Source organism: Streptomyces sp. NPDC048277 (genome assembly GCF_040652235.1).
Taxonomy (GTDB): domain Bacteria; phylum Actinomycetota; class Actinomycetes; order Streptomycetales; family Streptomycetaceae; genus Streptomyces.
The window spans coordinates 1-44,919 of sequence record NZ_JBEZLQ010000047.1 but is presented as its reverse complement, the minus strand read 5'-3'; the positions used below and the strand labels follow the sequence as shown (position 1 = coordinate 44,919).

Below are 44,919 nucleotides of genomic sequence, written 5' to 3'. Positions count from 1 at the left end.
GGGCGGAGAGCCTGTCGGCTCTATAGTTGGCCTGGCGGCCAACTATAGGCCTGACGGCCCGTTAAGTACTGTCGTCGTGCCTGACGGCACGACTGTGTGTTCAGGTGTCAGGGTTGGCCCTGGCGGGCCAACTTGGTTGGTTGATGTGTGAGTTGGCGGGCCTGGCGGCCCGCTCAGCAAGGGGAATGCTGTCCTGCCTGACGGCAGGACAGGTGAAGGTGACGGGCCCCTCCCCTGGCGGGGAGGCGCAGTGTGGGAGGTGAGGGTGCCGACGCCTGGCGGCGCCGTGATGTCATAACGGGGGTGGTTGCACAGATATTTGGGTTGTCTGCGCTCCCCTGTCGGGGAGCTTGAGTGGGTGGTGTCCGGCTGTCGCCGGACTGAGTGGGTATCAGTTTCCTTCTGCGCAGGCGCTGGTGCGTACCGCTCTGTGAGGGCGGTGGTGAACACCCAGGGCCCCATTCGGGGCCTTGGCCGTGTCGTGGGCGGTTGGGGCTGGTGGATTCCCGTCAGGCGTCGGTGTCGGCTGTCGATGGGGTGATGGTGCAAGGCGGCCTCCAGTGCGGAGGGCGCGCCTGCCCCTGCCGGGGCAGGGTTGGCTCAGGTTCGGGGGCCTGGGGAGCGGCCAAGGACGATGGCCAGCACTCGAAGGGCCGCTTGCCGTCGGCTTTCGGTACGGGCGTACGCGGCCGTCAGGGTGAGTCCGATGATCGGGAGGAAGCGGGTGGCCAGCAGTGCGGTGACGAGCGGGCTGTTGAGCAGGGTGAGCAGGTGGTGGGACATCGGTGGGGCCTCCTTGGGTGCCGGGGTGTCGGGCTTCGGTGGCCTCATTGAGCTGCGTCCGGCGGGTTTCCGGCGATGTCCTGGACGGTGTATGGCGGGCGTCTAGGCTGGTCAGGGCTTATCTGGTGGGTTTTCCGGCGCAGGAGTAGGCGGACAGGGTGGGAAGGGATGCGGGTGGAGCAGGGCACGGCGGTGCGGGCTTTCGCGGCCATGCTGAAAGGCCTGTATGAGAGGGCGGGTGCGCCCACGTTGGCGGCGCTGGTGCGCCAGAGCACGCGACATCGGCCGCGTGTGGATCTCAGTACGTCGTCGCTGAGTGACTGGCTGGCGGGCCAGTCCGTTCCCTCTCAGCTGCAGGTGGTGCAGTTCCTGGTCGTCTATCTCGCCCGGCAGGCCCGCCAGGCGGGCCATGCGGGGGCTCCTGCCGGGTGGATGAGGCTGTGGGAGGGGGCGGTTGAGGAGAGACGGCAGCGGCGCGGTGGCCGTCCTTCCCGTCCTGTGCCGGGCGGGGCCAGGCTGCAGGTTCCTGTCCGCGGCCGGTTCGTGGCCGAGTTGCGGGACGAGGAGGCGTTCGATGAGTGGGAGGTGCACCGGCCCGTCGATGTGACGGCGGCGGTACCGGGGGTGCTGCCGCTGTACGTGCGGCGTGCCCACGATGAGGTTCTGCGTTCGGCGGTGGCGCAGGCGGCCAGTGGCGCGAGCCGGACGGTCGTGCTGGTCGGTGAGTCGTCCTCGGGCAAGACGAGGGCGTGCTGGGAGGCGGTGGCGGAGCTGCCGGCCGGTTGGCGGCTGTGGCATCCGCTCGATCCGTCGCCGGTCCAGGCGCTGGCGAATGCGTTGCGGGAGGGCATCGCTCCGCGCACCGCGATCTGGCTCAACGAGCTGCAGTGGTATGTCGGCGAGCAGGCAGGCGCGTTGGCCGAGCAGGTGGCGGCCGGTCTGCGGGCGTTGCTGCAGGACGGTGCAAGCGCGCCGGTGCTCGTGCTGGGGACCGTCTGGCCGGAGTTCTGGAGCGTTTTGACCGCGCCGGATGTGCCGGGCAGGAGTTCGGGGCATGCGCAGGCTCGGGCGTTGCTTGAGGGTAAGGGTGTGTATCTGCCGACCGCGTTCGAGGCGCGGGAGCTGGAGGACGCGCGGATGGTGGGCGGCCACGATCCGCGGCTGGCGGACGCGCTGGCCCATACCGATGATGGGCGGATCGCCCAGTACATGGCGGGGGCTCCGGCTCTGCTCGATCGTTACCGGGCGGCGCCGCCTGCGGCCCGGGCGGTGATCGGCGCGGCCATGGACGCCAGCAGGCTGGGCGGGGCGGCGCTGGTGGGGCAGGATTTTCTTCAGGCGGCCGCCGAGGGCTATCTGGGTGACGACGACTACGACGCTCTGGGTGAGGGGTGGCTTGAGGATGCTCTCGCCTACACGCAGCAGCCGAGCAAGGGAGTACGTGGGCTGCTGAGCCGGGTGCGGGCCCGCACGGGATCGGACGGCGGGGGTGGGTGGCGGCTGTCCGATTACATGGACCACATCGGCCGCAGCGAGCGGCGGTTTGCTGCTCCCCCGGCCTCGTTCTGGCATGCGGCGCGCGAGCACCTGCCCGAGTCTCACCTCGTGCGGGCGGTGAGTCAGGCGGCGGAGGCACGCTGGCGTGATGCCGAGGCTGTCGGCCTGTATCAGCGGGCGCTGGATCTGGGGGATCTCAAGGCGGGGCAGGGGCTGGTCTGGCTGTGGCAGGAACGCCAGCGGCCCGAGGAGGCCCGTCGGGTACAGGAGCAGGCTGCGCTGGCCGGGGACGGCGAGGCCCTGGAGGAACTGCTGGAGCCGATGCTGGAGCAGGAGCAGTACCAGCAGGCCGAGCATCTGGTACGGGAGGCCGCCGGCCGTGGCAGTCCCACCGCCCAGCTTCACCTGGCTCGTTCGCTGATGCTGGACGGCGAGGCTGAGGAGGCGGAACGCTGGTATGCCGAGGTCGCCCGGTGCAGTGATCCGGACATCCTGCGCGCCTATGCCGACGACCTGCGTGAGCGTGGAGACCTGGACGGTGCGCGGACGGCCTTGCGGGCGGCGGGCGACCGCCGTGCGATGGGCGAGCTGGTTGCTCTTGCCGAGGGGACAACCGAGGTGGAGGAGGCTGCTCGGGAAGCCTTCGCCGCGGGCGAGGCCGTCCCGTTGAAGACCCTTGCCGAGCAGGCCGAGGCCGACGGGCGGCCCGCTGACGCGGCCCGGCTGTACCGGGATGCGATCGCTGTCTTCGAGCGCCGGCGTCGCCAGCGGGAGGAGGGCGTGGACCTCATCAACTTCGAGGCAGGCCCCCGCTCCCCGCTCGACTTCATAGATCCGGCTGTGCTGCCCATGCCGCCCGGGGAGACCTGGGCGCTGCGCCAGCTGGTGGCCCTGCTGGATGCCACACAGGGTGCAGCGGCGGGCGACGGCGCGCTCGGGGAGCTCGCCGAGGACGGGAACTCCTGGGCGCTGGAGCGGCTGCTGCGGCGGCTGCGTGAACGCCGGCAGGATCGGGCTGCGGAGGCGCTGCTGGACAGCGAGGTGGCACGGGGCACCCCATGGGCGCTGTGGGTGCAGGCCCACCGTGCCGTGCACGACGAGGATGTCCCCGACGACGTCCGCCGTACGCTGCTAGAGCGTGCCGCAGCTGCCCGTGTGGGACAGGCTGTGAGAGTGCTGATGGGGACGGCCGAGGAGGCCGGGCGGCGGGAGGAGGCCGACCAGTGGGCGCTGCATGCCGCAGCTCGCGGCTACACCACGCCGTTGTGGGAGCTGATCCGAAGCCGTGAGAAAACCGGCCGGCTCGAGGAGGCCGAGCAGCTTGCCTGGAAGGTGCCGCCCGGCCGGCGGTCGTGGACCCTGCGCCGCCTGGCCCAGGACCGCAGTGGGGAGCAGGCCATGCCTTTGCTGCGGCGCGCCTACGCCGAGGCCATGGCGTGGGCGCCGGGCATGCTCGCCGAACGCCTGGAAAAAGCAGGCGAGTTCACAGAGGCCGAGCACTTCGCGCGGCAGGCTGCCGACGCGGGTGACCGGCAGGCACTGGAAGACCTGGCCGCACAGCGCAGGAACGACGACCCCGACCGGCAGTGGCAGGCACTGCTGGCGAACGGGCTGACAGTCGAGGGCACTCCCGCGGCCGCCTGGTGAGGGGTCCGGCTCCTGGCCGGTGATGTACGTACAGAGAAGGCGAAGGAGCAGTGTGGTCAGGATCTCGTGGACCTGGAAAGTAGGACCACCAGAGGGTCAGCGGCAAGGCGCTGACGCGCTTGGAAGAGGTGGACTCGGACTGTACTGGGGCTGATGCCCAGCTGCTGCGCGATGTGGGCCGTCGGCTCGCCGAGTGTCCACAGCCAGGTGACCTGCCGCATGCGCAGGGGGAGCCTGTTGAGTGCTTCAGCCAGCCCCCTGTTGCGCAGGCCCTCGATGGCCGTGTCTTCGGAGCTTTGCTCGACCTCGTTGCCGTCCAAGAGTTCGCCGGTTGTCACCTCCAGCCGGAAGCGTGCCGAGGTGAAGTGGTCGGCTACGAGATTGCGGGCGATGGTGACCACCCAGGCCCCGAAGTCCCGCCCCCGCCAGGTGAACGTATCCAGGCGCTGGAACGCGCGGGCGAATACTTCGCTGGTCAAGTCCTCAGCGGTCGCCTTGCCCTCGACTCGGTAGTAGACGTACCGGTACACCGTGTCGCTGTAGGCGGTGTAGAGCTCAGCGAAAGCCCCACCATCCCCGGCCTGGGCACGCTCCACACACTGCACGATGTTCTGGATCCCGAACGTCGGCTCCCCGCCCGGAGGGAGGGGAGCCGGGGAAGCTGGGGTCGGCATCAGCTCTCAGCCGTCGAGACACCGGGACGGCTCAGGGCAATCCACAGGGCGGCTCCGGCTTGGACGAGGGCTGCGGCGCTGGCCGCGGCTGCAGGGGCTGGCGCGGCGATACCCGCTGTGACCGCCAACAGGACGATGACCACCAGGACGATCACGTGACTGTAGCGTGGACGTGGCACGCCGCAGGGTGACCGGCGGTGCCCTTCGGGTAGACGCAGAGAATGATGCATGAGGTGAACTCCCGTATCTGAGAGGGCCTTTCACCGTGCTCCGGCCAAGGACTGCGGCGGAAAGCCCCGCGACGATGACATCTCGAAGTGTGGGACTGGTCACACGCTTCGTCCAAGGCCTGGGGAGCGTGGATAAGTTCACATGTTCTGGACTAAACGCCCCTGGTGGCAGCATCGTTGAACAGTTCGCTGGTGCCTGCCACGTGGCGTGGTGTCGGCGTTTAGGCAGGGGCGGGACATTCCGCGTCTGAGAGAGGCCCGTCGTCCTGCTCCGGCCGAGCGACTGAGACGGCGGGCCTTCGCCCGCTCCACGTCAACGGCCTTGAGGACGATCCCTCAGGGCTTGGGACCGTGATGCGGGTGCTGATCTCGTCGAGATCAGGGTGGTTGAGAGCGGCTGTGCAGCGCAGGGCCAGCTGACGCCTGGCAGTACGCATCGCCAGTCGACCGAGATCGGTCGCACTGAGGTCGGCGGTCTTCAAGCCGATGCTTGCCTGCCATCACCCTGCCGTGCCTCGCCAGCGAGGAACGTCCTTGATGCCACAGGGGGTTCGTAGAGTGGGTGTGTGGTGAGAGTGCCGTGGGAGAAGCTGGCCGAGAGTCCAACGTTGTCAGAGTCCGTGGTGACTTTGCTGGTGCTGCGCTTACGGAAACAGGCTCAGGCCGTCGACGGCAAGGGCGGGGACGGTGGCCGGGACCTGTTCGAGTACACGGATGACGGCGAACTCGTCCTGTATGAGGCGAAGTCGTTCACCGGCCGGATGGATGCGGGGCGTCGCCGGCAGGTGGAGCGGTCGCTGGTATCGGCGGCGCGCCACCAGCCGGACCACTGGGATCTGCTCGTGCCCATCGACCCGACCCCCGCCGAGCAGCAGTGGTTCGACGGCCTGCGGGTCAGGTTCCCGTTCGTACGCAGGTGGCGGGGACGCAGCTGGCTGGACGAGAAGTTCGCGGCCCATCCCGATCTGGTGCGCTACGCGCTGCAGGATGCCCCTGAGTATCTCCTGGAGCGCATCGCCGAAGCCGGGGCCGGGCAGGGCGGGCTGGCCGACGGGATCAACAACTATCTCCGGTGGGCCGGCTCGCAGCAGACCCAGGCGCCGGGCTACGGCGGGCTGCTGCGTCTGGGGCTGGTGCCGGATGTGAGCAGTGCCTTCGTCGCGCGGGATTCCCAGGAGGCGCTGGCACGCGCCTTGCAGTGCGCGGACGGCGATGGTGCCGGGCACGGGGTGGCCGTCCCAGTGAAAGGGCGGGTGATCACCGGTACCGGAGGGGCGGGCAAGACGTCTTTGGCCGCCTGGTACTGCCACGCTGCTGTCGGCGATGCGGCGCGCGGTGTCGACGTGCTGTTGTGGGTGACAGCGCACAGTGCGTCGGACGTGGCCGCCGTCTACGCGCAGGCGGCCGGAATGCTGGCGCTGGCACCCGGTAGCGACGACACCGCTTTTTTGTGCCGCCAGTTCCTCAACTGGCTGCGGACGACGGAACGCAGGTGGCTGATCGTTCTCGATGACGTGTACTCCCCCGGTGCGATGGAGGGGCTCTGGCCGCCCCAGCACACTGCCGGTGACGGCAGGGTCATCGTGACCACGCGAAGCCGCGAGAGGGATCTCGCCGTCATGAGCGGCCACGCCTTCCTGCCGGTGGGTGTCTTCACCCCTGCCGAGTCGCTCGCCTGCCTGCGCAGCACGCTGCAGCGGCCCGCGGACGCCGGCAGCGATACCGTGGCGGACCTGACCGGGCTCGCCGAGGATCTGGGGCACCTTCCTCTGGCTCTGTCCCGGGCCGCCGCGTATCTGGACTACAACGCCTCCTGCAGCGTGGCTCGTTACCGGCGTCTGCTGGCCGATCGTCGGCTGACTCTCGAGCGGCTCACCCCCGCCGTACGGGGTGGCGCTGCCGGCGGTTCGGTGGCTGCGCTGTGGGACATCTCCATCGAGCAGGCCGATGAGCACACCGGCAAGCTGGCCAGGCCGATGCTGGAGTTGGCGGCCGTTCTCGACGGAACCGCGGGTATTCCGGAGCAGTTGTTCGTCAGCGGGGCCGTCTGTGCCTGGCTGGCCGAGCGCGGTGAGGTTGGCCGGCATGTCGATGAGCTGGAGGCCGAGCTCACGCTGGCGACGCTGGACCGCCTGCATCTGATCGACCGTGCCGTGCAGGACGGCGGCCGTGCCGCCTGGTGGGTGCGGGTCCACCAGCTGATTCAGCGCGCTGTCCGCGAGCATCGCGTGCCCGGTGGTGAGGGTGAGGCCTGGCAGCAGCGCGCCCCGGTTGTCCTGCCCACAGCGGCGCACGCTCTGCTCGAGATCTGGCCCGGGCCCGAAGACGACCAGGACCTTGCTCAGCGGCTGCGGGCCAGTGCAAGCTCGCTGGCCGACCTCGACCAGGCAACAGACAGTCATCCGCTGTGGCTCGACGAGAGCGCCCGTCCGGTTCTTTTCCGGCTGGGCAACAGCGCTGGGGAGTCCGGTGGCACCGCCTGGGCCCGCGATCATTTCAAGGCGCTGGTCCCGCTCGCCTCCCGGTTCCTGGGGCCTGATCACCCTTCCGCGCTGGTCGCGCGGCGCATGCTGGGCCGCTGGCAGAGCAAGTCCGCAGACCTCGCGGAGGCGGTGACGACCCTGGAGAGCGTGGAGGCCGACTACCGACGGCTGTACGGGGCCGGCGCGCTTGAGACGTTGTCGGTCCGTCACGATCTGGCGGTGGTCCGCGGGGATGCCGGAGACGCGTCAGGCGCGGTCGCCGCTCTTGCCGACGTGCTCGCCGGGCGGCGGCTCGCCGGAGCGGACCGCGGGACGATTCTCACGACGTTGCACAACCTTGCCTACTGGAACGGCGCGACAGGCAATGCGGCGGAGGCTGCTGCGGCCTACCGCGACCTGATCCCTGCCATGGAGGAGGAGTTCGGCAGCGATCACCACGGAACCCTGATGGCCCGTCACAACCTTGCCCGGTGGACCGGAGAGACAGGAGACGCCGCTCAGGCCGTCATGCTGCTCGGGGTGCTTGTGCGGGACCAGACACGGGTGCTCGGGTCCCGGCATCCGCACGTGATGACCTCCCGGCAGAGCCTTGCCCGCTGGCAGGCCGCAACGGGCGACACGGACCAAGCCATGGCCGGCTATCGGGCGCTGATCCGGGACATGCGTGAAGTCTTCGACACCGATGACCCCGAGCTGCTTGCCGCCCGCCACAATCTCGCCCGTCTGCAGGCCGGGACGGACCCCGCCGCAGCCGCCGCGGATCTCGAGGCTGTCACTGCGGACCGGGCCCGCATCCTGGGCTCCCGCCACCCCGACACTCTCATTTCCCGCCACAGCCTCGCTCTGTGCCTGGGCAGGGCAGGAAGACCCCATGAGGCCGTGCGCGTACTGGAGCTCCTGGTTCAGGACCGGCTGCACGTGTTCGGCAAAGATCATCCGGGCGTTCTCGATGCACGTCACAACCTTGCCGTGATGCGCGGGGAAGCGGGAGATCCGCACGCGGCGATCGCAGGCCTTCACGGGCTCCGTCCCGATCTGGAACGGATTCTGGGCCCCGGCCACCCCGGTACCGTGAAGGCCATCGAGGATCTCGGCGACTGGTACGCAACCGCCGGAGATACGCGGGCGGCGATCGAGACCTATCGGGGGCTGATCGGTCACGTCGAGCGGCACCTCGGTGCCGGGCACGTTGCTGTCCTGCCCGCTCTCGACAAGTTCGCGATGTGGCAGGGGCGTGCGGGCAGCCCAGGGGAAGCCGTGCGTGTCCTGACCCGGATGCTTTCCATCGCGCAGCAGGTACTGGACAGCGACAACCCCACCATCCCCGTCATCGAAGGCAACCTCGCCTTCTGGCGTGCTCAGGTGGGCGGCCCGCGGGGCGGGGAGGCTGCGGCACACACCTGACGGGCGGCAGGAGCCGCCGGATATGCGGCACGGAAAGGCGGGCACGTCCAGGAGACGACCTTCGGCAAACAGACCGCGTCGCCCTCAGCCGGTCCGTAGGCTGTGATGCGGAATTTTCGATGCTTTTCCCGCAATGGCTGAGGACCTGTGGACACTGGAACACTGCTGCTGGTCGGCGCCGCGGGCGGGGCGGTTCGCGGGGTTTTACACGCCTACGACTGCATGACCGAATGACTCAACGGCAGGCGCAGCCACCGGCTCGCCCTCGATCCGCCTCGCGAGGGGCCTCCCGCGTTCAGTACCTACGACGTGGGGGGCGAGAGTATCGCAGCCGTGGTGCACACCCTCCTGGGGGCCGGCGTGGCAACGCTTTTGGGAACCTCCGGCCAGATCAGCGGCGGCTTCGCAGTGTTCGCCGCGGGAGCCTCGGCACCACTGGCCCTCGTTCAGCTCAAGAACTCCCGCCTGGCCGAGGCGATCCTCGGCGACTCCGCCGCCCCGTCGTCTTCCGCCCGCGCTCCGCAGCCCTCACATCCGTCCGAGCCGCCGACTGGCTTGCGCCGGCCGGCCACCGACCAGGACGGTGCCGTATGACCCGGCCCGGCCTGCTGCGCCGGGCCGCCTCGGCCACTCTCGGAGCAGACCTGCGCCCCACTCGCACCACTACGGTGATTGCCGTCGAACTCTCCTTGGCGCGCCGGGCCGCAGCCGCCCTCATCGGCATCCGCTCCTACCGCGCCACCAGCCATGACGCGGCCCTCACATCCCAGAGGCCGAACCCTCCTCCCCCGCCTGCGCGGATATGGGAGGTTTCCCGGCACGATGCCCTTGCCCACCGCGCGGCCACCGACACCTCGACGCCGCCAGAGGCACGCGCTGCCTACCGCGGCTTCCTGACCCCGTCCCCCCGAAGCAGTACGTCCCCGGCCTCAGCCGCCGATGCCGACCCGCTGTCCTTCGTGGTCATCGCGGCAGATGACAGGGACGCACGCCAGCCGCGGAAACGCCGCCCTTCGCTCGTCTTGGCCGCCGTCTTCGCCGTCCTGGCCGCTGCACTGGGCGCCCTCGTCCATCACCGGCCCTCCCCCAGCCACCTTCCCGGGTAGTGACCGGAGACGTTCCGGAGCTGTATGTCGGCACCTGAACAGCGATCACCAACGCTGACGGCAACAACACCCGCACACTTGCCATTGGACAAGGCCGCATCGGCGGCACCGCGCTGCCCCTCACCGCCGACAGGTTGGCCGGGTCGGTCAGAGTGCCTTGCTGCCAGGTGCGCAGCCCATTTCAGTGCCTCGGCTGTATGCGTGGACTGCAGGCCGGTGTGAGGCCGGGGTTGGACAAGGAGTGTCGCGTGTCCGCGGGCGGTGCGTTCTGCGGCCCAGGTGTGGTCGAGGGCGGTGAAGTCGTCGTCGATCCAGATGGCGGGTGCGTCGCCGAGCCAGGCGTCGACGTAGTCGCGTTTCCATAGGTAGCCGTTGGGGTGGCTGGTGGTGATCTTCGGGCGTGGGAGGTTGAGGTAGGGGAAGGGCGGAAGGCCCAGGAGTGGACCGATCACGGTGGCGGCGTCCTGGCGCCAGCTGGTGCACCAGACGGGGGTAAGCAGACTGGTGCGGATGATGTCCATGAGCAGTCGGCCGTGAGCGGGGTCGAGCCAGACCGTGACGGGATCGTCCGCGTCACGGCCGGTAGGAACGACATCGTGACGGATGTGCGTGGCTGGGGTGGCACCGTGGTCGTCGGGGAAGGGAATGAGGACGCCGTCGATGTCAAGGAGCAGGTAGGGCTGGCGCATCTGTTCCTCCTGAGGGAGCCGGGCGGCATCAGGGCTTGGCTGCGGTAATCAGCAAGGTGGTGGGCCAAAGGTCCGGGCAGCCGGCACGGAATTCCTCAGCGAAGGTGAGCCACAGGCCCGCGCGGTGCAGGTGTCTGTCCCAGCGGACCGTGTCGAAGTCCCAGCGGGCGATGGGCAGTCGGGTGCTATCGGGGAGGGTGACGTAGTCCCGGCGGGGCTGGTCGTCGGTGGATGGTTGCCGACCTGCGCGCTGCGGGTGGGGGACGGAGAAGGCCAGTGTGCCGCCGGGTTTGAGGCGCTCGGCGATGGCCGGGAGCAGGAGTGTCGGGGCTACCAGGCCGATCGCGCCGAAGACGGAGTAGATCGCGTCGAACTGCTCGTCGGCGGCTTGCAGGTAGTGGAGGGCGTGGCCGGCGGCGAAGGTCAGATTGCTCAGCCGCCCATAGTGGGAGCGGGCCCGGCGGACCTGTAGGCCAACCAGGTCGACGCCGGTGACCTGGGCTCCGTACCGGGTAGCGAGGTGGGCGGCGTTGTGGCCGGGGCCGCAGCCGAGTTCCAACAGTCTCTTGCGGCGCTGGTCCGGTCCGAGGATCTCGGCGCCGGGTCCGCTGCCTGGCCGCGTGGTCCATTCCATCCGTGCAGGTACGGACAGCGGCTTGGCGGGGCTGGCCGTGGTGCGCTGGAGGGCGTGGACATACCAAGGGGAAGCCTGGACGAGCACGTCAGACCTCCAGGAGGTGGAGGACGTCGGTGAGGTGACGGCGTACGGCCTTGAGGTAGGCGGGGTCGGTGGCCGGGTCGTCGATCCAGCGGATGGACTGCTCCATGAACCACTCGACGGCCCACATACGGTGCCAACCCAAGGCCCACTTCTCGGCGGGAAGCCCGCCACGTTCGGCGAGGGCGTCGGGGGTGCCGCCGGCCGTGACGTACTGCTCCAGGAAGACCCGCAGCCGTGCGGGGTCGGGGGTGTCGAGGGTGCCGTGCCAGCTGGCGAGGTCGAGCAGGCCGGGGCCGGTGAAGGCGCGGGCGAAGTCCAGCAGCCGCCAGCCGGATCGGCCGATGTGGAGGCTGGTGGGGTGGAACTCGGAGTGCACCCAGCCGAACGGCGCCACCGTCGTACCAGCCGACCTCGTCTCGGCGGCCTGGGCGATGCGGTCGAGCGCGTCCTCGACGTCGTCCGCGTCCTGCCACCGCCCGGCCTTGCGGAGCCGGGCGAGGTGCTCCAAGGCTCGATTCGGCAGCGTACGGAGCCAGTTCTGGCCGAGGACGGGCAGGCCTGGAGCCGTGCGGGTGCCGTGCAGGACGACGGCCGCGGCGACGCCGTCGAGATCGTCGGCGTCGCGGACGGCGGTGCCGAGATCGTCCATGAGCATGCCGAGCCAGCCGTCCCGGACGGCGGAGGCGTGAACCTGCGGGACAGGAACGCCACGCGTGTGGGCCAGTCGCAGTGCCTCGTCCTCACCGTCGAACGGCCTCTTGGCGTACTTGAAAATGGCGGTGGTGGTGTCGGGGAAGGTCAGGCGCTCGACGCCGGACATGGACCAGACGCGTACCTCCTCACGCTCTGCAGTGGGCCGCCCGACGATGGTCAGGAGGTTGTCCAGGATGTCGGCGTTGAGAGTTGTGTCCATCTGGTGCTCCCATACGGTCGGTGGCGTCCGGGGCGGGCGAGAAGTGCGGCCCGCCCCGGAGCCGGGACGGAGGTGCTACGCGGCCTGCGCCGCGCGGTGGGCGTAGATCTGCTCGATCCAGCCGGTCTTGAAGGCCGCGAGGTCGTCGCGGAAGGTGGTCATGGACGCACCGTAGGGCGCGACGACGCCGCCGGACTGGTCCGGCACGGACTGGCAGCCGTGCACGAGCCGACCGCCGAGGGCGGCATGAGCCTTGATGGACTCGATGCGGCGGTGCTCGTTGAACCAGCCACCGTGGTACACCTCGTCGAGCATGCCGCCCGTCTCGTCGTCCAGGTCGAAGACGACGGAAGTAGCAGCGGGGAAGAACCAGCACGGGCCGACGTTGGAGATGCGCCCGTCCAGCTCCACCTTGTTCAGCGCCATCAGCGTGGCCGCCTCGCGAAGCATCCGCAGGTGCTCGGCGGTGATCTGCGGCAGGCCGAGGCCGGCGAGGTGCTCGTCGCGGAACAGGTATGTGTACACCTCGTAGGCGGTGGCGAGCACCCGGGTGGCGTCCGAGGTGGACTCGGCGTGGGCCTTGATGAAGTCCAGTGCGAGCTGCTCGACCGCGCTCTCGGTCGTCTCCTCCACGTTCAGGAGCCGGGACTTGACCAGCTCCCAGTCGGCGACGAGCCAGGTGTTCGACTCGAAGCGGAAGAAGTACTCGGCCGGATCGATGGTGATGCTCCGGCCGTCGACCCGGATGCCGGGCAGCCGGCTCCAGCGTTCGTCGAACGCCTCGGGCAGTACGGTCGTGATGGCCGCGGTGTCGATGGTGGTCACCGTGTCTCCGTCTCTGATCGGCCGGGTTCGGGCACACGGGTGCCCGAACCCGGTGTAGGCGTAAGGAACTTCGGGGAGCCGCCCGGCCGAAGGGGGCTCCTGGTCACGGCGTCGGACCGGGGCCGGGCGGCTGATGTTCAGTGAACCTGTCGTCACGGACTGTGGGTACGGTGAGAGGCAGTCGAAGCGGTATACGCGGTTTACAGCCCCGCACGGGAGGCGGTCGTGGCAGCGCAGAGAGAACCCAACTCCCGGCTGCGCGACGCCATCGACGCGACCGGGTCCACGTACGAGGCGCTGGCGAAGGACATCCGGCGCGTCGCGGCCGAGAACGGCGAGATCCTCCAGACCAACAAGTCGGCCGTCTCCCACTGGGTCAACGGCACCAGGCAGCCCACCGGCCGGACCGGCCTGTACCTCGCCGAAGCCCTGTCCCGCCGGACAGGTCGCACCATCACCCAGACCGAGATCGGCCTCCGAGCACCCGCCATCGAGGAGTCGGCGGCCGAGCGGGATCCTGTCCTGGCCGCAACCGATCTGGGCCGCGCCGACGTCGAGCGCCGCCGTTTCATCGCGGTTGCTGCGTTCACCACGGCCGGCGTCGCCATGCCGCTGGCCCACGACCACGAGGCCACCGCCCGCATGCTCCGCGCCCGCACCGGCACATCCGTGGTCGGCACGGAGGATGTGGACGTCGTACGCCAGATCACTGCTGCCTTCAGCGCGGCAGACGAACGCCTCGGCGGCGGCCATGGCCTGACCACCGTCACCGCCTACCTCGCCGACACCGCCGCCCCCATGCTCCGTGGCCGCTTCCCGAACGAAGCCTTACGCCGTCAAGCGTTCGGGGCCGTGGCCGAACTCGCCTACTTGGCAGGCTGGAAGCACCACGACCTCGGCCAGGAAGGCGCCGCTCAGCGCTACTACCAGGTCGGCTACCAGCTCGCCTGCGAAGCCGACCCGCACGGCCACGCCGCCTGGATGATGCGCGCCCTCGCCCACCAGGCGCTCAGTCTCAAGCAACCCCGCTACTGTGTCGACCTCGTTGAAGGGTCCTTACGGCGGGGCCTTGGTTACGTCGACGGGCAGACTGAGGCGCTGCTGCACATCACCCATGCCCGTGCCTACGCTGCCGCTGGTGAGAAGCTGGCGGCCGCCCGTGCTTTACTCGCCGCCGAAGACGCCCTGCTGCGCGATGACGGCCCTCAGCCCAGCTACTCCCGCGTCAGCGGCCCTGCCGCAGGTACCGTCGCCAGCCACACCGCTCGCACGCTGACCGACTTGGCCGACCATATCGGCACCGAGCAGCAGCATCGTGATGCCCTGGTGCGCTGGGACCCCGAGAAGTACAAGCGGGTCCACGCGCTCACCTACGCCGATCTGGGTGACAGCCTCGCCGCCCAGGCCCGCGCCGACGAGGCCGTGGCCGCGTGGTCTCAGGCTGTGACGCTGATGGAAGGCATGACCTCCGACCGCACCCGCAAAGCGATCATTTCGCTCCGCTCCACTCTCTCGATCTACCAGCGTCGCAAAGTGCCCGGAGCCGCCGAACTCGCCCGCCGCGCACGCCATGCACTGGCCTAAGCTGCCCACCAACCGGCCGACGAAGGGACACCAGCCGTGGCTCAGCGGACAACCGACGACCAGCCCGAAGCCCTCCCGCCCGCCCTCGAATCCATGACCCTGCTGGTCGCCGCCGTCATCGTCCACGACCAGGCCGCGGGTCGCGTGGTCCTCCTCCAGCGCAGTCAGAACGCCAAGTTTGCCCAGGGCATGTGGGACCTCCCCGTCGGCAAGAGCGAACCCGGCGAACCCATCACCGAAACCGCGGTACGCGAGCTGTATGAGGAGACCGGCCTGACCGTCAAGCCGGAGTCCCTGAAGGTGGCTCACGTCATCCACGGCGCCTGGGGCGTGGAAGCACCCAACGGCTTCCTCACCGTCGTCTTCGCCGCCCGCGAATGGACCGGCGAACCCGAAAACCGCGAACCCCGCAAGCACGCCGAGGTCCGATGGGTCGACACCGACGCCATCCCCGAGGAGTTCGTGGACACCACCTCCAGTGCTCTTCGGCGGTACCTCGCGAACGGACCGCAGGTGTCCCTGGCCGGTTGGCAGTAGCGACCCCGTCTCCCCGGTTCGGTGGCTGGAGCGGCTGGCTTTGTAGGCGGCCCGAGCAGGTCACCGGGCGCACCCGCTTTGGGCATGGGCCGCGGGAAGGCTGCCGGCGGCCGGCAGCACCAGAATCTGACGGCCCGATGTCCCCATGCAACGACACGCGGCGGGTGCAGACTCTGTTCGGGTAAGACACCTCCTTACCCACCGCATCACCGGCCAGACCGTCGGGCCGCTTGTTCTGTGACAGGGCTTGCTCTGGCGGGTTCGGCACCATGGCTCCAGCTGCGCCCCGGCGTGCTCGCCGGGGCACAGACAGTGGTCTCAGGAGAGCGGTGAGGGTTTGCGGGGCGGCGGAAGCGCGGCCAGCAGTTCCCACAAGGGCCGTGAGCCTGCGGCCCAGGTTGCGAGCAGATGGCGGTCGACGAGGTGCAGCCGCTGCTGCCGGGCAAAGGTGCGGCCGGGCTGGGTGATCCTGCCGTTGGTGACCATGACAACGACATCCGCCTTGTGGACGGGGCGTCCCGTTCCGTTGAGGACCTGCAGTTCCGGGGTGCCCACCGCTGCGCCTCGCTCCCCCTGCCGCCGGTGTTTGCACTGGATCACCCAGCGTCGGCCCTGCGGGTCGGTCGCCTTCACGTCCGCCCCCAGGTCCCCCTGTCCTCCGACCTGGACGGCGTCCTTGCAGCCGTCCCGGTGCATGAGGTCCCGGACGGCGTGTTCGAACTGCCGGTGGGAGAGCGCATCCAGCTGGGTCAGTCCGTAACGCAGGGCCCGAGCACGTGCTTGCTCCCACTGCATGCGCTGCCGTGCGCGCTGCCACCACCCGATACCGCCCAGGACGGCGCCGACAGCCAGAAGGATCAGCACCCACCAGTGCGCGACCAGCCAGTTGACCACCGTCACCACAATGCCGAACACCGCGATGGCGACCACGGCCAGGACGGCGATCTGGTTGTCCGAGCTGCGCCTGCGGCGAGGACGCCGGGTGGTCCGCCGCATGGCGGGCGGACGCCGGGTCATCGCCCGGCTCCCAGAGCGGACAGATCGACCGGGTACGACACCGTCGGGTGCGGGGAAGCCGTCCGGGCGGTGCCGTCGGTGGCATGGTGGAAACGGATCGGGTAGGTCACCGACGGCCGGGGGGAGTTGCTGTCCGCCCCGTGCGCGGTCGAGGTGGTGCCGAAGCCGAGCACAGCCAGGCCGAAGGCGGCGAAGATGGTCATCTCCCGGCGCGCTCCAGGCGCCCACCGGGAGTGTCCGCGTACCGGCGTTCCGTCGGAGCGCACGTACGGGCGGACTAACGGCATGTGGTCCTCCAGTTGGTGTGGGTTCCCCGCGTCGCCGTCATGCTGCCGTCCGGCACTGACAGTCGATCACCCAAACTTGTCCAACAGCCCTTGTTCCGCGACGAGTTCGGGCCATCCTGCATACTGGGCCGGGTTGCTCGGTTCTGCCTGCGGTAGTCCCGGCACTTGGGTGATGCGACAGGAACCGGGGGCGCTGGGGGCGGTTTCACCAGGGCTATCCGGTCGGCGCATGCGCCGGCGTGCCGGTGGTGTGACGTCACGGTCACGCGGGCTGAGGCGGCGGAATCGGCCGTTTCCGGGTTTTGGCGATTGTCGTCCCGGCAGCACGGGAGCCGGCGTCCTTCGGGCACCTTGGTGTCCATGGACTCGGTGGCGCTGTACTGGTCGGGGAGGCGCAGCCGGTCCCGTAGCCGTGCAAGGCGGCATAGGCCTGGGTACGGCTGCGGTTGCTGCACTTTCCTGTGGGTGGGTGGGACCGTCCTTTTTTCGGTATGTGTCGTGCAGGTGGGGCGGTGCTGCATTCCGTCCGTGACTGTGGGAGGGCAGGGTGTGGCGGTCGTTTCGCCTCTGGGTGGTCCTGCTTGGCGTGTCGGGGGGCGGGGCGGTCGCGGCGCTGGTGGCCTCGGTCTGGCTGTCGGCGACTTGGACGGCTGCTGTGGCTGCTGTGGCCGCTGCGGTTGCCGGTGTCTTCGCCGATGAAGCGAGGACCTCTCTCTTGGCGCATCGTCAGCAACGTCACGCCATCGCGGCTCGTGCGGGCCAACTGACGGTTCGGGCGCAGCGGGTGCGGGATTCGGTGGATCCGATCAGTCTGGGGGTCCATCCTGCGGCGTCGCGTCGTAATGCCGGACGGAGGGCTGAACGAGTACCGGCCTTCGTCGAACGCGACCGGTTCAACGACGTCGTACGGCGGATCGGGGAGGGTGGCTTCGTCCTGATCGTGGGTGACTCGACGGCCGGGAAGTCCCGGCTCGCCTACGAGGCCATGCGTGTGGCTGTTCCCGACTTCGTCCTGGTGCAGGCTCGGGCGTCAGAGGATCTGCATGCGTTGTCCTGTGCTGTCGGCGCGGCCCGGCATTGTGTGGTGTGGCTCGACGAGTTCGATCAGTTCCTGCGGGCTGGGGGCATCACGCTGGAGATGGTCGAAGCGATGCTCGCCGGCCCGGAACGGCAGGTGGTGCTTTTGGCGTCGATGCGCAGCAAGGAGTACGACCGGTACAGCGCACGGCAGCGTGACGTCACCGACGCGGCGACCTGGCGGGCCGGCCGGGAGGTTCTGCTGCGTGCCGGCGAGCCGATCGAGTTGGATCGTTTGTGGTCGCAGCGGGAAGTCGGGCAGGCTCAGGCAGCTGATCACGACCCGCGTTTGAAAGCGGCGGCTCAGGCGTCTGACCGGTTCGGTGTGGCCGAGGTGCTGGCGGCCGGTCCGGAACTGCTCAGCGACTGGATACACGCGTGGCAGGCGGGTGATCATCCACGTGGTGCCGCCCTGGTCGCTGCCGCCGTCGACTGCCGGCGCATGGGCTTTCACCAACCTGTGGGCGCATCGCTGCTGCTTGCCTTGCACGAGAGGTATTTGTCGGCTCGTGGCGGTGCCCTCCTACGTCCGGAACCCTTCGAGGACGCCCTGTCGTGGGCCACCACGCCGGTGCAGGGAGCCAGCAGTCTTCTGCTGCCTGGCCATGGAGGGTATCTGGCTTTCGACTACTTGATCGACCTCCCCGGGCTCTCGGCGATACCCGAGACGAGTTGGGAGGTGCTCCTTGCCGCTGTCGCACCGCAGGACGCCTTCGACGTCGGCTGGGCCGCTGTGGACTTGATGCGTCCGTCCGTTGCTCTGGAAGCATTCGATACCGCCCGCCGCCATGGGGTGCCTGACGCCGACTACGCGCACGCCATCGCCCTGGGCAACGCAGGACAGCCGCTGTCGGCCGTGCGCCTCCTGCGTGAGCTGCACGAGTACCGTGACGCGCAACTCGGCTCGGATCACCCCGATACACTCGCCACGCGTCATGACATAGCCCGGTATCTCGCCGAGGCGGGCCGGCTCTCGGAAGCCGTTACTCTCCTTGACAGCCTTGCCCTGGACCGGCAGCGGGTTCTGGGATCCCGCCACATGGCTACTTTGGTGACCCTCAGCAGCAAAGCCAGGTTCCTACGAGATAGCGGAAACGCTCCGCAGGCACTACGCCTGTTTCGGCAGTTGCTCCCCGACATGACGGGCGTTCTGGGCGCGGACCACGTGGACGTACTTCTGGCACGTCAGGAACTGGGCCGCACCCTCGGCCACACCGGCAGGGTCTCCGATGCTCTCGCCTGCATAGCTGAAGTACTCGAAGACCAAGAACGCGTCCTCGGCGCGGCGCATCCGCACACGCTCAGCACTCGCTTCGAGCTGGCGCTTCTCGTTGCCCGGTCCGGCGACCTCCGCGAGGCCATCGGGCAGTTGCAGGCCGTTCTGGACGACCAGGAACGCATCCTCGGCTTGCATTCGCGCACCCTCAGCACTCGTCATCAGCTCGGCAAGCTCCTGGCTCTTACCGGTGAGACAGAACAGGCGCGGGAAGTCCTGGCAGAGGTGCTCCGTGACCAGGAGCGGTATCACGGCCCTTCCCATCCCCGTACTCTGGCCACCCGCTACGACCAGTTCCTGGTCTCACGCCCCACGCAGGACCCGCAGGAGGCCGCCTCTGTGCTGGCAGCGCTGCAGGAGGACTGCCGCCGGGTGCTGGGCAGCGCCCATCCCCTGACCCAGGCTGTCGTCGCCTGTGAGACAACCTGACCCGCGCCCGTGGACCACCGCGAACTGCTCATCTACCGAGAAGCCGAGCATGTTGCCGGATTCTGATTGCCGACCTGTTCCAGGCGCACCGTCCTCTCCTCTCGCGAACAGAGCCGGCACTCCAATTCGCCTTGCCTCCCTGCCGTTCACAGCCCGAGCTCGACAAGTGCGGCCTGCCGTTGCGGGCTGAGACCGGAGCGGCGGCGGCGCAGGTTGCTCAGCCATTGGCCCAGGCGTACAGACTCGCCATGGACTTCCTCGACATGCCGCTGGGGGACGTCGAGATGCCCCTCCCGCTCGCGGTAGGCGCGCGCGGCCGCAAGCCCGCGCTGGAAGGCCTGCTCACGCGCCGACAGACGGGCCCCTTTCGGCGTGGGGCCGGAGGCTTCGGGCAGTTCGAGCTCCAGTTCCGCCAGTAGGCGCCGCTGCTCGGGGTGAAGTCCTTCGGCGTGTGTCTGCTGAGCCTGGAGCCACTCCTGCGAGTGTTCCGGTTTGCGGCGGGCCTCGTGGTAGGCGCGCTGCCAGGTGATCGGCCAGGTCGGGTTCCACCACCGGTCCAGGATGGTGAGGGCTGCAGTGCGCTGAGGCGTGAGGCGCTCGGCGCGGGTGCGCTGGGTGGCCAGCCAGCGGCCGAGCGGAAAGTCATCATGGCTCTCGTCGACGGGGGCGGCTAGGTGGCCGTGGCGGTCGGCGTACGCGGTGGCGTGGGCGAGGCCGCGCTCGAAGGCCTGTTGGCGGGGGTCCCAGATGATGCCGAGGCGCTCCAGGGCACTGGTGCGGGCCGCGTCGAGAGTGGCGGTGGTGTGGAGGTGGCGCTGCCAGGTGAGCCAGCGGCCCAGGGGGTAGCCGGTGGTGTCTTCGTAGGTCTGGGGGACGTCGAGGTGGTGGTGGGTGCGGTGGTAGCGGCGGGCTGCGGTCAGGCCGCGGCGCCATTCGGCGCTCTTGGGGGCCAGGACCCTCAGTGAGAGGGCGAGGGCGACTTCCTCCGTCTGGGTGGGGCGGTCGAAGTGCAGCCAGGCCTCGGGGTCTTCGCCGGGCATGGTGGGGCGGTGGGTGCGGGGGTCGGCGAGGCGTGCGTCAAGGCGGTCGTCGTGGGCGCGCAGGGCCTGGATGGTGCGCCACAGCGGGGTGTAGGCGTCGGCGCCAAGGAGATCGTCAGGGTCTTCGCCGGGGGTGAGGTAGACGGGGACGACGAGGGTGGCCTTCTTGCCGGCGCCGGGCTGCTGGCGCAGGGCGCGGCCGACGGCCTGGACGGTGTCGACGGGGCTGTTCTTGGGGTCGGCGAAGACGACGGCGTCGATGGCGGGTACGTCGATGCCTTCTCCCAGGACGCGGGCGTTGGACAGGACGGCCGGGGTGTCGGGAGTGGTGTGGGAGGCGAATTCGAGCAGGAGGCGGCGGCGGACCTGGGGGGCGTGGCTGCCGCTGACCCAGTCCGCCCACAGTTCTTGCGGGCGCAGGTCGGCGGGGAGGGTGGCGGCGGTGTCGGCCAGGGTGGTGGCGAAGGCGCGGGCGTCGGCGACGCGGTGGTGAAAGGTCAGGATGCGGCGCAGCTGGTGGTCGTGGATGGCGCGCAGGGTGGCGACCTGGCGGCCGGCCAGGCGCAATCCGTCGGCTCCGGCGCCGGGTCCGGTGGCGAGCCAGTCGCGCAGGTCGGTGTCGGTGATGACGGGGACGAGGATCTGGTAGTCGGCGAGCAGGCCGAGGTCGATGGCGTCGGAGAGGGTGAGCCGGTAGGCGACGGGGCCGAAGAGGGTTTCGTCGTCCATGGAGGCGACCGACTCCGTGTCGTCGTCCTGGTCGGCGTCCGCGTCCCAGATGCGGGGGGTGGCGGTCAGGTAGAGGCGGCGGGCGGCGGGGACCTGGTCGTCGTGGTGGACGGCGGCCCAGGATTTTCCGAGGCGTCCGGCGGTGCGGTGGGCCTCGTCGACGACCACGAGATCCCAGGAGGGCAAGCCGTGGTCGCGGTGGGCGGCGATCACGGCGGGCAGGGAGGCGTAGGTGGCGTACATGGTGACGGGCCCCGGGCTGGCTGCGGTGGTGAGGGCGGAGACTTCTCCTGGGTCGGTGGTGAGGGGGACGTCGGCGCCGAGCGGCTCGTGGTCGAGCGCCTGGCGGGCCGAGCACACTGCTACCGCGGCGCCTTTGCGTCCCGCCAGACGCCAGGAGCGGATGGTCTGCGACAGCAGGTCCAGCGTCGGCAGCAGCACCAGAACGCGCCCTCGCGGGGCGATGCGGGCCGTGGTGCGGGCAGCGATGAGGGTCTTGCCGGTGCCGCAGGCGGCGACCACGCTCGCGCGGGGGTGGCTGCCGAGGACGCGGGTGGTCGCCGAGACGGCTTCCCTTTGGTGGGGGCGCAGTTCGAGAGCTGTGGTGGCCATGAGGGGGTGCCGCTCCGGGGCATGAGCTGGTGAGGCGGTCATGGGTGTTGCAGGGTGTTCTGCTCGACGGTGTGGGCAGTGGTGTTGCGCGGGTTTGTGCAGTTCAGCTTGCCGATGCCACGCGTAGGGCGCGGCTGAGCAGGATGGGGTTGCCCAGGTGGCGGCGTAGTTCTCTCTCCAGTCCGGCGACCGGCACCAGGTTCTGCGGGGCCCGGGTGTCTTTGTACTCGATGCTGGCGTATCGCGGCAGGAGGGCCTGGGAGAGGTTGGCCAGCTCGATCGCCGCGGCCGCAGGCATGTCGGCGGCGCACTCCAGCCGCACGATCCCGGCCCATGGGGCGCCGGGGGTGCACGGGAGCCGCAGGTACCAGGCGTGGCGGTCCCAGGAGGTGCCCATCAAGAACACCGGGCTGCGTTCGCTGGGGGCCAGGGTGGCGATCATGGCGTGCAGGTTGGGTGGCAGGTAGGCGGTGCGGTGGGACTTGATGAATCCCAGGGCGCGCGGCAGGTGGGTGCGGCCGCGCAGTGGGCCGTCCACGACGAGGAGGTCCGAGTCTTCAGGGATGCCGTGGCTGCTCAGGGCGGTGCGGGCGTGGGTGGCGACGAGGACCTCGAGGTCGGTGAGTTGGCGTTGCAGTGCCGTGGAGAGGAGCACGGCGAGGTTCTGGTCCTCGTCGTCGGGGGTGATGGTGGCCCTGTAGGTGCCGGCGGTGGTGGGCACGTCGGCGGCGTTGGTGGCGGTGGTGAACAGGCCGCGCCGGTAGTCGATGGTCAGCAGGTGTGCGCCGCGGTCGGGGCAGCAGCAGACGGTGCCTGCCGCGTAGGAGGCGCACAGGGCCATCCGGGCGTCCCGGACAGTGCTGCCGGGGCTGGTGGGCTGTTCGGTGGAGGGGGGCTGTTCGATCCAGATGCGAGCCTCGACGCGGCGGACACCGTCGACAAACAGCACCGCGCCTGGGGCGGATACCTGAGAGGGCGAGATGGGTTTCCAGTCGGCCGGGGCGAGTTCGGTGTGGAGGGTGACCTTGGCGGTGGAGTCCGCGATGTTGTTCTCGGCGTTCTCAACGCTGGAGCCGTAGGTGGGGTCCCAACCGTCGACGTGGAACCGCATGCGGGAGGCTTGTGCTGCGATGGTCATGTGCCCTGCCGGGTGACGGTGGAGGTGCGGGTGTCGCGCTGGACGCGGAACTGGACCGGGATCTGTTCGGCGAGTGCGGTGACGTGGGTGATCACTCCGACCATCCGCTCTCCCTGGGCAAGGGTCTCTAGGGTGTCGGCGACGGTCTGGAGCGAATCGGCGTCGAGGGTGCCGAACCCCTCGTCGAGGAAGATGGATTCCAGTTTCGTGGCGCCGCCCAGGCCGGCCAGTTGGTCGGAGAGGGCCAGTGCGAGGGCCAGGCTGGCCTGGAAAGTTTCGCCACCGGACAGGGTGCGCACCGAGCGTGCGGAGTCGGCGTCGAAGTGGTCGATGACGTAGAACTCGCCCTTTTGGTGGCTGAGGTCGAAGCGGTCACCTGACAGTTGGCGCAATGACTGGGAGGCGCCGGCGACCAGGGTGTCGAGGGCTGAGTTGGCGAGCCACTGGGGGAATCTGTTGGACCGCATCAGCCGGGCCAGTTCGGCGGCCACCTGTTGCCGGGTGCGGGCGGTCTCGATCTCTTCTTGTATCAAGGCGGCGTCGGCACGGCTGCGTTGGATCGTTTCGACGTGGCCGCGGGCGCGTTCGGCGGCGACCACGACCATCCGCGAGGCCTGTGCAGCACGTCCTGGGGTGTCGCCGAGGTCGTGGGGATCCAGGTCGTTGTCGCGAAGGAGTGTGTCCAGGCGTTCCAGGAGTTGGTCGGCTTCGGCGTGGGCGCTCTGGGCGTCGGCTTCGGCGCGCGCAGTGGCGGCCTGCCGGTCGCTGCCTGACCGGCTGGCCCAGCCGGTCAGGGTGGCCCAGGCGGCGGCGAGGTCGTCGGTGTCGAGGCTCGGTGGATTCAGCGCCGCCACCGTATCCCGGCTGGTGGTCAACGCGGATCGGGCTCTCGCGGTGCGGTCTTGCCACTGTTCCTGCTCAGCCGCCATTGACTTGGCTTTCTCTCGTGTGTGGCCGACGTCAGCGGTGGCTGTCTTCACGGCTGCCTCGAGGCGGGCGCATTCCTCGAACAGGGTCGGCAGTTCGTCTTCCGGCGGTGCCTGGTCCAGGAGCGTATCGAGTTCGCTAAGGCGGCCGGTCAGGTTCGTCTTTTCAAGGTCGGCGGTTGCGGCGTTCCGGACGGCTGCGGTGTGGGCGGTCTGGGCGTCGGTCTGCGCACGGTCGGCTTCCTCCCGTGCACTGGTGGCGTCCGAGTGGGCCTTTTCGGCTTCGGTGGTTTCAGCTGTGGCGGCTTCCAGGTCGCGTTCTGCGGTGGCGCTCTGGGCGCGGGCCCATGCCTCCAGGCCGGCCCAGTTGGCGCTCAGGTCGTCGGTGTCGGCTGCCGGCGGATCGAGGGCGGCCACCGTGCCCAGTGTCGCGTGCAGGGCGTTGCGGGCCCGATCGAGTTCTTGCTGCAGCACAGCCACGGCCGAGGTGGCGGAATCGTGCGCGATTTGTGCCGTCTGCAGCACGTCGCGAGCCTGTTGCTCATCAGCGGTCAACTGGTCGCGGAATGCGGTGAGTTCATCGAGTCGGGCGCGGTCGGCGGTGCAGTCGCGGTCGGAGCCGGCGGGGCGGCCGGGCAGCAGCGTGGCCAGCCTCGTGTCGAGCAGGGAGCGCTGCGTGGTGAGTTGGTCGACGGTCCGCTGTTGCTCGGCGGCCTTCGTTTTGACGTCCTCGTGTTGGGCCAGCAGGTCACGGTGCCCTTTCGCGGCCGCGGCCCGCGCCTTTTCGGCTGCGTCAAGCGCGGGGTCGGACAGCGGCGGCGGGAGGGTGGTGACGTTCTGCTCACAGACCGGGCAGTCATGGCCCACCTGAAGCCGGGGGCGCAGCTGAGCGGCACCGGCGAGGGCTTGGGCCTGCTCGAGCGCGGCCGTGGCCGTGTTCAGGCGTGCCTGTGCGTCGGCCACCGCCTCCGCGGTCCGGCTGGTCGTCTCGGCACAGGCACCCAGTTCGCCGGCGGCGTCGGTGAGCGCAGCGATGACGTCGAGGAGTTGGTCGAGGGTCTGGTGCGCGTCCGTGAGCCGGCTGCCGTCGCCGGCGGCGGCCAGCGCACGGGCAGCCTGCTCGTGCGCGTCTCGGGCCGCGGTCAGCTGCCCGGCGGCGGCTTGGACTTCGTCGGCATGAGCGGCCGCGCGGCTGGTCAGGTCGGTGGCGCCGTCTGGGGTCCGGACGGCAGCGAGCAGTTGTAGGCGTTGCTGCAGTTTTTCGTGCGTCTGCCGGGCGTGGTCGCAGCGCTCACGGGTCTCCTCGGCGCTGCGGCGTGCCTCGTCGACGGCGTCCTTCGACGCCTTCAGCTGTTCTTCGCGCTGCTTCACCTCTTCCTGGGCGCGCTCCGCAGCGGCGATGACGCCATCATGGCGCCCCACCAGGTCTGCCTTCTCGGTGTACCGGTCGTGGGCGAAGGTCAGGTCGGTGCGCTGGGGGCCGGCCTGGGCTTCTTTGGTGGCGTCGGAGAGCGTCTGGGCGGCCGCGTCGGCGGCGTCACGGGCCTGCCGGGCCGCTGCCTGTGCCTGGGTGGCCTGACGTTGCAGCTCTTCTATGCCGTCGGGGGTACGGATGGAGGTCAGCAGAACGGTCTCGTCGCGCAGCGTGTCGGCTCGGGCGTTGGCCTCGTGTGCGCGGGTGTGTGCTGCGGTGATCTGGGGCACGAGTTGGTCGACGGTGGCGGCCAGGTGTTCGAGGGCCTCGACACGCGCCTGCGCGGTGGCCTCGGCTTCGGGGGTGGCGTCGGCGTGCCGGTTCAGCTGGTCGTTGAGGATCTCGACTTCGTTGGCTGCTTGTTCGGCCTGAGCGCCGGCGCGTTTGCCGATGCCTTCGTACTGGGCGGCGCCGAGGAGTTTGAGGAGGATCTGCTGCCGTGCGCTGGCGTTGGCGGACAGGAAGCGGGCGAAGTCGCCCTGGGGCAGGACGACGCACTGGCAGAAGTCGTCGAAGGAGAGGCCGAGCAACTGCTCGATGGCGGGGTTGAGTTCCTTGATCTCCCCGGCCAGTACCTCCGGCTGCGGCCCGTCTGCCTCGACCTCGGTGGCGGTGGGGTCGGCGAACTGCACCAGGCTGACGGACTTCTGCTGGATCTGCTGGCCGGTGCGGCGGACCTCGCGGGCGACCTGGTAGCGCTGCGAGCCGATGTCGAAGGTGAGCGAGACCGTGCATCGGTTGCTCGTGGGGGCGAGCGCGTAGGCGATGGCGTTGCTGCGTCCCCACCGGTAGGCCGAGCCGTACAGGGCGAACGTCAGCGCGTCGAGGATGGTGGACTTGCCTGAACCGGTGGGGCCGACGAGGGCGAAGTAGTCGGTGTCGGTGAAGTCGACCACGGTGGGTGCGCGGAAGCCGGCGAAGCCGTTGAGCTCCAGGCGAACGGGACGCATCTGTGAGATTCCTTTGAGCGGGCGGAGGCAGGCCTGTGGTGTCAGGAACGGGCGGTCGAGCGGGTCAGGTCGTCGTGTAGCTGGTTGAACAGATCCGTGACCCGGCCGTCTTTGACACCGACGCTGTCGCAGTAGTCGGCAAACAGCTGCGCAGGTGTCCTGACCGGCTGGTGGACGCCGATCCCTGCCGTGGCACCGGTGCTCGCATGATCGGGGTGGATGAGGATCTGCAGGGCGTTGGGGAGGGCTTCATAGAGGTCGTCGCGCATGCCGGCGTAGGCGGGCTGGGTGACCACGAGCCGGAGGTAGTCCTCGCCGTAGCCGGCGGGGTCGGCGGTCAGCTGGGCAACGGTTCCCTCGACGGTGCGCAGTCTGCGGCCGGACGTGACGGGGATGTCGGTGATCTGGGCGGGGGTGCCGGGGGTGGCCTCGACGAGGCAGACGACGTTGGTGTTGTTCTGCTCGCCGAAGTCGATGGCGGAGGGAGAGCCGCTGTAGTGCACCGGGCAGGCGGCGGGGATGTGCTGTCGGCGGTGCAGGTGTCCCAGGGCCACGTAGTGGGCGTCGACGGGGAAGATGGCGGCCGGCACGTGGTATTCCATGATGGATTGGGCGGGGCGCTCGCCGCCGCCGAAGGTGCCGCCGGTGCAGGTCAAGTGGGCCATGATGATGTTGACGGCGTCCGGGGTGAACGCCCCGGTCAGGTTGGCCAGGACGTCACGGACGAGCTGGTCGTAGGCGCCGACGTTCTGCGACGGGGTGTTGGCGATGATCTCCGCGGCTCGGACGGCGTAGCGCTGGGAGAGGAACGGCAGGACGGCGACGTTGACGGGCTCGTTGGTGGACTTGGCGCGGAAGGTGTGCACGCCGCCCTTGGAGGCCGCTCTGGCCTGTCCGTAGACGTGGATGCCGGCGACGTTCATCAGCGGCCTGTATGCCTCGAAGGTGGCGCCGTGGTCGTGGTTGCCGGCGATGACGATGACCTCGATGCCCTGCTTGGCCAGGCGCAGCAGGGTACGCACGACCAGCCTCTGGGCGTCCGCGGTTGGTGCGGCGTTTTCGTAGAGGTCGCCGGCGATGAGGACGGCGTCGACGTCGTGGCCTATCGCGATCTGGGTGATCTCTTGCAGGACGCCTGTCTGCTCCTCGAGCCGGTTGCGGCCCTTGAGGGTTTTGCCGATGTGCCAGTCGGAGGTGTGAAGGAACTTCACGGGGCGGGGTCCTTTGCGGGTGGCTGAGGCAGAGCAACGGGGCGCGTTGGTGCGCTGAGGAGGGTGGTGGCGGACGTCAGTAGGGCGGCTCGTCGATGGCGCCTTCGTCGGTGTCGTCGAGCCACGGATCGTTCTCTGTCTGGGGCAGCCTGCTGAACGGGTCCTGTCGCACCGTGCTGCCGGTGGCCTGGCCGGCTGCGGGGGTGCCGGTGGAGAAGGCGGGGTCGGCGACCTCGGAGAGGCGGGTGGCCCAGGCGGGGAAGGGGAATTCGACGGCCAGCGGTACCGGGATCTCCGGCTGGGAGACGAACATGGTGCCAGGCCTGGCGAGCGTGGCGCGCTGGCGCTGCGAGGCGGGCAGGAAGCCGTACTCGGGGCGGCCGGCCTCGGCCGCGTCGAGCCGGCCGACGATTTTGATCGAGGAGTTCGACACGATGCGCCGTTCCACCTCGGAGGCGGTCTGCTGGGCGCCGATGAGGATGATGCCGAGTGAGCGGCCGCGTTCGGCGATGTCCAGCAGTACGTCCTTGATCGGGGAGGATCCCTCGCGGGGGGCGTACTTGTTGAGCTCGTCGACCATCGTGAACAGCAGGCCGCCCGGGCCGGCTTGTTCCTTGCGGGCGGTCTCCGCGGCCAGCACGACACCGACGACGAACCGCTGGGCCCGTTCCGGCAGGTTGTGCAGGTCCACCACGGTGACCTGCTGCTGCGAGGTGTCGATGGAGTGCGAAACGGGGTGATCGGTGATCGTGCTCAGGTCGCCGCGCAGCAGGGGCCCAAGCGCCCGCTGGGAGGATCGCAGCCGCCGCACGAACGCGTTCACCGTGCCCAAGCCGATGGCCGGGCCCGCCCAGTCTGCGCGGGTGACGTCGTCGGTGACCTTGTCGCAGATGAAGTCGACCAGCTCCCGCCAGGTGCGGAGGATGTTCCCGTCGATAGTGACCGCGCCGTCGTTGCCTGCGGCCTGGGCGTCGCGGCACAGTCGGCTGGTGACCTGGTGCACGACGATCGTGTACTGGTTCTTCTCGTCCTCGACGTCGGCGAACACGTAGGGCAGCAGCTCGCGTTCGCAGAACTCCGCCAGGGTCCACCAAAAGGCGGTGACGCCGCTGGTCCTGCCGGTGACGTGGGGGCGACCAGTGGTGTCGCCGGGCAGCGGCGGGGCGTAGAAGCCGGCCGAGGCGAAAGGCCGGGCGGGCAGGCAAAGTTGGGCGTACGCGGCGCTCAGCTCCCCGTCGAGGCGGGTGTTGGGCTGGTCGACGAACAGCAGGTCCTCACCCTTGACCGAGAAGATCAGCGCCTTGGCGTTGACCGCGCGGGCACCCAGGGCGCCCGAGGTGAACAGCGAGTGCAGCAAGAACAGCGCGAAGCTGGTCTTGGTGGCCACTCCGGAGATACCCGAGATCGACACGTGGGCGCCGCGGGTGCCGTCAAGGAATTCGAGGTTGAGATAGATCGGTTCGCCGTCACGGCCGATGCCGGCGGGGACGCGCGCGTCCATCCGGTCGAAGTACAGGGCGGCGTCCCGGGCAGCGCCTGCGGCCCGGATGGCGACTTCGCCGGGGCGTGGCGGGACGTAGCACTCGGGGTCGACACGAGTGGTCGTGACCTCGGCGATCTCCTGCACGTTCGCCGGCAAGATTCCGTCGGCGATGAGGAACACGTCTGAGCCAAACGCGGCACCTTCGTGGCGGGCAACCACCTCGGTGACCACACCGGAGGTGACGATCGTGCCGCGGCCGGGGATCTCTCGCCGGGTGCTGACCACGTCGTCGAGCTGCAGATAGGCATCCGGGGAAAGCGCAACATGGAACTTCAAGGGAGTGGAGTCCTCGGTACCCGCGACTTTCCCCACCTCCTGTTCGTCCTCGCTGCTGGCGAGGAGGCCGCCCGCGGACGGCTGCCGACCGGTCGCGGGTGCGGAACTGCGGCCGAATACGGCACTGTCAGCGCCGCGGGGCTCGGAGTCGGTGTCAGTCATCGGCCGTTCCCTGTATCGGTCTTGCGGTGTCGGACGCTGCCGGCTGGCGGTGAACACCGAGCGGGGCGCCGAAACACCGGACGGCATCTACGAGTACAGACCGTAACGAACGGGATGCCTGCTGCAAGGGGTTTTGTCGATAGCAGAGAGAAATCGGGGCAGGCCTGAGGGCTGTGCACAGCGCAAGGGCCAGAGACACTGGCGCCGGAGGACGGCTTCCGCGAGCCGCCCCAGGCTGGCACTCTGTCAAAATCCGATCATTTTCGGTCCTTGGCGATCGATCGCCTGGAAGCGAGGACTTCCCGCCCTAATCTGACTATCGGTACCTTCCTGGCCCCTGCGGCCCGGAGCCAGAGGGGGACGGGAGTGGAGGAGGGCTACTTCGGGGGCGAAGACGGCTCCGAAGACGCGTCAGGCGAGCGGCGCGATCTCTTCAGGTATGTGACGGTCGACAATGTCGACAATGCGGCCGAATACCTCGCCATCATGGACCAGTTCACGCAGACACTGCTGACCGATCTGTCCGCCGCGGAGGTCAGCGAGGCACTGGCGAAACGCGGTATCGCCCTGTCCCCGGAGGATGCTGAGGCCCGCTGCGCCAGCCTGGTCCGCTGGAAGAACCTCATGCCCTCTGCGCGCGACCCCCGTGTCCCCACAGTCGCCGCGCTGCGCCACAGCCGGGCCCGTTTCCAGGTCACCCGGCTCGGCGGCACGGTCCACCGGCAGGTCACCAAGGTCCTGAAGATGCGTGACGGCGCGCGGGAGGTGGCCCGTGAACTGCTCGGCAGCATGGCCGTGTTGCTGTCGAAGATCCTCCGCCAGGCACGCCATCCCCGCACCATCGACGCCGAGGCTCTGGCGGCCGATGTCACGACCGTCTTCACCAACCAGGCGTACTTCGCCGACAGCATCCGCGACTTCTACGCCTACCTGTCGTCCGTGCTGGTCCGCTACGACCTGGCCGGTGAGGAGTACGCGTCGTTCAAGGGCCTGCTGCTGGAATACGTCCACCTCATCGACACCGACGTCTCCCGGCACTCCCCCGCGGTCCTGAAATGCCTGGAAGACCTCCAGCCGGTCCTGGACCATGTCCTGAACGCCCTAAACAGCCTGCCGGGCCTGGCTTCCGCGGACGGCGCCCCCGTCGAGCGGCTGCCGGGACGGCAGTACAACGACTGGGCGGAGCTGCAGGCCTGGTACAGCGGCGGCGAGGGCGGCTTATCCGGCCCGGCTCAGCTGCGGGCCGCGGCCGAGTCCGCTCTGGGGCAGTTGCTCACCAACGCACGGCGCATGCTCACCCCGGGCGGCACCGGAGGAGCCAGGCGCAGCGACCTGATGCACCTGGCGGGCCTGTTCGCGAAGGCCAGTGCCGAAGAGGCCCACCGCGGCTTCTCGGCCGCCTTCGGCGCCTACCCCGCGCGTCATGTGAGTTTCGGGCCCGAGGAGGCCGACCCCCGCGACACCGCTTCGACGTCGTGGTGGGACGCCGGCCCGGTGGAGGTCCCGGTCTCCTTGCGCGAGCGCGGTGACCGCACCGCGCGCGGCCGCACCGCGCGGGTGCCCGACCCGGGCATGGACATCACCCGTCTGCAGGAAGAGGCCGCCCAGGAACTTGCGGCCCGCCAGACGGCCGGGGCCGAACTCGCCGCTGCCGGTGCGCTGGACGGAGCGCGTCTCACTCCCGCGGCCCGTGATCTGTTGCTGGAACTGGTGTCCATGGCGCTGGCCAAGGAACTCAGCCCGTCACAAGCCGTGCGCGTGGAGGACATCGATCTCCACGTCGCCGTGGACGTCGCGGAGTCGGACACCGACACCATGATCAGATCCGACGACGGCGACACGACCTTCTTGCGTCTGGCTCTCAAAGCCTGCGCCGCCGACGAGGCCCGCCCCGGTGATGGAGCGGGTGAGAGCACGGCAGACGAACTCACCGTCGGCGCGGGCGGGGGCCGGCAGCCGCCCTCGGCGGCAGGAGGCGTCCGGTGAGTGTGGACCACAGGCCGGCCAGCTCCACCGCGCAGCACGAGGCGGCGGAGCGGCGTCTGGCAGCCCGTACCCTGCTGGCCCGCCCGGTGCTGACGTCGCACCGGCAGCCAGATGAACTGGCCGTGGTCCGCAGGCATTCCGCCGCGCTGCGCTCCACCTTCTCCAAGCTCCTGGGATATCACCTCATCGTCGAGACCTCCTTTGCCCGGCTGGTGAAGACGCCTCCGAGCCCGGGCGGTCCGCTGCGGCCCGTCCAGCGGGGAGACAGCCCGCCCTTCACCCCGCAGACCTATGCGCTGTTCTCACTGGCCTGTGCCGCGTTGCTCACCCCCGGTACCGGGGAGTGGCTGCTGATCTCCTCGCTGGTCGAACAGGTACGGGCCGATGCCGCCTCGGCCGGTGTCGAACTGCGCGACACGCCCTCGGAAAACCGCCGACTGGTCCAGGCCGTCGGGCTTCTTATCGACTGGGGTGTGCTGACCGAGACCGACGGATCGCTGTCCGCCTGGAGTGAACGGCGCGAGGAGGGAGTGCTGCAGATCCACCGCCCCCTGCTGCCGCACGTGCTGCCCCGCCCGTTGCGCAATGTGGCCTCCCTCGCCGACCTGGCGGATCAGCTGCCGAGCGGGGCGTCCGAGCCCCGGCGCAGTCTACGGCGCCGTCTGGTGGAGAACCCGCTGGTGAAGCGGGAAGAGCTTCCGGAGGACGAGCGGGATGTCCTCTCCCGGGAACGCTCGGAGCTGACGCGCCTTCTGGAGGAGCACTTCGGGCTGACGCTGGAGGTCAGAGCGGAGGGAGCTTTGGCCTACGACACCGAAGGAACCCTCAGCGATGTGGCCTATCCGGGCCCGGGAACGGTGCGCCAGGCAGCGCTGCTGCTGACCGATGCACTGACCGATCTGGCCCGGCCGGCGGCGGGTCACCACGTCCCGGGAACTGCGGCAGATGTGCCGGGCCTGCTGACGCCGTGGGACACGGTCCGCGGTGAACTGGACGGCCTGGCCTCGCGCTATGCCAAGGCCTGGGCCGGTGCCTACATCGCCGATCCGGCCCGTCTGCAGAAGGAGGTCGTGGCCCTGCTGGAATCCATGTCACTGGCCCGCAGCCTGCCCGAAGGACTGGTACTGCATCCGGCAGCGGCCCGCTACCGGCCCGAACCGCAAGCCCAGCCGACACGCGCCGCACGGCGGTTGGCCGATATGCCGCCCGACGCTGCCGGCGCGCCGTCGTCCGACGTGCTGTTCACCGAGTCCTTCCTCAGGGAGGCATTGTGAGTGCCCTCGCCTTTCCCGGCACGCGCGCACCCGACAGCCCCGCGGGCGGGCAAGCGCCCGCCCGTACGGCCCATCCCTACCGGTGGCGGCTGAACCGGGCGGGAATCGTCAACGTCTGGTTCTACTTCGACCAGCGTTTCGATCTGTCGGGCGGCCGCCTGGTGCTGCGGGGCTCGAACGGGTCCGGCAAGTCCCGGGCCCTGGAGATGCTGTTGCCGTTCGTCCTGGACGGCGACCGGCGCCGCATGGATGCCACCGGGTCCGGGAAGGTCAGGCTGGAGGACCTGATGCGGGCGGGCGGCGACGGCCAGGCCAACCGGCTCGGGTATGTGTGGCTGGAGCTCACCCGTGACGTGGAGGACGCCGGCGGTGAACAGCGCGCAGAGTTTCTGACCACCGGCGCCCTGATCCGCTTCTCGCACAGCACCGCGGAAGCCAAAGCCTGGTACTTCCTCACCCCTCTGCGCGTTGACGAGGATGTGGTCCTTCTCGACAGCAGCCGGGTTCCGCTGTCGAAGGAAGGCCTGGCCGCCCTCATTGGAACAGAGCGTCTGACCTCGTCCCCCGACGTCCACCGGGACCGGGTGCGCGCGGCCGTCTTCGGGCTCCACGGCGAGCAGGGACGCGAGCGGTATACCGGACTGCTGCAGCTGCTGCACACACTGCGCTCGCCCGACGTGGGCAATCGCATCGACGAAGGCCGCCTGCCCCAGATCCTTTCCGACGCCCTGCCCCCTCTGTCCGACAAGGCCATCGCCACCGCGGGTGAGGAACTCGACGGGCTGGAAGAGACCCGGGCCGCACTCGCCCGGCTGGAGACCGCCTACGGTCACGTCGCCGACTTCCTCAAGGTCTACACCCGCTACGCCACGGGCGTCTGTACCGCCGCCAGTGACCGCACCCAGACCGCGGCAGCCTTGGCCCGGGACACCGATGCCACGGCCACGCAACGGGAGAAAACTCACGCCCAGCTCGTCGGCGACCATGCCGACGCGGCAGTCCAGGTCAGTGAACTGGACGGCTACCGAGACGAGCTGGAAGCAACCGTCGCCGGAATCCGGCAGTCGGGCGAGTACAGGGCCGCCCGGGAACTCAGCGAACGCCTCAGCACCCTGCAGGCTCTGGAAGCGGCCGCCCGCAACGCCATGGCCACCTCCCAGGGGGCCCGTGAGGAAGAACAGCGCACCGCCGATACGTGCAACGAAGCGGCCCAGGACGCCAAGAGCGCGGCCGACGAGGCGGCCCAGATCGCCCAGCAGGCTGGCGAACTGCTGGTCCGGGCAGGCCTCAGCACCCCGCTGCCCCCGGCCCCCGGCATCGAGGTGCAGCCACCGGATCCCGTGGTGGAGCCGGTGCGCACTTCAGCGGATGCCGACCCGGAGCCCGTCACCCGCCCGGCAGCACTGCGCCTGGTCCCCGCCCCGCAGCACATCACCACGACAACCGACGCGCTGCTCGCGGCAACTCCCGCCCTGCGCTCCGCCGCGGCCACCCGGGCCCAGCAGGCGGCCGCACGCGCCGGCGAGGCCAAGGAACTGGCCTCTTCCCTCGAGAAAGTGCGGCGCGCGCAGGACCGGGCCGAGGACTCCGCCGCAGACGCCGGTGCGGCCGAGGGCAAAGCCGAGCAGGCGGAAGCGAACCGTGATGAAGCTGCGGCGAAGCTGGCCGTGGCCTGGCGGGCCTGGACTGCAGCCCCGCGCTCGCAGCACCTGCTGGGCAGCGTCGACTGGCGCAGCACGGCCGTCGCCGCCCTCCTGGACGACGTCGAAGCCCTGGCCGGAGACGTGCCGGCCGGCCCGGAAGCCGACCGCGAACTGGCCCGCCTGGATGCCCTCGCCCACCAGGTGGCCGCGCCTGCCCGGGCCCTGCACGCAAAGCAGACGGCCGCATTGGCCGGACAGGCCCAGCACGACAACGCCCTGCGTGAACAACTGCTGGCCGAAGCCGGGGACCTGCGCCACGAGCGGGATGTGCCGCCCGTGGCGCCGGACTGGCTGACCAGCCCGCCCCCCGGCGCGCCAGCACTGTGGCAGCTGCTGGACTTCCGTCCGGAGGTCGACACACTCACACGAGCCGGCGTGGAGGGCGCCCTGCTGGCCTCGGGACTCCTGCACGGGGTGCTGACACAGGACGGCGACGTAGTCGCCGAAACCGGCCAGCTGCTGCTGGGGACCGGCGGTCTCCCGGCCCTGCGCTCGCTGCGCGCGCTGCTGGTCCCGGCCGGGAGCGACAGCAGGGATGCGGCGCGCGTCAACGCCGTCCTGGAGCAGGTCGCCCTGAGCCCGGGGCATCCCACCTGGGTGTCGTCCGACGGCTCGTGGGGCAACGGTCCTCTGACCGGACGTCACCTGCCCGCAAGCGCCCGCTACATCGGCGCCACCGCGCGGGCGGCCGCCCGCGCGGCCCGTCTCGCCGAGATCGACGTCCTGCTCGAGGAGCTGCAGCAGGCGGCACAGGCGCGCAGTGAGCAGCAGGACCTCCTGGATGCCGGGCTGCGGGACCTGGAGGCCCATCTGGTGGAGGCTCCGCGCTCCGTGCAGCTCGCGACGCTGCGCCTGCAGGCCGCCTCGGCGCGTACGGACGCCGTCGCCAGCCGCAGGCAGGCGAGCGCGCTCGCGGAGGAGGCGGAGCGGATGCAGCGGGCCTGGACGGCCCGCCAGCGCAGTCACCGCGAGGTCTGTGCGGCCCTGGGAATGCCCGATGACGCAGAGGGTCTGCGGACCATGCAGACCTGTGCCGAGCAGTCGCAGGCCATGTGCCGGGATGTGGACCGCGCCGGCGAAGCGGTCAGGAAGCATCTCGCGCGCCAGCAGCTTCTGCTGGCGCGCCTGCGCACCGTCGGCGAGCGGCGCGCTGAGGCAGAAGGGCACGCCGAGTCGGCATGCCTGGAGTGGTCGCGGGAGGCCTCGGAGCTGGCCGCGTTGCGCGAGAGTCTCGGATCCAGCCCGCAGGAGGTGCACGACCGTCTCGACGCAGCCGAGCGGGAACTGAAGCAGACCAAGGAGGCCCTGCAGCGCGCCAACAGCCAGGTACTCGGCCTGACCGGCCAGGTGGCCGCGGCCAAGGAGAAGGCGCAGGGAGCACGGGAGAAGGCGCGAGAGGCACGGGCGGCTCTCATCGGGCAGGCCCAGGCGCTGCACCGGCGCCTGAGTCATCCGGCCCTGGCCGTGGCCCTGGTTCCGGGCACGGTTGCTCCTGCGGTCCTGCTGTCGGCGAGCGCCGGTGCAGACGATGTCCTCGCAGCGGTGCGTGAGGTCCGGGCAGCGGTGCAGCGGCCTGACAGCACCGCCGATGCCACAGCGCTGGTACGCGCCCAGTCGGTACTGGAACGCAACACCGCGGGCGCCTACGACGTGACCGTCACCGTCGAGGACGAACTCCACGTCGTGGAGCTGACGGATGCCGGCGGACGACGCCACGTCGTCGATGCCGCGGCCGAACTGCGTGAACGGCGCGACCGCGGACGCAGCGCACTGACCGAACGTGAGCGCACGGCCTTTCACAACTTCGTCCTGGGCGGGATGGCCGAAGAACTCCGCAACCGCATCATCGAGGCCGAAGGCCTGATCAAGGCGATGAACACCTCGCTCCAGCCCATCACCACCAGCCACGGCATCGGCGTCAAAATCCGCTGGCGCCTTGCCGATTCGGCCAACGAACACATCACACGGATCAAAGAGCTGATGAAACGCAACGTCCGTATGCTGCGCGAAGCGGAATCCGAAGAACTCATCAGCCGGCTCAAGGCGCTCGTGGACACCGCCTACAGCGCCGACCCCCAGGCCGGATACGCCACCCACCTGCACACGGCTCTCGACTACCGGGCCTGGCACGTCGTGGACGCCTTCATCACCGGTCCCGAACCCGGCCAGGAACGCAAGATCAGCCGCCGGGCCAAACTCTCGCAGGGCGAGACCCGCTTCGTGTCCTACGTGACGCTGTTCGCCGCGGCCGACGCCTACCTCAGCAGCCTGCCCGACACCGGCCGGGCCCTGCGGCTGATCCTCCTCGACGACGCCTTCGCCAAAGTCGACCACCGGACCATCGGTGAACTGATGGCGCTTCTGGTCCGCCTGGACCTCGACTTCGTCATGACCGGCCACGCCCTGTGGGGATTCTTCCCTGAGGTCCCCGCCCTGGACACCTACGAAGTGCGCCGCGCCGAAGGCACCGCGGCCGTGACCACCCACGTCCACTGGGACGGCCGCACCCGCCACCTGCGCGCCGCGTCATGACCACAAATTCCCTCCCCCAGCTGCCCGCCCCCGTCCGCAGCTACCTCGACGACCCGAGCCTCACCGCGCTGTGGGCAGCAGCCCGCAGACGGCTGGAGCGCAACCGCCTGGCCCCCACCGGCACCGTTCAGGCCCAACTCGACGCCGAAGGTGCCAAGCGGCTCGGAGGACTGCTCGGCACCCGGCTTGAGCCCGGCCTGCGCCGCATCCAACTGGGTGCCCTGGACGCGGCTTTGAGAGCATCGGCCGCCCAATGCGGCCTCGTCAGCGTCGTGGCAGAGCTGACCGGCCGGTCCCTGCAGGACCGGGTGTCGGCCAAAGAGGCACAGCAGACAGCGTGGACAGCACTGTGGCAGCAGTTGGACGGCGACCTCACCCGTGCAGGCCTGGCCCATGCGGGCTGGATCGCCGACTGGCTCGGGGAGTTGAGGAACACCGGCATTCTCACCCGCGCTGGCATCGAAACGGCCACTAACGCCCTCAGCGGCGCCGTACGCACCATCGCCACCCTCACAAACACCCCGCTGCACCCGCCAGCCGGCACCGGAGCAGATGCGGTGAAGCATTGGGAGCTGAGCGAGCTCGCCGCGCACACGACTGGCGATGCCCACGGACTCGACGAGGGCCGTCTCACCAGCATTCTGGTCCTCAAGGCCATCGCGGCAGCCTGCACACTGCCCTCACCCGACTCGTCCGCAAGCCGCCGGCTGTTGTGGGAACAGGTGGGCGTGAGTACAGACTCCCTGTCAGGAACCGTCATGGTGTGGAAGCTGGAGCCGCCCGGAACCCATCCTTGGGCGACGATGATGCGCACACGCAGCGATCTGTCGCTGGTGACCCACTTGACCCTTCAGGAATTGCGCACTGTCCCCGATGCCGCTCTGACAGCGCCGGGAACAGCCGTGTATTTTTGCGAAAACCCACAAGTGCTTCAGGCGGCCGCGCGGTACAGCCTGCCCGGCATCCTGGTGTGCGGCAGCGGCAATCCGTCTGCGGCGGGGTGGGAACTACTGCGACGGCTCGTTGCCAGCGGAGCAGACGTCGCCTATCACGGCGACTTCGACTGGCCCGGCGTCGCCATCGCGGAACGGGTGATCCGGCTGGGCGCCCGTCCCTGGCGCATGCACAGCATGGACTACCTCAACGCACTGGCAGAACTGCCCACCGACCGTCTTACTCCACTGACGGGGGCTCCTGTGCCTTCGCCCTGGGATCCGCAGCTTGAGGCCATGATGGCTCAACACGGCCTCGCCGTTCACGAAGAAGCGCAGCTGGACCAGCTTCTATACGACGTGCGTCACGCAACATTCAGGTGACGCCCGTCGGTGACCGACTGCCCGTGCAGTGCCCAAGGGGTACAGTGCGCGCTGTTCACTCAACCGGCCGTTCCGGGCTATGGATTTGGGTCCGTGTCTTCCAGGGCCTTTCTGCGGGCGGTCGCCGACGCCCCGTACGAGACCGGCGACGTGAGATTTTGCCTGGCCGATCAGACCGGCCGGGAGGGGTGGCTGCTGCTGGACGAGATCCGGCTGCCGCCTTCCGTGCTTGCCGCCCGGCCCTGCGAGTAGAACGGGCACCCAGCTCAGGGATGTTTCGTACCGTCCGGCATGGTCGTGCCCTTGAGCTCTGCGCCCTTCAGGAGCGCGCCGGTCAGATCCGCGTCCTCCAGATCCGCGCCCCTCAGGTCGGCCCCCCTGAGGTCCGCGTCCCGCAGGTTCGCGCCATGGAGGTCTGCGCCGTTGAGGTCCGCGTTCTTCAGGTTCGCGTCCGGCTTATGTAGATGGGGCAGTTCCGCGGAGTGGAGGTCGGCCGGCAAATCGGGGCTGCTCTCGCTGAGGAGGACGTCGACGGCGGTTGCTTCGTCGTCGGGTACGGCCGGGCGCCCCGTGGCGCCGTGGTCGCGGACGAAGGCACCGAGGACACGTACGACGGTGGGCCGGTCGTGCGGGGAGTCTTCGGCGATTCGCTGCAGCGCGTACATGCCGCCGATGCGGACATCCTCGCTCTTGGAGCCGATGTTCTCGATCGCGCTGTTGTAGCGGTCGGTGACTTGGCCGTCCCGTGTCGTGTCCAGGTTCTCCTCGGCCAGGCGGACGGAGTGAGCCGTGTAGAGCAGCGTGCCTGCTGTGACGAGGACGCCACCGACGACCACGATTCCCTGGACCGCCTGCAAGACGGTGCTCCGGATCTTGGTGAGTGATTCAAGGGCCTCGACCGGCGGGGTGGTCGCGGTGACGTAGGGACGGGTGGCCCGACGAGCGACGGGCCCCAGCAGCAGTGCCACACCCACGACGAACCCCACGGCAACGCAACCCAGCAACCAGACCATGCGTGTTCGCCCCCCGCCAGTGACACGTTCTGAGCGTGTTGTATCCGTGCTCCCGCAGACACAGTCGCGTTTCCCGCTCTTCGGTGCAGGACCGCGACATCAACGACCGGCGGCCGTGCACCAGCACGACGTCAGAACCAGATATGCGCCCGGGGGCGACGTTGGAGCGCTGGCGTCTCCGCCGAGCGCATCGTGTCCCTGGCCTTCCGCGCCTGGAACTTCACCCGTACCAACAGTCGTCGAGGAACCCCCAGAGCACGGGCATCCGATACTTCGAATCCCGGGATTGCTTTATGGCTAGCTATGGGCATACCGTTTACTTCGACTCCCGGGATTGAAAGTATCGACGGGGCGTGAGAGAAGGGTTTACCCATGCTGACCATTGCGCTCGGCGCCTACCAGACGTTCCCGGAGGACGAGTACGGCAAGTCTTCCGCCGGCTGGCGCCCGGGACTGACCGACGAAGAGGTCCTCCAGGCGGGCCGCGGACGCTGGAGACTCGGCAGCCGCGCCGACCGCGAACGCTACGCACTGTTCACGGCCATGGGCATCGTCGTCCTGGCCCTTGAGATCGGCACCATCACAGCCGCCGACCCCGACGGCCGCCGCACCATTGACGGCATGATCCTCAAGCCGGACCACCCGGTCTACGCCAAGTACGTGGGCAACCCCGCACCCGTGGGCAAAAGCCAGAACCCCGTCCAGTACGTCGACTCCCCGTTTGACCGGTCGCTGTGCGCCTGCGGATGCGGCGCCGATACCCTCTCCGGCCGCAACTTCCTCGCCGGACACGACCAGAGGGCAATCCACGACCGGATCACCAAGGTCGGCGGGGTCATCCCCTTCCTCCACTGGTTCGACAAAACCTGGACCGAAGCCAACTGACCGCGAACCGCGATCCGCTCACGCTCAGAGGCATCGTCGGCTGCTGCCGCAGCCGGTACATGCGGCGCCGGGCAGACCGGTGCCGCGCCGGATCCAGAGAACATGCGAATACCGCCACCGCGGTCCGCCGGCTCACTCCGGCCGACGGGGGCGGAGCTCCTTGGACCACTTGCCGAGTTGGCCTCCCAGTACCAGGTTGTCACCGCGGGCCACGGTCTGGAGCAGTTGGGCGCACACGGTCGCTTCGGCGGCAAGGCCAGCCTGGCTGCCCAAAATTGGGAAGGCCATACTCACACGGGCGGCATGTCCGGCTGGTGCAGCGAGTAGGCGTAGAGCATGGCAGCGTCGAATCCTTCTGGGGCGCGACCCCATGCCTCCCAGTCGAGCAGCCGGAGCGGGTCGGTGAGGTTCGCCCAGCGAACATCTGCGTGGGCTGCGGTCCAGTGGGAGACGACCGGGGCCGGGATGCCGACGAACTCGGGGATGGCCCACTCCATGTACTGCTGTCGTACGGCGACGCAATCCTTGTCGACAGCCGTCACTTTCGCCAGCGTCCCGGCGAGGTCGTTCCACCAGGAGTCCGGCAGCCGGAGGCCGTGCTGGAGGGCCGGGTCACCGGACAGGACCGGCTCGTCGACGCGCACCGACAGCTCCGCCTGGTAGGCGGTGCCGTCGTCGAAAGCATCGTGAACCCCCAGGAGTGCGGGCCGGCGGCCGTCAAGGGCGCCGAAGGGGTCTGCGCACCCAGAGCGCCGTCCCACAGCCTTGTCCTCCGGGGTGGACGCCAGTCGGAGCCATACGGCCTCACCCGTGGTGGTACGGGCCGGGGCACCCAGAGTGCTTCCGGCCCAGCCCCAGAACTCCCCGCCCGACTCAACTCGTACGTCGAGGGCCTCAGCGGCACGGGCGTGGCGGGCGCGCACGCGCAATTCGGTGTCCGGGTCGGGGGGAGGCGAGTACACCAGTGATCTCCCGCAACTGGGCGGCGGTCAGGGCAGATTGAGCGACGGCGTCAGCTGCCTGGCTCCAGTGTGGCGCACCGAAGACGGCCAGAAGGATGTCCGTCGCTCCTGGGCATGACGCCACGGCGAGGACGCACGCCTGTGCGGGGGGGGTGCCTCTATGTCTTTCGTCAAGCGAGGCGTGGGGTTCTGGGTTCGTAGAAGGTGCCGTCGCGGAGCATCGCGAACAGCACGTTGATCCGCTGGCGGGCCAGGCGGAGAAGTGCCTGGGTGTGGGTTTTCCCGCGGGCCCGGCATCGGTCGTAGTAGGTGCGGGAGGCGGGATCGTGCAGGGCGGCGAACGCGGACAGGAACATCGCGCGTTTGAGCTGGCGGTTGCCGCCTCTGGGCGCGTGTTCGCCGTGGATCGAGGTCCCGGAAGACTTCGTTGTCGGGGCGAGGCCGGCGTAGGAGGCGAGGTGGGCGGCGGTGGGGAAGCTGGTGGCGTCGCCGACGGTCACCAGCAGAACAGCGGCGGTCCTGACCGCGACCCCCGGAAGCGAGGTCAGGACCGCGGAAACAGGGTGAGCCTCCAGCAGCTGTCCGATCTGCGCTTCCAGGGCTCGTCGCTGTTCGTGGACAGCCGCGAGTGAGCGGGCCAGCGACGGGATCACGACGTCGAGGGTGCCGGTGCCCGGGACCACGACGGTCTGCTCGTCGAGCGCGTCGAAGACGTCGTCGATCAGCCGGGCAGCCATGCGCGGGGCCTTGGGCCGGATCACCTCGACCAGCTTGCGGCGACCGGCTTTGCGCAGGGCGGCCGGGGATCCGTGGCGTTCCAGCAGCCAGGTGACGGCCTGGTGGTCCAGGCGCGGGCCGAGGACGCGCTCGAGGCTGGGGTGGAACTGGGTGAGCAGGCCGCGTATCCGGTTGGAGGTGCGGGTCGCCTCGGCCGCCAGGTCCTGGTCGAAGCCCACCAGCACGGTCAGTTCGGCGGTGATCTCATCGGTCAGTTCCAGCGAGCGCAGGGTGTGCGGCATCGTGCGGGCGGCGTCTGCGATCACCGCGGCGTCCTTCGCGTCGGTCTTCGCCTCGCCCGGGTAGAGATCGGCGATCCGCCGCATCGAGAGTCCGGGCAGGTAGGCGACTTTGCAGCCGGTGTCGGCGTACAAGCGAACGCGGCCCTGGCAAGATTTTCGTGAAGTGGGGCTGTGCCACCGTGCGCCGGTGACGCTCCGTCACGGGTAGCGGGACCTTCGGTGAGTGTGATGACCTCGTACGAATTGTGTCGCCGCATCTGGATGCGGTGCGGGTGGAACGAGTGTGGGTGGCGGGCGGCGTGGTTCGCATCGTTGCCTGTACCCGCGAGTTGATGGTGGCGTGTCCGGATTGCCGGTGCGAGTCGGCGCGTGTGCACAGCCGGTATGTCCGCACGCTGGCCGACGTCGCTGCCGGGGGTCGCCCGGTGCTGATCAGTCTGGCGGTGCGGCGGTTGTTTTGTGACAGTGCGGACTGCAGTCGGCGGACGTTTGCCGAGCAAGTGGAGGGACTGACGGTGCGCTATCAGCGTCGCAGTCCGTTGCTTCAGCATCTGGTCGAGATGGCCGGGGTGCTGCTCGCCGGCCGTGGTGGGGCTCGGCTTCTGCGTATCTTGAAGACGCCGTTGTCACGGACGAGTGTGCTGTTCCAGTTGATGCGCATGGGACTTCCGCCGGTCGCGACACCGCGGGTGCTGGGCGTGGATGACTTCGCGTTGTACGCGGACGTCTATGGCACGCTGCTCGTGAATGCTGAAACGCGCCTGCCGATCGAGTTGTGGGCCGGGCGCGATGCCGAGCAACTGGCCTCCTGGCTGCGTGCGCATCCCGGCGTCGAGGTCGTGTGCCGGGACGGTTCGCTGGTCTACCGGCAGGGCATCACCGACGGAGCCCCGGACGCGGTGCAGGTCAGCGACCGTTTTCACCTGTGGCAGGGACTGTCTAGGCGGGTCTCGGACATAGCCGCAGCCCACCGCCGTTGCCTGGCCGCGGCACTACCTGAACCCGAACCGGCCCCACCGCCGTCGGCCGAACCGTTCCAGGCGGCCGACACTCCCGCCCTCCGTCACGCGAAGCGACTGTTCGAGACCGTCCAGGAGCACACCGGCACGGCCCGCAGTCTCAGTGCGATAGCCCGCGAGCTCGGCTTGAACCGTCGCACCGTGGCCAAGTACGCACGCGCTGCCTGTTGGCAGGAGTGCGTACGGCGCACTCCACCACGCCGGTCCACGAGCCTCGACCCGTATCTGGAGTATCTGAGGCAGCGATGGGAGGAAGGCGAGCACACCGCGACTGTGCTGCACCAGGAGATTGCCGCCAAGGGTTATGGCGGCCACTACCAGCGGGTCAAGATGGCCATAGCGCCGCTACGCCGCGGTCTGCCGATCGACACACCGCACGAGCGGCCACCCTCGCCCCGCCAGGTCGCCCGGTGGATCGCCACCGCACCTTCGAAGCGCGGCCTGCACCCCACCGAGGCACTCCGCCGGCTGCTTGAACACTGCGAGGAGCTCGACCAAACCCACACTCTGGTACGACAGTTCGCGGCCATGCTCGATGCCCGCGACGCCGCCCCGCTGCCGACCTGGCTCGACCAACTCGCGGCCTGTGGCCTGTCTGCCTTCGCGAGCCTGGCCAACGCCATCCGAGAAGACCAGCCGGCAGTCGTGCAGGGCATCACCACTCCGTTCAACTCCGGCGTCAACGAGGGCCGGATCACGGACCTGAAGCTCCAGAAACGGATCATGGCCGGCCGCGCGGGCGTTCCGCTCCTGCGCCACCGTGTCGTCCTCATGGCCCACCTCCGCCGCCGCTACCCGTGACGGAGCGTCACCGGCGCACAGGGGCACAGCCCCACTTCACGACAATCTTGCCAGGGCCACTCAAACGAGTACACAGACAGCCGGCGTCGCGGGCGACCGTCAGGGGCAGAGCTCCGATCGAGGCGGGCTGGTCCACGATGACCAGTACGGTGCCGAACTTCCCGGCGAGCTTGTCGAAGACGGCCCGTAGCTTCGGCTCGCTGTTGGGCAGCTGCTTGTCGAAGACCTTCTTGCCGGCCGGGGTCAGCCCGTGCCCGTGATGGGCGCTCTTGCCGACGTCCAGGCCGAGGAAGACGCCCACGTCGTCGATGTCGTCCAACCTATCCTCCCGAACAGGGTTCGTGCGGTGCCGGCCAGGGCGTTGGCGTCGCATGCGCGCATCCACGTTATGCAGACCTGCCGCCCGCAAGCGGCCAGGCATTGCGCCGGGCCAGGCGGTAGTCGGACCTCTCATCAGCGTCTCCAACGACGCCTCTCGAGCCCGGTGACACCACCCCCCAGGTCATCCGTTCGACAGGGGGGACCAGCCATGCCGGGCCCGGAGGCCAGCAGCCCTCGTGCAGGACCGCGAAGAAGATAACGGGGGGGCAGGCCCCGCCGGATGAGGTCGGCGAGTTCCTGATCGACCATGACGGGCAGTTCGCCGCCATGCAGTGGTGCGGAGGCCATCACCCGCAGGCCCGCGCCGACGGCGGCCAGGAGCGGGCCCCGGCCGTCGAGGGCCTGGACGATCGGTGTCATCATCACCAGGCTGACCGGCATCTGAAGCGCGACCAGGTGACATCCGGGGTTGCCGATGAGTACCGCTGATGTCGCTGACGGACGGCAAGGTAACGGCTTCATCTCCCACCACCCAGTCCTGCGCCCGCAGGTCGAGGCCCGCCGCAGGGCACGAGGCAACAACGCCCGCCAACCCGACGCCGAGGCAGCCGCCAGCACCTGGTCCGCCGCCTCACTCAGCAACTCGCCACCGAGCGCCGCAAACACCGTGAAGACGTCGCTCAGCTGCAAGCCGCCCTCGCCGCGGCCCACGGTGAGCTCTCGTACTTCGGCGACAGCCCCAGAGCGGATCTACTAGCCTCGCCGTTTCGGTTGGAGTGAGGCCGGATGCGGGGCGGAATTACGAAAGTGCCTTCTGAGCTGGAACGATGAACCTTGTCGAGGGGTTC

The 44,919-nt window shown here is 69.4% G+C and carries 27 protein-coding genes and 4 pseudogenes; 13 read left to right on the top strand and 18 right to left on the bottom strand.

Annotated elements, in window-relative coordinates:
* Positions 1-600 precede the first annotated feature (600 nt).
* On the bottom strand, positions 601-783 hold the full coding sequence (locus AB0D85_RS49855; RefSeq protein ID WP_362337510.1) for a hypothetical protein: 183 nt from the start codon (positions 781-783) through the stop codon (positions 601-603).
* 168 nt (positions 784-951) lie between these two features.
* Between AB0D85_RS49855 and AB0D85_RS49850 the strand changes: the two genes are divergently transcribed.
* A complete protein-coding gene (locus AB0D85_RS49850; RefSeq protein ID WP_362337507.1) occupies positions 952-3,927 on the top strand; it encodes a hypothetical protein in 2,976 nt (991 codons plus the stop codon).
* A 56-nt stretch (positions 3,928-3,983) separates the two neighbouring features.
* On the opposite strand, the pseudogene AB0D85_RS49845 reads toward AB0D85_RS49850, so the two are convergent.
* Positions 3,984-4,535 (bottom strand): annotated as a pseudogene (locus AB0D85_RS49845) (sigma-70 family RNA polymerase sigma factor); the annotation flags it as partial.
* A gap of 916 nt (positions 4,536-5,451) precedes the next feature.
* On the opposite strand from AB0D85_RS49845, the gene AB0D85_RS49840 reads away from it, so the two are divergent.
* Positions 5,452-8,718: a tetratricopeptide repeat protein gene (locus tag AB0D85_RS49840; RefSeq protein WP_362337505.1), complete on the top strand. Its 3,267-nt coding sequence runs from the start codon at positions 5,452-5,454 to the stop codon at positions 8,716-8,718.
* A 360-nt stretch (positions 8,719-9,078) separates the two neighbouring features.
* Complete coding sequence (locus AB0D85_RS49835) at positions 9,079-9,312, top strand: hypothetical protein (protein ID WP_362337502.1); 234 nt, start codon at positions 9,079-9,081, stop codon at positions 9,310-9,312.
* A gap of 718 nt (positions 9,313-10,030) precedes the next feature.
* Here the strand turns inward: AB0D85_RS49835 and AB0D85_RS49830 are convergent.
* The 4 genes and pseudogenes from AB0D85_RS49830 to AB0D85_RS49815 all read right to left on the bottom strand — a co-directional run.
* Positions 10,031-10,513, bottom strand: a pseudogene (locus tag AB0D85_RS49830) (HAD domain-containing protein); the annotation flags it as partial.
* Between the two features lie 28 nt (positions 10,514-10,541).
* The gene (locus AB0D85_RS49825) at positions 10,542-11,234 is read right to left on the bottom strand and encodes a class I SAM-dependent methyltransferase (protein ID WP_362337499.1); all 693 of its coding nucleotides are present in this window, start codon (positions 11,232-11,234) and stop codon (positions 10,542-10,544) included.
* A gap of 1 nt (position 11,235) precedes the next feature.
* Positions 11,236-12,147 (bottom strand): aminoglycoside phosphotransferase family protein, encoded by a 912-nt coding sequence (locus AB0D85_RS49820; protein ID WP_362337496.1) that lies wholly within the window; start codon positions 12,145-12,147, stop codon positions 11,236-11,238.
* Between the two features lie 75 nt (positions 12,148-12,222).
* Complete coding sequence (locus AB0D85_RS49815) at positions 12,223-12,972, bottom strand: hypothetical protein (protein ID WP_362337493.1); 750 nt, start codon at positions 12,970-12,972, stop codon at positions 12,223-12,225.
* A gap of 225 nt (positions 12,973-13,197) precedes the next feature.
* Here AB0D85_RS49815 and AB0D85_RS49810 point away from each other — a divergent pair, with 225 nt between their 5' ends.
* On the top strand, positions 13,198-14,556 hold the full coding sequence (locus AB0D85_RS49810; RefSeq protein ID WP_362337490.1) for a tetratricopeptide repeat protein: 1,359 nt from the start codon (positions 13,198-13,200) through the stop codon (positions 14,554-14,556).
* Positions 14,557-14,592: 36 nt separating this feature from the next.
* Entirely contained in the window at positions 14,593-15,093 is a 501-nt protein-coding gene (locus AB0D85_RS49805; RefSeq protein ID WP_362337487.1) for an NUDIX domain-containing protein, read from the top strand.
* Between the two features lie 318 nt (positions 15,094-15,411).
* Here the strand turns inward: AB0D85_RS49805 and AB0D85_RS49800 are convergent, their stop codons facing one another.
* Both AB0D85_RS49800 and AB0D85_RS49795 read right to left on the bottom strand, forming a co-directional pair.
* Positions 15,412-16,110, bottom strand: a complete 699-nt coding sequence (locus AB0D85_RS49800; RefSeq protein ID WP_362337484.1) for a restriction endonuclease — start codon at positions 16,108-16,110, stop codon at positions 15,412-15,414.
* Positions 16,107-16,313: a hypothetical protein gene (locus tag AB0D85_RS49795; protein WP_362337481.1), complete on the bottom strand. Its 207-nt coding sequence runs from the start codon at positions 16,311-16,313 to the stop codon at positions 16,107-16,109. The genes AB0D85_RS49800 and AB0D85_RS49795 overlap by 4 nt, the downstream gene beginning before the upstream one ends.
* Positions 16,314-16,968: 655 nt before the next feature.
* Between AB0D85_RS49795 and AB0D85_RS49790 the strand changes: the two genes are divergently transcribed.
* Positions 16,969-19,179, top strand: coding sequence for a tetratricopeptide repeat protein (locus tag AB0D85_RS49790; protein WP_362337478.1), 2,211 nt, complete (start codon positions 16,969-16,971; stop codon positions 19,177-19,179).
* 146 nt (positions 19,180-19,325) lie between these two features.
* Here the strand turns inward: AB0D85_RS49790 and AB0D85_RS49785 are convergent, their stop codons facing one another.
* The 5 genes from AB0D85_RS49785 to AB0D85_RS49765 form a co-directional block, all read right to left on the bottom strand.
* The gene (locus tag AB0D85_RS49785) at positions 19,326-21,560 is read right to left on the bottom strand and encodes a Helicase associated domain protein (protein WP_362337475.1); all 2,235 of its coding nucleotides are present in this window, start codon (positions 21,558-21,560) and stop codon (positions 19,326-19,328) included.
* 103 nt (positions 21,561-21,663) lie between these two features.
* Positions 21,664-22,698 carry a hypothetical protein gene (locus tag AB0D85_RS49780; protein ID WP_362337472.1) on the bottom strand — a complete coding sequence of 345 codons (1,035 nt, stop codon included), beginning with the start codon at positions 22,696-22,698 and terminating at the stop codon, positions 21,664-21,666.
* Positions 22,695-26,048, bottom strand: coding sequence for an SMC family ATPase (locus tag AB0D85_RS49775; protein ID WP_362337469.1), 3,354 nt, complete (start codon positions 26,046-26,048; stop codon positions 22,695-22,697). Before AB0D85_RS49775 ends, AB0D85_RS49780 begins: the two co-directional genes overlap by 4 nt.
* 41 nt (positions 26,049-26,089) lie before the next feature.
* Positions 26,090-27,259: an exonuclease SbcCD subunit D gene (locus AB0D85_RS49770; RefSeq protein WP_362337466.1), complete on the bottom strand. Its 1,170-nt coding sequence runs from the start codon at positions 27,257-27,259 to the stop codon at positions 26,090-26,092.
* A 76-nt stretch (positions 27,260-27,335) separates the two neighbouring features.
* The gene (locus tag AB0D85_RS49765; protein ID WP_362337463.1) at positions 27,336-29,240 is read right to left on the bottom strand and encodes an ATP-binding protein; all 1,905 of its coding nucleotides are present in this window, start codon (positions 29,238-29,240) and stop codon (positions 27,336-27,338) included.
* A 441-nt stretch (positions 29,241-29,681) separates the two neighbouring features.
* On the opposite strand from AB0D85_RS49765, the gene AB0D85_RS49760 reads away from it, so the two are divergent.
* The 5 genes from AB0D85_RS49760 (at position 29,682) to AB0D85_RS49740 (ending at position 38,303) form a co-directional block, all read left to right on the top strand.
* Positions 29,682-31,226, top strand: coding sequence for a DUF2397 domain-containing protein (locus tag AB0D85_RS49760; protein ID WP_362337461.1), 1,545 nt, complete (start codon positions 29,682-29,684; stop codon positions 31,224-31,226).
* Positions 31,223-32,500, top strand: coding sequence for a TIGR02678 family protein (locus tag AB0D85_RS49755; RefSeq protein ID WP_362337458.1), 1,278 nt, complete (start codon positions 31,223-31,225; stop codon positions 32,498-32,500). The genes AB0D85_RS49760 and AB0D85_RS49755 overlap by 4 nt, the downstream gene beginning before the upstream one ends.
* On the top strand, positions 32,497-36,735 hold the full coding sequence (locus AB0D85_RS49750) for a TIGR02680 family protein (RefSeq protein ID WP_362337455.1): 4,239 nt from the start codon (positions 32,497-32,499) through the stop codon (positions 36,733-36,735). The genes AB0D85_RS49755 and AB0D85_RS49750 overlap by 4 nt, the downstream gene beginning before the upstream one ends.
* Positions 36,732-38,051, top strand: a complete 1,320-nt coding sequence (locus AB0D85_RS49745; RefSeq protein ID WP_362337452.1) for a TIGR02679 family protein — start codon at positions 36,732-36,734, stop codon at positions 38,049-38,051. Before AB0D85_RS49750 ends, AB0D85_RS49745 begins: the two co-directional genes overlap by 4 nt.
* Before the next feature lie 93 nt (positions 38,052-38,144).
* Positions 38,145-38,303 (top strand): hypothetical protein, encoded by a 159-nt coding sequence (locus AB0D85_RS49740; RefSeq protein WP_362337449.1) that lies wholly within the window; start codon positions 38,145-38,147, stop codon positions 38,301-38,303.
* Positions 38,304-38,317: 14 nt separating this feature from the next.
* Here the strand turns inward: AB0D85_RS49740 and AB0D85_RS49735 are convergent, their stop codons facing one another.
* Complete coding sequence (locus AB0D85_RS49735; protein WP_362337446.1) at positions 38,318-39,025, bottom strand: pentapeptide repeat-containing protein; 708 nt, start codon at positions 39,023-39,025, stop codon at positions 38,318-38,320.
* A 411-nt stretch (positions 39,026-39,436) separates the two neighbouring features.
* On the opposite strand from AB0D85_RS49735, the gene AB0D85_RS49730 reads away from it, so the two are divergent.
* Entirely contained in the window at positions 39,437-39,949 is a 513-nt protein-coding gene (locus AB0D85_RS49730; RefSeq protein ID WP_362337443.1) for a hypothetical protein, read from the top strand.
* A gap of 290 nt (positions 39,950-40,239) precedes the next feature.
* Here AB0D85_RS49730 and AB0D85_RS49725 read toward each other — a convergent pair whose 3' ends face one another.
* Positions 40,240-40,911 carry a hypothetical protein gene (locus tag AB0D85_RS49725; protein WP_362337440.1) on the bottom strand — a complete coding sequence of 224 codons (672 nt, stop codon included), beginning with the start codon at positions 40,909-40,911 and terminating at the stop codon, positions 40,240-40,242.
* A 170-nt stretch (positions 40,912-41,081) separates the two neighbouring features.
* Positions 41,082-42,053: pseudogene (locus AB0D85_RS49720) on the bottom strand (IS110 family transposase); the annotation flags it as partial.
* 122 nt (positions 42,054-42,175) lie between these two features.
* Between AB0D85_RS49720 and AB0D85_RS49715 the strand changes: the two are divergent.
* Positions 42,176-43,750 carry an ISL3 family transposase gene (locus AB0D85_RS49715; RefSeq protein ID WP_362337437.1) on the top strand — a complete coding sequence of 525 codons (1,575 nt, stop codon included), beginning with the start codon at positions 42,176-42,178 and terminating at the stop codon, positions 43,748-43,750.
* Between the two features lie 76 nt (positions 43,751-43,826).
* Here AB0D85_RS49715 and AB0D85_RS49710 read toward each other — a convergent pair.
* Together AB0D85_RS49710 and AB0D85_RS49705 are read right to left on the bottom strand one after the other, a co-directional pair.
* Positions 43,827-44,069: pseudogene (locus AB0D85_RS49710) on the bottom strand (transposase); the annotation flags it as partial.
* Positions 44,070-44,203: 134 nt separating this feature from the next.
* Positions 44,204-44,782 (bottom strand): hypothetical protein, encoded by a 579-nt coding sequence (locus AB0D85_RS49705; protein ID WP_362337435.1) that lies wholly within the window; start codon positions 44,780-44,782, stop codon positions 44,204-44,206.
* Between the last annotated feature and the right edge of the window lie 137 nt (positions 44,783-44,919).

Excerpts from the sequence above, each read along its gene's own strand:
- AB0D85_RS49855 (WP_362337510.1), bottom strand. The coding sequence starts at position 783 with ATGTCCCACCACCTGCTCACCCTGCTCAACAGCCCGCTCGTCACCGCA.
- AB0D85_RS49850 (WP_362337507.1), top strand. The coding sequence starts at position 952 with ATGCGGGTGGAGCAGGGCACGGCGGTGCGGGCTTTCGCGGCCATGCTG.
- AB0D85_RS49820 (WP_362337496.1), bottom strand. The coding sequence starts at position 12,147 with ATGGACACAACTCTCAACGCCGACATCCTGGACAACCTCCTGACCATC.
- AB0D85_RS49800 (WP_362337484.1), bottom strand. The coding sequence starts at position 16,110 with ATGACCCGGCGTCCGCCCGCCATGCGGCGGACCACCCGGCGTCCTCGC.
- AB0D85_RS49795 (WP_362337481.1), bottom strand. The coding sequence starts at position 16,313 with ATGACCATCTTCGCCGCCTTCGGCCTGGCTGTGCTCGGCTTCGGCACC.
- AB0D85_RS49785 (WP_362337475.1), bottom strand. The coding sequence starts at position 21,560 with ATGGCCACCACAGCTCTCGAACTGCGCCCCCACCAAAGGGAAGCCGTC.
- AB0D85_RS49780 (WP_362337472.1), bottom strand. The coding sequence starts at position 22,698 with ATGACCATCGCAGCACAAGCCTCCCGCATGCGGTTCCACGTCGACGGT.
- AB0D85_RS49775 (WP_362337469.1), bottom strand. The coding sequence starts at position 26,048 with ATGCGTCCCGTTCGCCTGGAGCTCAACGGCTTCGCCGGCTTCCGCGCA.
- AB0D85_RS49765 (WP_362337463.1), bottom strand. The coding sequence starts at position 29,240 with ATGACTGACACCGACTCCGAGCCCCGCGGCGCTGACAGTGCCGTATTC.
- AB0D85_RS49745 (WP_362337452.1), top strand. The coding sequence starts at position 36,732 with ATGACCACAAATTCCCTCCCCCAGCTGCCCGCCCCCGTCCGCAGCTAC.
- AB0D85_RS49730 (WP_362337443.1), top strand. The coding sequence starts at position 39,437 with ATGCTGACCATTGCGCTCGGCGCCTACCAGACGTTCCCGGAGGACGAG.